A 56,346-nucleotide genomic window follows, 5' to 3' on the forward strand; every position below is an offset into this window, starting at 1 on the left:
AGCCGACGATCACCGCGAGGGACGTCGCGATGAACAGGGCGTTCCCCAGGCCCCAGCCCGCGCGGAAGCCGATGATGCCGTCGATGCTTCCCGTCGCCCCGGCCAGTGCGGAGAAGACGACGATGAGGACGAGGCCGAACACGAGGGTCCGCTTGGCGCCGAGGCGGCTGGAGACCCAGCCGGTGACGAGCATCGCCACCGCCGTCACCACCAGATAGCTGGTGAACAGCAGCGTGACCTGGCTCGGAGTGGCGTCGAGCTGGCTGGAGAGCGCGGGCAGGATCGGGTCGACGAGGCCGATGCCCATGAACGAGATGACGCAGGCGAAGGCCACCGCCCATACGGCCTTGGGCTGACGGAACGGGCTCTGTCCGCGGGGGTGCCGGGCGGGAGCGGCCTGCCCGGTCTGCCGGTCGTGCGCCCGGTCGACCTCCCCGGCCGGGGAGGTCGGGGACGGCTCCGTGCGGTCAGGCCCGGTGGTCGCCTCGGGTATGGCTGTCTCCGGCCCGTTCATTTCGGGGCGTCCCTTCGGTTGTCGCGGAGCCGCCGGGTGGTGTGGGGGCTCTGACGGCGCTTGCGGCGCGCACCCAAGTCTGTGTACGCCACAAGGAAATATATCGTTGCCCTATACAACTACACAAATGACAGGTGTCACGAACGTCGGCCGTCAGAGCCGTAGTTGATCACCGGGGGGTTGGTCGCCGAGGCAGGGTGCGAAATCGATTTCGTGAAGATCGCTTGAAGTGACCTGGGGATTCCGTGCCGGGACAGTGGCCGGTTGGCGGGTCATTTTCCGCTTCCAGGGGCCATTTTCGGATCTGCTCCTTGTGCCTGGAGTGTGAAAACCAGTGTTCGTTGACGTGTCTCAGTCAGGCGCGTACGGTCCGGCAACGAAATCGATTGCTCGCACTTCCGCAGGTCACCGGAAGGCCGGGGGAGTGGCGAGGGGTTCTGGGTTCCGCGCCAGCAGGGATGCGTGTCCATGCGCCTCCCTGTCCCCACCTGGAAGGAAAGACCCCAATGACGTTCACTACGAAGATCAGACGCAAGACGGTTGTCCGCGGCGCCACGGCCCTGGCCGCGGGTGTGCTCGTCGCGGGCGGTCTGGTCGTGCAGGCCAGCGCCGGTGAGACCGAGGGCAAGGACCACCGCTCCAACGCCGAGATCCTCGACGAGAAGTGCGCCGTGCCGCCGGACTTCGACCCGGCCGTCATCAACACCGTTCACGACGTGGCCACCCAGCGCGGCGTCAACGACAAGGTGATGCTGGCCGCCTTCGAGACCGGCTGGGTCGAGTCCCACATGAACAACCTCAACTGTGGCGACCGCGACTCCCTCGGCGTCTTCCAGCAGCGGCCGAGCGCCGGCTGGGGCACGCCCGAGCAGATCATGGACGTGACCTACGCGACCAACGCGTTCCTCGACCAGGCCATCCCGAACGACCAGGAAGACCCGAGCATGACCGCCGGTCAGCTCGCGCAGAGCGTCCAGCGTTCGGCTTTCCCCGACCGCTACGACCAGAGCGAAGGCAAGGCCCGCGAGATGATCAACGCCGCGGCCAACGGCTGACGTTCGGCCTGTAAGGCTCCTTCGGGGCATGAGGTCTCACCGGGGGCGAGACCTCACCACGGGGCATATCGCGGTCCGGAACAGGCCGCGCAAGGAATGCGAGGGGTGTGGGAGCGCTGTCCGGCTCCCCGGAACGAGACGGCAGGCCGTCCTGTCGGCGTCCTGATCCACGTCCTGATCGAGGTGCGCAAGGCCGCGCGGTCCGTTCCACGGCGGACGGCACCGGAGCCACCGGTGCCGTCGGCCACCTGGCGGCCGGGCCCTGCTGCCCTTCGGCCCTCGGGCCGCGCCCCTCTCCTGCCGTCCCCGCCCCGCTCGACTCCCGCTCAGTCAGGGGTCGTTGTGCGCTCGTCCGCCGCCCCTCCGGCGGACCCCAGTCCGCTCGTGGGCCGCTCCCGCTCCCGCAGCGCTTCGAGTGCGGGGCGCGGGTCGTCGCAGAAGAACCTGATCGCGCTGATGCGTGCTTCGCCGCCCAGCGGACGTACCACCGTCACCGGCTCCAGCAGCTCCACCACCACGTTCGTACGTGAGGAGACCGCCACCGCGAGCCGCCCGTCCTCCTCGACCGAGACCATTCCCCGCTCGTTGTAGCTGTGCGCGACGCGGGCGGAGGCGATCGCAGCGCGCGGCACACGGGCGTCGAGGAAAGCGCCGCAGCGGACGCGGAGTTCGGCGTCGGAGACCACATGGGGGCGGGTCACACCGGCCGCCCAGATCGCCAGCACGGCGACCGCCGCGTACAGGTCCAGCACCAGAAGGACCACGCGCAGTCCGGCGGGAGCACCGAGACCGCGCAGCAGCACCTCCGTGCCGATCGTCTCCAGGACGGTGACGAAGAGGATCAGCAGCAGGAACGGGCTCTGCTCACGTGAGTACGGCAGCGCCACGGCGCCCGGCGGCACACCGTCGCGGCGGCGCATGATCCACAGCGCGAGGCTCGCCAGCCCCCTTACGTCGAACGACATCACCCGGCGCACCCTCACCGGTACGAGTTCGCCGTAGGCGGCGCGCAGTGCGGCCCGGCGGGTGGCGCCCCGTCGTAGCGCGGCGGCGTAGAGCCGATACGCGACGACGGCTTCCAGCAACAGCACGGCCGCGACGGCCGGTTCGGCCAGCGCGAGCACGGGTGCGGGGAGCGGGACGCCGGAGATCAGCAGCACCGCCGCAAGCAGCTCGGCGGGGAGCACAGCGAACAGCGCCGCACGCGCGGTCTTGAGGATCACGGTCCCGTCCCCTCACCGGTGGCCTCGCCGGTGGCCTTGGGGGAGTCCCCGCCGGTGGCCTCGCCGTTCTCGTGTCCGTGCCGGTCCTTCGGCGGTGTGCGTTCCTCAGCCAGGGTGGCCACGGCGAGGCGGAAGACCTCCGACTGTGCGGGAGGCATCTCGCCGAACACCCCCTCCAGCAAGCGGTCTTGGTCCGGCAGGCCGGGCCCGGCGGTGCCGGAGGGGGAGGCCGTCCCGGAGGACGCGGCAGCGGCCGAGGGCGCGGAGGACGCGGCAGATTCGAGGCCGTCGAGCATCATCGCGGCCATCCCGTCGGGGATATGGGCGGCCAGGTCCGCCGCGAGCGGCGGAACGCGGGGGTCGTCGGGCGCCGCGTCGGCGAGTTCGTCGAGACGCTCGTAGAGGGCCTGGCCGCGGGCGACCGCCTCGGGCTCGGTGAGGGGACGCAGCAGATCGAGCAGGCGCGTGCGGTCCTCCGGCCCGGCCAGGGCGCAGACGAGCGTGAGCATCTCCCGGTCGGCCTCGGCGAACCGCGAGCCCCCGGCGGGCAGTTCGCGCAGCACGGCCGCCATCTCGGGGGACACCGCGGAGTCCGGATGCAGTTCCGGATCGGCCAGCAGCGACGCGAGCCGCTCCCGCCGTGCGCCGATCGACTCCTGTTGCCGCGCGAGATCGGCGTCCAGCTCGGTCAGCACCTCGCGCAGTTCGCGGTCCCGGTCGTCGGCGAGCACGTCGCGGATCTCGTCCAGGGACAGCCCCAGTTCCGCGAGCCGCCGTACGCGTGCGAGGACCACCGCGTCGCGCAGCCGGTAGTCGCGATAGCCGTTGGACAGCCTTACGGGTTCGGGCAGCAGCCCGAGACGGTGGTAGTGCCGCACGGTCCTGGTGGACACCCCGACCAGGGCGGCGATCTCGCCGATTCGCATGCCTCGATTGAAGACCTTGACGCAACGACAAGGTCAATACGGACGCGGGGCACGTGTCCTGCCGCGCTGTCTTGCCGGGGTTACGCCGGTGGCGGAACAGTTCCCGGGCCCCTTTCCGTACGGTTCGGCGCTCCTAGTCTGAAGTGGTGAGCAGCCATGAGTACGAGCAGGCGGCAGACCGGTCCCGGGCCCAGGGCAGCGACGGGACACCGGCACCCGGACGGGCGGCGGCGGAGGCGGAGGCCGGGGCGCCTCGGTCCGGCGATGCCCGGGTGATCGCGCTGCGCCCCGGCTCGGGGACACCGGCCCCCGGCGGTACCGGGGAGCGGCAGCCGGGAGAGCGGGACGCACGGGAGCCGCTGTGGAGGCACCTCGTCGGTGCGGTGCTGCGCCGCGAACGCGTGGCCCAGCAGCGCACGCTCAAGGACGTGGCGGAAGCCGCCCGTATCTCGATGCCCTATCTCTCCGAGGTGGAGCGCGGCCGCAAGGAGGCATCGTCGGAGGTGCTGGCCGCCGCGGCGCAGGCGCTCGGCCTGGGGCTGGGCGACGTACTGACGCGTGTGCAGAGCGAGTTGGCCCGTCCCGCCCGGCTCGCGCGCACGGCTCGTTCCGCCGGACTCGCCCGGCCGGTGGACCCGCGTGACGGTGCGCCTCGGTCCTTGGGCGCCCGCCCGCCCGCGGCGCCTCACCAGGGCGAGGTACGTCTCGCCGCCTGAGCGGGACAGCGGGGCAGTGGCCGCCGGGCGCGCAGCGGGGCAGTGGCCGCCGGGCGGCAAGGAGGGCGCGGGCGGTAAGCCCACGCCCCCCGTCCGGTCCGTGCGGTCCGTCGGTCAGGCCGCCGCGCTCACCAACTGCCGTCGGCTGAGCACCTCGTCCGCCAGTCCGTACTCCACAGCCTCGTGCGCCGTGAAGACCTTGTCGCGGTCCATGTCGGCACGCAGCGTCGCCACGTCGTGACCGGTATGCACGGAGAGGATCTCCTCCACCTCCGAACGGATGCGCAGCATCTCCTTCGCCTGGAGGCTCAGATCGGAGACCGTGCCGCGAGTGCCGCCGCTCGCCGGCTGCCCCAGCAGCACCCGGGAGTGGCCGAGTACGAAGCGGCGTCCGGGATCGCCGCCCGCGAGCAGCACCGCGGCGGTCGACGCAGCCTGTCCGACGCAGAACGTGGAGATCGGCGCACCGACGAACGTCATCGTGTCGTAGATCGCGGTGAGCGAAGTGTAGGAGCCGCCGGGCGAGTTGATGTAGATCGAGATCTCGCGCTCGGGAGCGGAGGACTCCAGGTGGAGGAGCTGGGCGATGACGACGTTGGCCACGCCGTCGTCGATCTCGGTCCCCAGGAAGATCACGCGCTCGGAGAGCAGCCTGCTGTAGATGTCGTAGGCGCGCTCGCCGTTCGGCGTGCGCTCCACGACCGTCGGGATCGTGTACTGGCTCATCTCAGAGACCCACCTTCGGCTTCGACGACGCCGGACGTACGTCGTCCAGCGAACTCACGACCCGGTCGACCAGCCCGTATTCCAGGGCCTGTTCGGCCGTGAACCAGCGGTCCCGGTCGCCGTCCCGCGAGATCGTCTCCTCGCTCTGGCCGGTGTGCTCGGCGGTGATCCGCTCGATGGCCTTCTTCATGTAGGCGAGGTTCTCGGCCTGGATGGCGATGTCGGCGGCCGGACCGCCGATGCCCGCGGAGGGCTGGTGCATCATGATCCGCGAGTTGGGCAGCGCCAGCCGCTTGCCCTCCGCTCCCACGGTGACGAGGAACTGGCCCATGCTGGCGGCGAATCCCATGGCGAGCGTGGAGACGTCGTTGGGGATCAGGCGCATCGTGTCGTAGATCGCCAGTCCTGCCGTGACCGAGCCGCCGGGGCTGTTCACACACAGGCTGATGTCCGTACGGGGGTCCTCGGCGGAGAGCAGCAGTAGCTGTGCGCAGACGCGGTTCGCCGATACGTCGTCGACCTGGCTGCCGAGGAAGACGATGCGCTGGGCGAGGAGTTGGGCGGCCAGGTGGTCGTCGAAGCGCGACGGAGGGGTGTCGCCCTCCTCCGCGCGCGGAGGCGACCAGGAGCGTTCCTGTGGAGCGGCGAGCAGTGGGGACATGGGGCCTCCTGTGGTGAGCGGCGCGGCGGAAGTCGCCGCGCTCACTTCACTCTTGGCCCGCGGGGGCGCCCGCGACCGGATTCTCGGCCCGCAGCAGATCTGCCCAGGGCAGATCGATTGCCGGACCGTGTGCCGAGGGCTCTGTATCCGCTTCCGTGCGGTGGCCTCCGCCTGCTCCGTGCGGGAGCCTCGGCCCGTTCCGTGCGGTGGCCTCCGCACGGCGTTCCCGCGATGGTCCCGGCCCCTGTCCGCACGCCTCGGCCATACGTCCGGTACGCCGCAGGGAGCGGCGGGCCCGGGGGTCCGTAACCGTAACCGTCACCGCCGGGCCGGGCCGGTCCGGGCCGGGCCTGGCGCGCTCCGCTCCGGACCGGAGCAGGACACTAGGGGTGCCGGTCGCTCTACGCCCCCGCCTCCGCCGTGAACGGGACCCCGGTCCCGCCGAGTCCGCAGTAACCGCCCGGGTTCGCGTCGAGATACTGCTGATGGCGCGCCTCGGCCGGGTAGAAGGGGAAGTCCTCCGCGGGCACGATCTCCGTGGTGATCGTGCCGTAGCCCGCCTCGCGAAGCAGCCGCTGATAGTCGTCGCGTGACCGTTGCGCAGCCGCCCGCTGCCCCTCCGAGTGGTGGAAGAGCATCGAACGGCAGTGTGTGCCCACGTCGTTGCCCTGCCGGAAGCCCTGCGTCGGGTCGTGGGACTCCCAGAAGAGCTTCAGCAGCTCCTCGTACGAGACCTTCGCGGGGTCGAAGACGGCCCGTACGGTCTCGGCGTGACCGGTACGGCCGTCCGCGACCTCCTCGGAGATGGGGTTCGGTGTGCTGCCGCCCTGGAAGCCCACAACCGTCGTCCACACACCGGGAGTTCGCCAGAATCGCCGCTCCGCGCCCCAGAAGCAGCCGAGCGCGAAGTCGGCGGTCTCGAAGCCCTCCGGGTACGGGCCGAGCAGCGGGGTGCCGAGGACGGCGTGCTTCTCCGGTACGGAGAACATCCGCTCGCTACGGCCGGGCAGGGCCTCCTCGGGGGCGGGCAGGCGCAGAGTGAAGGCGTTCAGCATGGCTCTCTCCCTGTTCGGCCCCGTTACGCGGGCACTGCCGACGGCTTCCTCCGTACTGCATACCCGGTACGGGCGGTGAAGCCCGACTCCCGTACGGGCCTTACGAGTTGATGCGACGGCGGATGCGTGGGACGCCACTGCCCGAACGTCTGCCGCGTCGCGGACCGGTCCTGCTCCGCGCCTTCTTCTCAACACGTCCTGCTCAACACGTCCTGCCCAACGCCGGGTTGGGCCCGTCGTCACAGACGGCGTCCATCGAAGGTGCGGGTTCCCGCACGCAGTTCCGCCGTGGCTGTCAGCGCCCGCTCGCGGGCACCACTCGTCAGGGTGGAAGACGGTCCCGAAGGAGTGGCGAGCAGTTTCACCGCATTTGGGAGGGCTAGGTTCCGGGCGGACAGATCAACGGCGAACAAAGGAGAAAAATGCGCCGTTACTCCGCTGCGATCGTCACCGCCGCTGCCGCGGCAGCCCTCGTGGGCTCCGCGGGAGCCGCCTCCGCACAGGGGCCGGCCGATCCTCCGATCCCCGCTGAGATCTGCATGGACGAGGGAGGCCAAGTGGTGCCGAATGCCACGAGCTTCACTCACTTCAGTTGCGTGAGTCTCATCAACCCGGACCTGAACGGGACTCCGGTCTTCCCGCCTGCGTGACCGCGGCGATCGTCGGCCCGGTGAGCACACGGTGCCCACCGGGCCGACTCCGTTTCGTACCCGGGCTGCACACACAGTCCGTGCAGTGGGGCCCGTGCTGTGCTGTGCCTTCCGTGGCGTCGTGCCGTCCGTGCCGTGGGCGGGGGAAGCTCTCCGGTCGCCTCTGACGGCCGAGCGTGCCCGGTGCGCCCTTGCGCCCGCCCCACGCTCCCACGCTCCCCGTTCACCCGCTCTCACCCGCATATCGCTCTCCGGGCACGGCCATGTACTCGTTGTCATCACCCCTGCTCAGTGCAGGGATGAAAGAACAACGAGAGGAACATCGTGCGTACCAAGACGAAGGCGCTGAGCGCTCGCCGCGCAGCCGCAGCGACCGTGGCCCTGGGAGCGTGCCTGACGCTCGCCGCTCCGGCCGGGGCCGCGAGCGCCCAGCCCTCGGACCCGGTCCCGACCGTCTTCTTCGGCGATTCCTACACCGCCGACTTCGGCATCGCACCGCCCGGCAGCGACGAGGCCCCTCTGCGCCAACTCGCCTGCCTCCAGGCGAAGGAGAACTATCCCACCGTCGCCACGCGGCAACTCAAGGCCCAGGGCGTCAGCCTCGACGTCCGGTCGGACCGCTCCTGCGGCGGCGCCCTCACCCATCACTTCTGGAGCGAGCAGAAGATCAAGCTTCCCTTCCCCTATACGGCCCCTCCGCAGCAGAACGCCCTCAACGACGGGACCAAGCTGGTGGCAGGCGGCATGGGCGGCAACACCCTCGGCTTCGCCGCAATCCTCAAGCAGTGCTCGGACCGCCTGCGCGGACCCGAGGGCGATCTCCTCCCCAGCGAGGCCCAGGACCCCGGCGACCCCGCCGAGCGATGCCGTGACCACTTCGAGCGCGGCGACGGCAAGGCGTGGCTGGAGGGGCGGTTCGAGCGGGTCGAGGACGACCTCGACGAAATGCTCGAACGCATCGGCTACTTCGCTCCCAACGCCGAGACCGTCCTCGTCGGCTACCCCCGCATCGTCCCCGAGGACGCCTCCAAGTGCCGCGAGCCTGCTCCGGGCGAGCAGGAGCGCCCGTTGGCCGACATCCGTGAGGACGCCCTGGAATTCCTGGACGAGAAGGTGCAGCAGCGGCTGAACGAGGTGATGCGGAGGAAGGCCAAGGAGTACGGGGAGACCTTCGTCGACCTCTACAGCGCCACCGGCGGCAACACGGCCTGCGACGGCGCTCGGCGCGGCATCGGCGGCCTCCTGGAGAACTCCCAGTACGGGGCCGCCGGGGGCCGGCAGATCCCCTGGTTCGTCCACCCCAACCCCACGGGCCGGGACCTCCAGGCCAGGCATGTCGCCGACGCGATCAAGAAGGCGCTGGCCACCTGACGCTCGCGCGCCACGATGCGCGGGCCCTCTTCGCGTACTTCGTTGCTCTCGGTTGCTCTCGGTTGCTCTCGCGACGCTGCGGCGAAGGCCGTAGCGCCGCCGTGAAGGCTCGTACGTCGATGGTGGCGCCCCGGTGTCGGGGGCGCCACCGTGGCTGTCGGAGGCGGTCGGTGGCCGTCGGGGCTCCGGCCACTCTGCGGCGAACTCCCGATTGCGGCGTGACCGTCGAACGCAGTAAGTCGAAGGCTCAGTCCGACAGCTCCCACAACAGTCGGTAGTACGCGATCCGCTTGGGATCCGCGTCGACGCCGTAGGCCGTCAGCAGCGGCTCCTCCCAACCCGGCCCGTAGTTCCACTGCGTGCTCCAGGTCGCGACGGCCAGATCGGCCCAGCGGTCGCCGACGCCCAGCGCGCCGAGATCGACGTGCCCGCTGCACGAACCGTCGTCGCCGATCAGGGTGTTGGGAGCGCACGCATCGCCGTGGCAGACCACGAGCCGATCGACCCGCGGCGGCTCGGCCAGCACGTCAAGCGCACGCTCGACGGTACGGAAGTGCGCAAGGTCTTCATGCCAGTTCGCGGGATCGATCCGGCCCGCTGCCGCCCTCGCCCGGACGCTGTGCAGCCGTTCGCGCGCCGACCAGTCGAACGGGCAGTCCGCAAGCGGCAGTTCGTCGTGCAGCGCCCGCAATCCGGATCCGATGGCGCGCACCGCGGTCCCCGGATCGCGCTTCCAACGGTCGTCCACCGCCATACGGCCGGGCAGCCCCGCCGTGACGATCCAGGCCCCCGCCTCGTTCGAACCCTCGCCGAGTACGCGCGGCACCACGGCGTACGCCGCCGCCCAGCGCAACCGCGCGGCCTCCGCCGACAGTTCGACGCCGCTGCCGACGGGCGCCCACTTCACGAACTGCCGTGAGTCCCCCTCGCCGACCTGGAATGTCGACCCGCCGACCTCGTTCTTCCATACGGCACGTATCGACCGCCCTGCGGCGAACTCCACGACGAACCACGGCACTTGCACCGGCCCCTGAGGCGACATCGCGATCACCGCACCACGCTCCCACCGCCAAGCCGGGGCCGCAGCATGAGGACGCCGCCGAGGCGGCGGCGAGCAACGCCCCCAGGTGACGACGGTGAGTTACCCGACGGCGAACGAGCGTCTGCGCAAGGCCCGTTGCGTACGACGCCGAACCGCCCGCGAACGGAGCCGCACGACCGCACCGCCCCCACGCGGCAGTTGGTGGACGTGCCCGCTCGTCGTACGTCGGCGGACGGTCATGCGGCGGACCGTCATGCGGCGGACCGTCATGCGGCGGACCGTCATGCGTCGGGCCGGGGAGGCGCGCACGGGGATAGGCGTACGGGGAGGTCGAACGTGCCCATCTCCCTGACGGAGCATCTGACTTGAAGGCGTCGCTGGGGACCGGTGCGACGCCCGGCAGACGGAAGCCGGGCCGGGTCGGCGCTTGAGAGCGGTCAGCGCTCAAGGGCAGCGCTCGTCACCTGTGTGCCGCGCACGGCAGGCGTACGATCGTGCGCAAACTACTCGGATCGGCCGGTACGGACGCGTTCTGACGACGGACGGCACACACGTCGTCGTTCGACTCGGCGCCGCCGAAGTCCCGGTCGGCGACCACCACTTGGGGGGATGATCCATGTCGCAACCTTCGCTCGACGCCCTGATCCAGCCGCCCGGTCACGGTGAGGGCCTGTGGCACCTCGACGTGCTGTGGACTCTCAAGATCCCGGCGGCGGCCACCGGCGGCGCGTTCAGCCTCTCCGAACAGCTCATCCCCAAGGGCTCGGCGCCGCCGGTGCACCGGCACAGCCGTGAGGACGAGGCATGGATCGTGCTCGACGGCGAGGTCACCTTCTTCCTCGACGACGAACAGCACACCGCGGGCCCCGGCACCTACGTGTTCGGGCCACGCGGACGAGCCCACTCCCACCGCGTCGAGTCCGAGACCGCCCGCCTCGCCACGCTGCTGTTCCCGGGCACGTGCGAGGACTTCTTCCACTCCACCGGCCGCCCGGCCCGCTCCCTCACCCTGCCGCCGCACGAACAGCCCGACTTCGAGAAGCTGCGGGAGGGCATGCGCGAACACGGCATCGAGTTCATCGCCCCGCCACCGGCGCCGTCGCGCTGAGCGGCGCCGACTGCCCGTGAACGACGGTGAGTCGGCGGTGGCGCCCGCCACGTTTTTCCCATGCGATCGCGGCTCAGGCCGTCCCCGACGACCCCGCACGCTCCGGCATGGTCCCGCACGGTCCCGAACGCGCCCAGCCCGCACGACCTTCGGCGACGGACGGCACGGCTAGCGCAGCCACCGCAGAGCTGCGTCGGCGCAGTCCTCGGGACCGCTGTTGAAGGCGATGGCCGCGTCCGGAGCGTGCTGCCGCACCAGATTGATCACCTTCTCGAAGAACTCGAGCAACGGCTCATGCTTGCGGATGCCGCCCCCGATCACGACACACGCGTAGTCCTCGGCGGTCAGCGCTTCCACGATCGCTTCCTCGGGGCTCTCGCCGACCGTCACCAGGCACCAGTCGGTATCGACGCCCAGCTCCTCGCAACGAGCCCGGCCACGCGCTATCGCCGCCTGCACCGGTTCCGGGTCCCAGCCCTCAAGCTTGGCGGGATCGAGCCCGACCACCAGCACCCGTGACCCAGTCATGCGTCCTCCTCGTCCCGCGGAACGCTCCCATGCGCCGCCCTGGTCGAAGGTAGCGCCTGAACGGCCGCCGGCAGCCGTCCACGGTGACGGTCGTGAGCGGCCGTGCCCCGTACGGCCGAACTCGCCTACGCAGGGGAGCGGTTGCGGCTGCGCGACGGCGGGCCGAGTATCCAGGCCCCGGCGGGCAGCACGCGCTTCGCAGTTGCTCTCGTCCTCCGCCCCTCCGGTCCCGTGCCGCGATCGGCTGTTGCCCCGGAGAAACGTGCCGTCCAGGGCAACAGCGGTCTTCATGCGGTGAGATCAGCGGAAGTCGTTCACGGTGACGGTCACCGACCCGTCCTCACCTGTGATGGTGTAGTCACCGGGCCTGTGGCGTGCGGGCGACCAACACCCGCCGACAAACGACCAGTTCAGCGAGGTGCACACCGCCCGGCAGCGCTGAGCGTCACCGTCCCTGCCGTCCGCACCGTCCGTCGGCTGCGTCCGGGTCCCGCAGTAACTCGCCGACCGTGCTGACCCGTCGGCGTACCGTGTCCGCATGGGCGAGGACATCTGGGCAGGGCTGGTCGACCAGTTCGCCGAGGGGGCGTACGCCTCCGTGAAGGGGCACGTGCGTACCTACGTGCTGCACCAGCAGTTGCTGGAGCATCTGCCGTCCGCCCCGGCATCGGTGCTCGACGTCGGCGGCGGCGCGGGCCATCAGTCGTTTCCGCTGGCCGAGGCCGGTTACGACGTGACGTTGCTCGACCCCTCGCAGGCGATGCTGGACAAGGCCCGGCAGCGTCTTGAGCGGCTGCCCGACGACGTACGGCGCCGGGTCACGCTCGTACAGGCCGACGGCGAGAAGGCGGAAGAGGCGCTGGGCGGGCGGCGCTTCGACGCCGTGCTGTGCCATGGCGTGCTCGGTTACCTCGAAGATCCCGAGGCAATGGTCGACCAGCTATGCCGCTGCGCGGCCTCCGGCGGCCTCGTCTCGATCATGACGGCCAACGCCAAGGCGATGGCGGTGCGTCCGGCCCTGGAGAGGCGGTGGGACGACGCCCTCGCGGCGTTCGACTCCAGGCGCGAGGTCGGAGTGCTGGGAGTGCCGGGCCGGGCCGACACGGTGGAGGAGATCGGCGAACTCCTGCGCAGCCGCGGCGTGGAGCCGCTGCGCTGGTACGGGGTGTGGCTGTTCGCCGACTGGCTGGAGTTCGGCGGCACCGAGCTGGACCCGGGCGATTCGGAGCAGACAGCGGCCATGGCCGCGGCCGAACTCGAAGCAAGCCGCCGGGACCCCTACCGCCAACTCAGCCGCGTTTTCCACCTCGTGGGCCGCAAGCACCCAGCCTGACGCCAGCACCGGGGGCCGAGTCGGCGACGCCACCGCACAAGCCTGCTCCTTCTCGATGCCTCCACCGGCTTCGCGGACACCCGGCCGTCAGCTCAGATCGTCAGTCCCTTGCCTTTGTCCACGGTCACGGGAGGCAGGCGGGATAGCCTCGCGCCATGCCCGAGACACCGGTGGCACGCTTCTACGACGAACTGGCCGACGACTACCACCGGATCTACGCGGACTGGGACGCGAGCATCCGTCGACAGGGGGCTGCCCTGGACGCTCTGCTCGGCGAAGACCATGCGGAGGTGCTCGACTGCTCCTGCGGCATCGGCACGCAGGCCATCGGCCTGGCCCTGCGCGGACACCGTGTCACCGGCACCGATCTCAGTCCCCGTGCAGCCGCACGCGCCGCCCGCGAGGCCGCCCACCGGCGGCTGACGCTGCGCACGGCCGCCGCCGACATGCGCCGACTCCCGTTTCCCGACGGCCGGTTCGACGCCGTGGTGTGTGCCGACAACTCGCTGCCCCACCTTCTGACGGAGCACGACGTGCACGCCGCCCTGACCGAGATGCGCCGCGTGCTGCGACCCGAGGGGCGTCTGCTGGTCAGCACGCGCCCCTACGACGACCTGCTACGCGACCGCCCCGTCGCGACACCCCCGCAAGTCCGACAGCCCGCCGGCCGCACCGACGGCAGAGATCGGGCCATCACCTTCCAGCTCTGGCACTGGCACGACGACGGCGAGCACTACGACTTGGAACGCTTCCAACTCCTCCCGGCGGGCGAAGAATGGCAGGTCAAGGTTCGGCGGTCCACGTACTGGGCGCTCGGCAGCGACCGGTTGACCGCACTCGCGGCCGACGCGGGGTTTGCGGAGCCCGCCTGGCTGGCGCCGCAGGAGACGAGCTTCTTCCAGCCGTTGCTCGTAGCCCGCGCCTGAGAGTAGGCAATTCCGCCTTCGGCCGCCTGCACAGGCCGCCCGTCGAACGCCGTGCGACTCGGCTCGGAGCAACTCCCGCAGCCTTCCGGCGCGGAAGTCCCGTACATTCACCGGCTTCTGAAGGACAGCGCGGCCTGCGCAGCCCCAAGGGGCCCACTGCGGCGAGAACTACGGGAAGCCGACGCTCAGTCGGGGTGCAGAGGGTAGGGTATTGGCCCGCCGAATTGACGTGACTTCACTACTGAATATGCCGACGGCGTTCGAATCCGCAAATCACCTTCGGGGGCGACGGAATGACCGCGCAATACAGAGACTCCAGGCGATACGACGGAACCCGGGAACGGGTCTTCCAGGCATGTCACGATGCGATGCAGCCCTGCGGATTCACCATCAAGTCTTCGCGGCCGGACACTTTCACCATCGAGGCGGAGTACCAGTACCGGGAGTCGCCGGGCGCCAACGCCGGACTCTTCGAGGAGTTCGCGTCGTTGGCCTTCGACAAGTTGTTATCCGGACGTTTCGGCGAGAGCATCACGCTCACCGTCGATGAAGACTCCCGGGTGCACGCCGTCAGCATTTCCCGCCCGAAGACGACACTCCTCGATCAGGGCAAGAACCGGGAGAACATTCTCGCCATATGGAAGAAGATGGACTCGTATCTTCTCCACTCGCCGACCGTCGTGAACGATCACAGTGTCACCATCGGCAACAACAGCGGGGTCGTGCAGAACGACAGCGTGGGCGATGTCCGGCAGACGAACGATTTCCGTGGCGGCGCCGAGGATCGCCCGCGTACGGCACCGGCGCCGGAAAGCCGCGACGAGGCCGACCGGTGGGAGATCGGAGTCATCACGGTCCTCAGCGAGGAGACGAAGGCCGTGATCTACGCGCTCGGACTGCACGGCCGGCGTATCGGCGGGCTCCATTTCTACGAGGGAGGGGCCGATGCGGGCGGGACCCCTGTGAGGGTCGTCGCGACGCGGGCTCTCGCGCAGGGGAACCGTTCTGCCATGGCGGCCTACGACAATCTGCGTCGGCACTACGATCCCAGAATCGTCGTGCTGGTGGGAATCGGCGGCGCCATTCGCACGGAGGTCGCCGTGGGGGATGTCGTAGTAGCAGACCGGATCGTGTACTACGACCTTCGCAAGGAAACGAAGGAAGGCACCCGGCACAGAGGTGAGGAACGGGCCGCGCCTTCCGAAGTCGGCCACGCGGTCAACGCGTTCTTCACCGCCCACGACCCTGCCAGGTTCTCGATCGAAGACCCCGGCGGCGCGGTGCACGATATGCGGATATGGCCGGGGCTCATCGGTTCAGGCGACGCGGTGATCGCGGATCATGAAGCCGAGATCCTCGAATACCTCGCCGGTTTCAACGACAAGATTCTCGCGGTGGACATGGAATCCGGGGGACTGACTGCGGCCTGCCACGAACAGTCGGCGTCTTCCGGGCAGTTGCAAGGCTGGCTCGTCGTCCGCGGTATCTCCGATGACGCGGGCGCCGGAAAGAACGACGACTACCACAGACTCGCGTCCTGGCACGCCGCGACGGCCCTGCGGAAGATCCTGCCCTATCTCGCCCCACCCCCGTGACTCACCGCCGGAGCCGTGACGGCCTGGTGCGGGAGGCGGCTGTCCTGAGCTGCGAGCACCGGTCAGCCGTCTGCCTCCGCGACCCCGGAAAGCGGTGGTGGAGCGCTGGTCCGTCATGGCGGCCTCGATCGGCGTCGTGGTATGACACTGGCCACGCTTGGGCGACGGCAAGCGTGACATCGAGGATGCGGAGGCGGCCCGTGGGGGAGTCGCGAGACGGCGAGCAGTTGACCGGGCGCCTGGCGGCCGTAGCGATATTAGGGTTCGTACTGATCATCCCGCCGTTGTTGACGCGTTTCGACCACGTGGACCGGGTCTTCGGGGTCCCGGTTCTGTGGGCTTACCTCTTCCTCGTGTGGGCGGTCGTGATCGGTCTGATCTCCGTGGTCGGCGGCAGGTCGAGGTAGCGCCGTGCTGCTCCAGACCTGGGTCGTCGTCGCTGTTTCGGTGATCTACCTCGGCCTGCTGTTCGCCGTGGCCTTCTATGCCGACAGGCGGGCGGACGCCGGCCGGAGCGTGATCAGCAGCGCCACGGTATACGCGCTGTCCCTCGCGGTGTACGAGACCGCATGGGCGTACTACGGCAACGTGGGCGGGGCCGCCATGAGCGGAGTCGGCTTTCTGTCCTTCTCGCTGGGGCCGACGCTCATGCTCGCGCTGGGCTGGCTGGTGCTGCGCAGAATCATCCGGATCAGCCGCCGGCACCGGATCACCTCGCTCGCCGACTTCGTCTCCGCCCGCTACGGCAAGAGCGCCGCGCTGGGCGGCCTGGTGACCGCCATTGCCGTGGTCGGGGTCGTTCCGTACATCTCGCTCCAACTCAAGGCGGTCTCCAACACCTTCGAGATCCTCCGCCGGCACCCCGACGTCACTTCCACCTCGGAGCTGGGCCACATCCCCCTGTTCCAGGACACGGGGTTGTACGCGGCGCTGCTGCTGGCCGCGTTCGCCATCCTCTTCGGCACCCGTCATCTGGACGCCACCGAGCGCCACGAGGGCATGGTCGCCGCCATCGCCTTCGAGTCCGTGGTCAAGCTCGTGATGTTCCTCGCGGTCGGGATCTTCGTGACGTTCTGGGCGTTCGACGGGTTCGGCGACCTGTTCTCCCAGGCGGCGGACGCGGGCTTCACCCAGCTCTTCACACTGCGGGAGAACACCGGCTACGGCGAGTGGATCTGGCTCACGGCGCTGTCCATGCTGGCGATCGTGCTGCTGCCCCGGCAGTGGCAGATCACCATCGTCGAGAACGTCGACGAGAGGCACCTCAAGCGGGCGATGTGGCTCTTCCCGCTGTACCTGCTGGTGATCAACATCTTCGTGCTTCCGATCGGGGCCGGCGGGCTGCTGCGGTTCGGAGACTCCGTCGACGCCGACACCTATGTGCTGACCCTGCCGATGGCCGAAGGACAGCAGGCGCTCGCACTGTTGGCCTTCATCGGCGGCCTCAGCGCGGGCACCGCCATGATCATCGTCGAGACGGTCGCGCTCAGCACCATGGTGTCGAACTCGGTCGTCATGCCGCTGCTGCTGCGAGGCAAGTCCCGGCTGACGCGGCGGGAGGACCTCACCGGGCTGGTGCTGGGCATTCGCAGGGCGACCATCGTGCTGGTCCTGCTGCTCGGATACACCTACTTCCGGCTCGCCGGCGAGGGCCCGGGGCTGACAGCCATCGGAACGGTGTCGTTCGCGGCGGTGGCCCAGTTCGCGCCCGCGATCGTGGGCGGCCTGTTCTGGAAGGGCGGCACCCGCCAGGGAGCGCTGGCCGGCCTCGTGGCCGGGTTCGCCGTATGGGCGTACACGCTGCTGCTGCCGAGCTTCGCCGACGCGGGGTTGCTGCCCGATTCCATCTTGCGCGAGGGCCCGCTGGGCATCGAACTGCTCCGGCCGCAGCACCTGTTCGGGCTGGAGGGGATGGACCCCGTCAGCCACGCGATGTTCTGGAGCGCGCTGCTGAACGTCGGCGGGTACGTCACGGTCTCCCTCGCCGGCGGGCCGGACGCTTCCGAACGGGCGCAGGCGGTGCAGTTCGTCGACATCCTCGCCGAGCCCGCCAGGGAGCGGCACCGGCAGGCCCGGGTCACGGTCGGCGAACTCCAGACGCTGCTGGAGCGCTTCCTGGGGCGGGAGGGTGCCCGGCGGGCGCTGCGCTCCTACCCGGGGAAGAGCCCCGATTCACCGGCAGCCGAAGCGGCCCCGGAACTCGTCCATCACGCCGAGGTCCAACTCGCCGGTTCGGTCGGCACGGCGTCCGCGCGGCTGGCGGTCGCCACGGTGGCCGGAGAGGAGCAGATCGGCACCGACGAGGTGATCGAGATGCTCGGTGAGGCCTCGCAGCGGGTCGAAGTGGCCCGCAAACGCCTTGCGTTGCTCTACGACGCGAGTGGCGGCATCGGCACGACCCTCGATGTGACGCGTACGGCCGAGGAGCTGGCGCAGGTCGCGGTGCCGCGCTTCGCCGACTACGTCACGGTCGATCTGGCCGAGCCCGTGCTGCACGGTGACGAACCGGGGGTCGACGGCACCGGCACGGCCACCGGCGACGGCAGTACGCGGATGCAGCGCACGGCCTTCAGCGGCATCCACGACGACGCGCCCCTCTTCCCCCTCGGCGAGACGATCACTTTCGGGCCGTCCACGCCACAGGCCCGCAGCATCGAAAGCGGTCAGGCCGTGCTGGTGCCTCGTCTGAGCCATTCCTCAGGTTGGCATATCGATCACGCGCGAGCTTCCCGCATCCTCGACTACGGGATCCACTCGCTCATCACGGCGCCGCTGCCCGCCCGCGGAGCGACGCTCGGCGTCGTCAACTTCTGGCGCTCGGAGAAGCCCGAACCCTTCGAGCAGGACGACCTCTTCCTCGCGTCCGAACTGGCCGCCCGCGCCGCCGTCTGCCTCGACAACGCCCGCCGCTACACCCGTGAGCACGGCATGGCCGTCACGCTCCAGCGCAGCCTGCTGCCGCGTGCGCTGCCCGAACAGAACGCCGTCGAGGTCGCCTCCCGCTATCTGCCCGCACAAGAGGGCGTCGGCGGCGACTGGTTCGACGTCATCCCGCTGCCCGGCGCCCGCGTCGCGCTGGTCATGGGCGACGTCGTCGGACACGGGCTGCACGCCGCGGCCACCATGGGACGGCTGCGCACCGCCGTGCACAACTTCTCCTCTCTCGACCTGCCGCCCGACGAACTCCTCGGCCATCTCGACGAGTTGGTCACCCGCATCGACCAGGACGCCATCGAGGCCGGCGATGAGACCGCCATCACCGGCGCCACCTGCCTCTACGCCGTCTACGACTCCATCTCCCGCAACTGCGCGGTGGCCCGAGCCGGCCACCCGACGCCCGCGCTGGCGCGTCCCTGCGGCACGGTGGAGTTCCTGGACGTACCGTCCGGGCTTCCACTGGGCATCGGCGGACTGCCCTTCGAGGCGACCGAGTTGCACATGCCCGAGGGCAGCAGGCTCGTGCTGTTCACCGACGGCCTCGTCGAACGCCGCGACCAGGACATCGACACCGGGCTCCAGATGCTCCGCGAGACCCTCGAAGGCGCCGACCAGTCGCCCGAGTCGACCTGCGACGCCGTCCTCGACGGCCTCCTCCCGGAGCTTCAGAGCGACGACATCGCGCTCCTCGTCGCCCGTACGCAGGCGCTGGGCGCAAGCCAAGTCGCGGAATGGGACGTGGAGTCCGACCCCTCCGCCGTCGCCGACGTGCGCGCCTCCGCCGCGCCACAGCTCGCGGCGTGGGACCTCGAAGAGCAAGGCTTCATCACGGAGCTGATCCTCAGCGAACTGATCACCAACGCGATCCGCCACGCGTCCGGGCCCATCAACGTGCGCCTGATACGCGACCGTTCGCTCATCTGCGAGGTCTCCGACCAGAGCAGCACCTCACCGCACCTGCGCTACGCCGCCACCACGGACGAGGGCGGACGCGGCCTCTTCCTCGTCTCCCAGCTCGCCGAACGCTGGGGCACCCGCTACACCAAGGACGGCAAAGTCATCTGGGCCGAACAGGCGATCCCTCATCCCCGCCGAACGACCGACGCGGCCCACGGACCGTCCTGAGTGCAACGGGACAGTCCTGCGCTGCGCGCCGGCCCGTGGCCGGGCATGAGCGCCGAGCCGGCAGCGAACCCTCGGCCCCGGTCAGCTCGGACCGCGACGCCCGGTACCAAAGGTGACGAGGCCTGCTGGTTCTCGTCGACGCCGGTCACTCCGCGGGCGCCACCCCGACCGGGCACGCGACGCCCGTCCCCCCGATCCCGCAGTACCCCGCCGGGTTCTTGTCGAGGTACTGCTGGTGGTAGCCCTCCGCCGGGTAGAACGGCCGGGGGTCCGCGGAGAGGATCTCCGTGGTGATGGATTTGTGGCCCGCGGAGGTGAGGACCTTCTGGTAGGCGTCGCGGGAGGTCTCCGCCGCGGACTGCTGTGCCGGGCCGTGGGTGTAGATCGCCGAGCGGTACTGGGTGCCGGTGTCGTTGCCCTGGCGGAAGCCCTGGGTCGGGTCGTGGGACTCCCAGAAGAGTTTCAGCAGCGTCTCGTACGAGATCTTCGCCGGGTCGTAGACGACGCGCACGGCCTCGGTGTGCCCGGTCATGCCGGAGCAGACCTCTTCGTAGGTCGGGTTGGGGGTGTGGCCGCCCTGGTAGCCGACGAGGGTCGTCCAGACGCCGTCCGCGCGCCAGAAGACGCGCTCCGCGCCCCAGAAGCAGCCGAGGCCGAAGTCGGCGGTCTCGAAGCCCTCCGGGTATGGGCCCAGCAGTGGGTTGCCGAGCACGGTGTGGCGGTCGGGGAGCCTGAATTCGCGTTCGGCGCGGCCCGGAAGGGCCTCGTCCGCGGTGGGGAGGTTGTTCTTGTGGCTGCCGAACAGCATGGCGGAACTCCCGTCGTACGTGTCGTACGTCTCGTCGTACCGGTCAGACTCCGGGTCCGGAACCCTTCGCATCCCGGGAAGTGTTCCGGGACGCGGACGAGGAGGGGGCGCCGGACGCGGCTCCCGAGGACCCGGAGGCCCCGGAGGTCGCGCCCTCGGCGCGCGTGACGCTCGACGCCTCCCGGCCGCCGGTGCCGGCGGCTCCCTGCGCGCCGCCCGCATCCGCTCCGGGCGGCGCCTCCTCGAAGTCGACCTTCTGCATGTGCCGGTGCATCGACTTCATCAGCATCCACACCGCGATTCCCATCACGGCGAAGACGACGAAGCCGAGAATGCCTGGGGTCACCTTGTTCTCATCCAGGTCCTTCGCCAGCGGAAGGGCCTGGACGACGGCGGTCTGGGCCGGACTCGTCAGGGTCATGCCTTCAATTGTCGCGGATGCCCGCGAAGAGGTCGTCCTCGGGTAGCGAGGTGTCCACGAGCGACTTCGCGAGCTCGTACTCCTCCGTCGGCCAGACCTCCCGCTGGAACTCCAGCGGCACCCGGAACCAGCCGCCGTCGGGGTCGATCTGAGTGGCGTGCGCGATGAGCGCCTTGTCGCGGATCTCGAAGAAGTCGCCGCACGGCACATATGTGGTGAGCGTCCGCTCGCGGCCCATCGACTTCCACCGCTCCAGCCACTCCCCGTAGGGGGAGTCGAGGCCGCGCTCCAGCAGGCCCTTGTGCAGTGCCTCGGTGCGGGGCCGGTTGAAGCCCTGGTTGTAGTAGATCTTCTGCGGCTGCCACACGGGGCCGGCCTCCGGATACCGCTCCGGGTCGCCGGCGGCATCGAAGGCCACCATGGAGATCTTGTGCGTCATGATGTGGTCGGGGTGGGGGTAGCCGCCGTTCTCGTCGTACGTCGTCATCACGTGCGGCTTGAACTCGCGGATCAGGCGCACTAGCGCGCCCGCGGCCTCGTCCACGTCCTGGAGAGCGAAGCAGCCCTCCGGCAGCGGCGGCAGCGGGTCGCCCTCGGGCAGCCCGGAGTCGACGAAGCCGAGCCATGCCTGCTTCACGCCGAGGATCTCCCGGGCCTCGTCCATCTCCTTCTTGCGGACCTCGTGGATGTGCTCCTCGATGTACGGGTCGCCCTGGAGCTTCGGGTTGAGGATGGAGCCGCGCTCGCCCCCTGTGCAGGTCGCGACCAGCACGTCCACCCCCTCGGATACGTACTTGGCCATCGTGGCCGCACCCTTGCTCGACTCGTCGTCGGGATGCGCGTGTACGGCCATCAGTCGCAGCTGCTCAGTCAAGACTCGGTCCTCGTCAACTCGTCATGGCGGGCGACACCTATAGTGACCGAATCGGCATCCCGATGTATTCCCGATTCCCGTCCCCCCTCGATGCGACGAAAGTGGACCCGGCCATGGTTGACGTGCGATCCGCGGACGGCGGGCGGCCCGTGGACGGCGGACGGGGCGCTGAGGACGAACGGTCACACGAGGGCGGTCTGCCACGGGGACGGTACGGCCGCTACGGGGCGACCGGCGGCGGCCCCGGACGCGACGCCCGTACGGACCGGCGGCTGAAGATCGTCGGCGGGGTGCTGGGCGTGCTGTCGCTCGCCGGGATCGGCTGGATCGGCGCGGACTACGTCGGAGGGCAGCCCGTCAGCGGGCAGGTGATCAAGTTCAAGGTCGTCTCCGGTCGTACGGTGGAAGTGCACCTGGAGGTCCGCAAGGACGCGGGCGCGCAGGGCGTGTGCACGCTGCGTGCGCGGGCCGCCGACGGGGCGGAGGTCGGACGCAAGGACGTGACGGTCGCGGGCGGCGCGGAGCAGGTCGACACGGTCGCTTCGCTGCGTACGACGAGGCGTGCCACGAGCGCGGAGCTGCTGGGCTGCGAACCCCGGGAAACCGAAGGTCACTGACCTGCGCGGCGTTCGGCCTTCTTCCCTTTTCCACCGCAATTGTTAGGCTCGTAGTTTCCGCCCCACCCTGAAGGCGCAGCCTCTGGGCAGGGCGATGTTTTTATTCCCAGTACCGACGAGGAGCACCTGTGACCCAGACCAGCGACAACGTCACCTGGCTCACCCAGGAGGCGTACGACCAGCTCAAGGCCGAGCTGGAGTACCTGTCGGGTCCTGCACGTACCGAGATCTCCAAGAAGATCGAGGCAGCTCGCGAGGAGGGCGACCTCCGCGAGAACGGCGGGTACCACGCGGCCAAGGAGGAGCAGGGCAAGCAGGAGCTGCGCGTACGCCAGCTCGAACAGCTTCTGGAGAACGCCAAGGTCGGCGAGGCTCCCGCGGACACCGGAGTGGTGGCGCCCGGCATGGTCGTGACGATCGCCTTCGACGGTGACGAGGACGACACTGTGACTTTTCTGCTCGCGTCGCGTGAGTACGCGAGCTCCGACATCGAGACGTACTCGCCGCAGTCCCCGCTGGGCAGCGGCGTCAACGGCAAGAAGGTCGGCACGGACGCCGAGTACGAGCTGCCCAACGGCAAGATGGCGTCGGTGAAGATCCTGGATGCGAAGCCGTACCAGGGCTGAGGGCGTCCGCCGTCGCGGCGGCGCACGCGGAGGAAGACGACGGTGGGCCCCGGCCGGGAAGGCCGGGGCCCACTGCTGCGCTGCGCTGCCGTGCCGGTGAGGCGGGCAGGGCGGGGGGTCTCAGGTCGTCGACTTGTACTTCCGTACGGCCAGCGTGCGGAAGAAGGCGATGATGACGATCGACCAGATCAGCGAGGCCCACGCCGGGTGCTGCATCGGCCAGGCGTCGGGCACCGGATAGTTCTGCGGAAGGTTGCCGAACAGCTCCCGGCACGCCTGGACCGTCGCGCTGAACGGATTCCACTCGGCGAAATGCCGCAGCACAGTCGGCATGTTCTGCGAGGGGACGAAGGCGTTCGAGATGAACGTCAGCGGGAAGAGCCAGATCAGCCCGCCGGAGGTGGCCGCCTCGGGTGTGCGGACCGTCAGGCCGATCAGCGCGCCGATCCACGTGAACGCATAGCCGAGAAGGAGCAGCAGGCCGAACCCGGCCAGCACCCTCAGCCCGTTCTCATGGGTGCGCCAGCCGACGAGGAGTGCCACCAGGGCGAGGACTATCAGCGTCAGCCCGGTCTGCACGAGGTCGGCGAGCGTACGCCCCGTGAGCACCGCGCCCCGGGCCATCGGCAGGGAACGGAAGCGGTCGATGAGGCCCTTGTGCATGTCCTCGGCGATGCCCGCGCCCGCTCCCGCGGTGGCGAAGGTGACGGTCTGGGCGAAGATGCCCGCCATCAGGAACTCGCGGTACAGGCCCGGGTCGAGGCCGGCTCCCGGGAGGTTGATGGAGCCGCCGAAGACGTAGCTGAAGAGCACCACGAACATGATGGGCTGGAAGAGCCCGAAGACGACGACCTCGGGGATGCGGAGCATCCTGATGAGGTTGCGCTTGGCGACCGTGAGGGAGTCGCGCACGGACTGGCGGAGGCCGCCGCCGGCCGGGGCGGCCGGGCCGGGGGCCGTCGGTGCCGTGGTCGTGGCAGTCACTTGACGGTCTCCTTCTTCTGCTTCCTGTTCTTGCGCTTCTGCTTCTTGCCCCCCGGGGCGCCGTCGGCCGCGGCCGTGCCGCCGTTGCCGTCGTCCTCCTCGGCCGCGTGGCCGGTGAGGGTGATGAAGACGTCGTCGAGGGTGGGGCGGCGCAGGCCGATGTCGTCGATCTCGACGCCCTGGCCGTCGAGTTCGCGGATGACCTCGGCGAGCAGCTTCGCGCCGCCGGTGACGGGGACGGTCAGCCTGCGGGTGTGGTGTTCGACGGTGACGCCCTCCGGGCCGGTGCCCGGGAGGCTGTGCTTGGCGAGGAGGCCCTCGGCCGTGGCGATCTCGTCGCGGTCGTGCACGACGACCTCGATGCGCTCGCCGCCCGTCTGCGCCTTGAGCTGGTCGGAGGTTCCGCGGGCGATGACCTTGCCGTGGTCGACCACGGCGATGTCGTGGGCGAGGCGGTCGGCCTCCTCCAGATACTGCGTGGTGAGCAGGAGGGTGGTGCCGCCGGCGACCAACTCCTCGATGACCTCCCACAGTTGGAGCCGGTTACGGGGATCGAGCCCGGTGGTCGGCTCGTCCATGAACATCACCGGCGGGCGGACGACGAGTGCTGCCGCCAGGTCGAGACGCCTGCGCATGCCGCCGGAGTACGTCTTGGCCGTGCGGTCCGCGGCGTCCGCGAGGTTGAAGCGTTCCAGCAGCTCGCCTGCCCGCTGCTTCGCGTCCCGCGCGGTGAGCTGGTAGAGCTGCCCGACCATCCGCAGGTTCTCCCTGCCGGTCAGATACTCGTCGATGGCGGCGAACTGGCCGGAGAGGCCGATGGAACGCCGCACTTCGTTGGGCTGCTTGAGGACGTCGAGCCCGGCCACGACAGCCTTGCCGCTGTCGGGCCGGATGAGGGTGGTGAGCACCCGCACGGCAGTGGTCTTGCCGGCGCCGTTCGGTCCGAGAAGACCGAGCACGGTGCCCTCGGGGACATCGAGGTCGACGCCGTCCAGTGCCCTTACCTCGCCGAAGGTCTTCACAAGACCCTCGGCGTAAATGGCGCCTGGCATAAGTGGGCTCCCAGATATGGAGAAGTGACGGTGAATGAGCGAAACGTGCGTACCGGAGATGTCCGGCACACAGTGAAAAGACTGTTCTGCATCGCTGGCAGGCCAGCAGTATGAGTGAACGCGATGTATCGCGTCAATCGATTTACGGATGACTCGCGACAGTCGTGAGTGCGTGGGTGGCTGCTGCGGACGCTGTGCCCCGGTGTCGAGCAGATCGCGTCCGGGTCGTGGTGCGGATGCGCGCGAGCGCGTGGACCTGGATGTTCGGGCTGGAAGACGGCTGCCGCGACCCCCCTTTCGTACCGTCTGCTCCTGCGCCCCTCCGCCAGGACCTCCCTGCGACTACGACGTATGACCGCCGGGGTGTGCCGGACTCATCGGGTGAGGACGACCGTGTACCCCGCCGCGCGGAGCTTGGCCGCGACCTCCTCGCAGTGCTCCGGTCCCTTCGTCTCCAAGTGCAGTTCCACCTCCACCTCGTCGAGCCCGAGCCGTGGGTCAGTCCGTACATGGCTTACGTCGAGGACGTTAGCGTCCGCCACTGACAATTCCCTCAGCAGAGCCGCGAGGGCCCCCGGGCGGTCGGTCAGCCGCAGCCGCAGCGACAGATAGCGCCCCGCCGCCGCCATGCCGTGCCGCAGGGTCTGCTGCATGACCAGCGGGTCGACGTTGCCCCCCGACAGCACCGCCACGACGGGCCCCTCCACCGACTCCGGGCGTGAGAGCAGCGCCGCGACGGGACTGGCGCCCGCCGGTTCGACCACCAGCTTCGCCCGCTCCAGGCAGAGCAGCAGCGCGCTGGAGAGGGCGTCCTCGGACACCGTACGGACCTCGTCGACGAGGTCGCCAACGATTTCGAACGGCACGTCGCCCGGCCGCCCCACCTTGATGCCGTCGGCCATCGTCGACACCGAGTCCAGCACCACCGGCTTCCCGGCCGCGAGAGACGGCGGATACGCGGCGGCCCCCTCGGCCTGCACGCCGATGATCCGTACGTCGGGGCGGAGTTCCTTCACGGCGACGGCGATGCCCGCGATCAGGCCGCCGCCCCCGACGCCGACGACGATCGTGCGCACCTCGGGGCACTGCTCCAGGATCTCCAGGCCGAGCGTGCCCTGGCCCGCCACCACGTCGGGGTGGTCGAAGGGGTGGATGAAGACGGCGCCGGTCTGCCGTGCGTACTCCTGCGCGGCGTGCAGGGTCTCGTCCACGACCTGGCCGCGCATCCGTACCTCCGCGCCGTAGTCGCGGGTGGCGGCGACCTTCGGCAGCGGGGCGCCCTCCGGCATGAACACCGTGGAGGTCACCCCGAGCAGCGAGGCCGCAAGGGCGACGCCCTGCGCGTGGTTGCCCGCGCTGGCCGCGACGACGCCGCGCTCACGCTCCCGCGGTGAGAGCCCGGCGATGCGCACATACGCCCCGCGCAGCTTGAACGAGCCCGTGCGCTGGAGGTTCTCGCACTTGAGATGCACGGGTGAGCCGACGAGGGAGCTGAGGTGCCGGCTGCCTTCCATCGACGTCGTACGGGCGACACCGGTGAGCGTCTTCTGGGCGGCGCGCACGTCGTCGACGGTGACGGCCGTGACCGGCGTCTTCGGCGACGGGGATGTTGCGGACGCCGTCGCGGCGGGCGTCGTCGAGGACGACGCGGATACCGCTGAGGCGTCGGGGGCGGGGGAGACCATGGCGTCAGTGTCGCAGTTCGGGGGCCTGAGGGCGCCGCGAGGTTCGGGGCCGGTTCACGCAGCCCCGGTACGTGGCGCGCGCTCGCCGCGTACTCTGGGCAGCACAATCAGGTCTTTTCAGTGTCCCTTGGAAGTTCCCGGTGGAACCTCCCGAAGAAGCGAGCACCTCGGCATGCCCATGCAACCGGACATGATGACAGTGAACAGCACAGATCAGGCACCGTCCCGTACTCCGGCCCAGGCCCGCGCCGGACATGACGCCGAAGCCCGTCAAAGCGTCCTCGAAGGCTCCGGCGAAGGGGCCGAGCGCGCCGCCGGGCATGACCTGGAGGACCGCGTGCTCGACGCGATGCAGCACCAGGTCGCCGTATTCGCCCGGCGTGCGGAGCAGACGCGTCTGGGAGGGATAGGCCAGGCGCGCAATTCCATGGACCGGGCCGCGTACCTCCTGCTCAACAGGCTCGATCAGGTCGGCCCGATGGGCGTCAAGGCGCTCGCCTCCGGCATGGGGATCGACTCCTCGACCGTCACCCGGCAGGTCGCGCCTCTCGTCGAGGCCGGGCTGGTCACCCGCACCACACACCCCGAGGACGGCCGTGCCGTCGTACTGAAGCTGTCGCCGCACGGCACCGCCCGACTCGGGCAGGTCCGCTCGTCACGACGTGAGCTGATGGCGGTTCTCACGGAGGACTGGAGCGAGGAGGACCGGGAGACCTTCTGCCGGCTGCTGACCCGCTTCAACGGCGCGATGCAGGGCATCCACCCCTCCACCGAGACCCCTCAGGCCCCTACCTCCTGACTTCCTCTTGATTTGATCACCGCGCCTGCCGTCCTATTGCCCTAGGGGAGGCGCAGACGTGGGAGAGCGGCGTACGCGGGAAGAACGCCGCCGGGCCCGGGAGTTCGAGGCGTTCGTCGCGGGCGCGGCAGGCAGACTGCTGCATGCCGCCACGCTGCTCACCGGTGAGCCCTTCGGCGCCGCCCCCGCCGCGCAGGATCTGCTCGTGAGCGCGCTGTCCCGTACGTACGCCGACTGGGACCGGCTGCGCGGCGAGGACCCTTACGAGCACACCCGCCAGGATCTGGCCGCCCACTTCGGACACACCGCCCGCCGCTACCGGCGTCCGCGCGGCGGACTGCTGGGCCGACTGCCCCCGCAGGAGCGGCTGATGCTGGTGCTGCGCCTCTACGAAGGAGTGGCCGAGGAACAGGTCGCGGCATCGCTGGGACTGCCCGTTGAGCGGGTGCGCGCGCTGTGTACGAGGGGGATGACGGCCGTGCTCAGCCGGGGGAGCCGGGCCGGTGGGGGGACGGCGGGCACGGGCGGCGTGGGCGGAGGCGAGCCCGCCGACGGAGCCGGACCAGGACTCGGAGCCGGACCAGACCTCGGACCCAGACCCGGAACCGGAGCCGGACCGGGAGCGGGGCCCAGCCCGGGACTCGGCCACGAAGCCGGGGCCCGTGGCGCGGGCGGGCGGCGTACCGGTGTCGCGTCCGTACTCGCCTCTCGCATCGCCACAGGTCTGCGGCACACGGGGGCGGCCGTCTCGCGGACCGTTCCGCATGCGCACCGCGAGGGCACGGGCCCGGGGCCCGGACAAGGGGGTCCCGCATGAGGCTGCCCGACCGCAAGGAGACGGAGGTGCGAGCGCTGCTGGAGTCCGTGCCGCCCGCGCCCGTACCGCCCGACCTCGCCGAGCGTGCCCGTTCGCGCGGCCTGCGCCTGGCCCACCGCCGGAGGACCGCGGCGCTGCTGCTGTGGGCGTTCTTCGCCGTGGCCGTCGCGTTCGCCGTATGGGCCGCGGTGACGGAGCCGTGGGTGGGTGAGCCCGCACATACGACGCCGCCGCTCGGCTGGTAGCCGCATCGGCGCAGGGGAGGGGGCGGGGCGCGGGCCGCGGGTGCACGCCCGCCTTCGCGTGGCCCCGCCAGTCGCCCCCGCCCGTTGCCCTTGCACCCGCGCCGGTTCGGCGTCCGCGGAGCAACTCCCGCGCCCCCGGCGCCGGTTCGGCGTCCGCCGCGTCAGCCCAGGGCCTGCCGCAGATCCGCCAGCAGGTCCTCGACCGACTCGATCCCGACCGACAGCCGCACCAGGTCGGCCGGTACCTCCAGCGCGGAGCCGGCCGCCGAGGCGTGCGTCATGCGTGCCGGGTGCTCGATCAGCGACTCGACACCGCCCAGCGACTCCCCGAGCGTGAACAGGCGCGTGCTGTCGCATACCCGTACCGCCGCCTCCTCGCCGCCGGCCACCCGGAAGGAGACCATCCCGCCGAAGGCGCGCATCTGCTTCGCCGCCGTCTCATGGCCTGGGTGCGAGGGCAGCCCGGGGTAGTAGACCTGTGTGACCTGCGGGTGTGCCTGAAGCATCTCGGCCACCCGCGAGGCGTTCGCGCTGTGCCGCTCCATCCGTACGGCCAGTGTCTTCGTGCCCCGCATGACCAGCCAGGAGTCGAACGGGCCCGCCACGGCGCCCATGGCGTTCTGGTGGAAGGCGATCTCCGCGGCCAGTTCCGACTCGTCGAGTACGAGGGCGCCGCCGACCACGTCGGAGTGGCCGCCCATGTACTTCGTCGTCGAGTGCACGACGACGTCCGCGCCCAGCGCCAGGGGCTGCTGGAGGTACGGGCTCGCGAAGGTGTTGTCCACGACGAGCCGCGCGCCCGCCCCGTGCGCCAGTTCCGCGAGGGCGGTGATGTCGCTGATGCCGAGCAGCGGGTTGGAGGGCGTCTCCACCCAGACCGCCTTCGTACGTTCGCGCATCGCGTCCCGTACCGCCGCCGGGTCGGAGGTGTCGGCCACCGACCATTCGACGCCCCAGCGTTCCGCGACCCTCGCGAAGAGGCGGAACGTACCGCCGTAGGCGTCGCCCGGGATCACCACGTGGTCGCCGGGCACGAGCAGGGTCCGCAGCAGGCAGTCCTCGGCGGCCATGCCCGAGGCGAACGCGAACGCGTTGCGGCCGCCCTCCAGGGCGGCGAGGTTCTGCTCGAGTGCGGTGCGGGTCGGGTTCGCGGACCGGCTGTACTCGTAGCCTCCGCGCAGGCCCCCGACGCCGTCCTGCTTGTACGTGGACACCTGGTAGATGGGCGGTACGACCGCGCCCGTCGCAGGGTCGGCGGTCTGACCCGCGTGGATCGCGAGGGTCTCGAAGCTCTGGGGCGTGTGCCCGCTGTCGCGCTGGTCGCTCATGGGGCGAGGGTAATGCGCCGTACGGTGTAGTCAGAGCGGCTCAGGCGAACCGCTCCGGCGGATTACACCCGTCACGCACGCAACACGTTTCTCACCAGGCCCGCGCACCGAGTCCACCCTCCGAGTCGAACACAGTCCACGCCCCGAGTTCCGCCCCGAGTTCCGCCCCAAGTCCCGCCTCAGGTCCCGCGCTTCAAGGCCCAAGCCGAAAGGGCCCCTTCAAGTCCCGCGTCCTTCAAGTCCCAGGTTTTCGAGTCACAGTTCTCAAGGTCCCACGTCCGCCCACAGGGCTCCCGGGGAGCCCGCACCGTCCGAACGCGTACATACGGGGAGACAGCAGCAATGGAAGCCCTGCTCGTGCTGATCGCACTGACGGCCATCTTCGGCGTCCTGATCGCGCCCGCGCTGCGCCGCCGCAGACAGCGGCTCCAGTCGGTGCACGGAGTCTCCCGCGCGGTCGACCCCGGCGCGGGATACGGCTTCGTACCCACCGAGCAGCTCGACGTCCGGCTGCCGGGCCCCGACCACGAGTTCGTCGAGGCGCTGGAGGAGACGCAGCAGACCCAGGACTGGCAGCCGGTGGCACGGCTGCTGGCGCTGACCGGGGACGAGTGGGAGCTGCGCTGGCAGCGGGTGCAGTCGATGGCGGGCGCGGCGGCGATGGAACTCGCCCGGTCACGCGCCCTCGGCGCCCCCGACTCACCGGCGGACGCAAAGGGCGGCCCCGGCGGCGGTGTCTCCTTCAGCAAGGAGCCGGGCGCGCGTGACGCCCGCTGGCTGCGCGAGTGGCGCGTCCAGCAGCCCGGCGACCCGGGCGGCGCCCAGGTGTACGCGCAGTTCCTGGTCTGGCAGGCCCTCGCCGACCCCTCCTCCGCGGACCACCGCATCATCCTCGAGGAGGCCCGTACGGTCTGCGAGGAGGCGGCCCGGCTGGCACCCGAGGACCCCACGCCGCACATCACGGAACTCTTCGTCGCCCGGCGGCTGTCCTACCGGCGGGCCGACTTCGAGGAGCTGTGGGCGACGCTGCGCCGCAAGGCCCCGAACCACATGGGCGCTCATCTGGCGGCCCTCCCTTACTGGTCGGAGAAGGGCTGCGGCTCGCGTGCCGAGGCCGACGTCTTCGCCCAGACCGCCGCCGCCAACGCACCCGAGGGCACGCTGCTGCCCGCGCTGCCGCTCTTCGCCGCGTACGAGCATCTGCCCGAGGTGAACGTGGTGCGCGGCCTCTACCAGAGCGCGGAGATCGAAAAAGCCGTCGAGGCCGCCGAGTTCGCGGTCGACCAGGTCGACGCCGACCACCCCGTGCGCCCCCACGTGCTGCATCTGCTGGTCTGCTTCCTCGTACGGGCCGAGCGGTACGGGGAGGCCATGGAGGCGCTGCGCGTCGTCGACGGCTACGTCGGCGCGATGCCGTGGGCGGACTCGGGCGACCCGGCGAGCCACTACGCGGCCTACCGCGCGCTGGCGGTCTCGGGCTGGGAGGCGACGGGGGGCGCACGCGCCCAGCTCTGAGCCCTGACCTCCCCGGGGCGGCCACGCCAGAGCGGCCCCGGGGCGGCGCTGCGGCGGTCCCACGCGGCGGCCCCCGGCGGCCTGTACCGGCCGTGGTCCCGCGGCCCGGCACGCGGTACGCGCCGGGGGTGTCCCGTCATGCACGATGGAGATATGGCGAACCGACTCGCGGACGAGACGAGCCCCTACCTCCTCCAGCACGCCGAGAACCCGGTGGACTGGTGGCCGTGGTCGGAGGCCGCCTTCGAGGAAGCCCGCAGGCGCGGGGTGCCGGTGCTCCTCAGCGTCGGATACGCGAGCTGCCACTGGTGCCATGTCATGGCGCACGAGAGCTTCGAGGACGAGGCCACTGCGGCATACCTCAACGACCACTTCGTCTCCGTGAAGGTCGACCGCGAGGAGCGCCCCGACGTCGACTCCGTCTACATGGAGGCCGTGCAGGCGGCCACGGGCCAGGGCGGCTGGCCCATGACGGTCTTCCTCACGCCCGCCGCCGAGCCCTTCTACTTCGGCACCTACTTCCCGCCCGCGCCGCGCCACGGCATGCCCTCCTTCCGGCAGGTGCTGGAGGGCGTCGCCACCGCCTGGTCGGACAGGCGCGAGGAGGTCGCCGACGTGGCCGGACGGATCGTAAGGGACCTGGCCGGTCGCGGAATCCGCTACGAGCAGCCGCAGCCGCCCGGTCCCGAGGAACTGGCGAACGCCCTGCTGGAGCTGACGCGCGAATTCGACGCCGAGCGCGGCGGGTTCGGCGGTGCGCCCAAGTTCCCGCCGTCCATGGCGCTGGAGTTCCTGCTGCGCCACCACGCACGCACCGGTTCCGACGGCGCGCTGGAGATGGCGCAGGCCACCTGCGAGGCGATGGCGCGCGGCGGCGTCTACGACCAGCTCGGCGGCGGCTTCGCCCGCTACTCCGTGGACGCCGGCTGGGTCGTGCCGCACTTCGAGAAGATGCTCTACGACAACGCCCTGCTGTGCCGCGTCTACGCACACGCCTGGCGGAGCACCGGCTCCGGACTGGCCCGCCGGGTCGCCCTGGAGACCGCGGAGTTCATGGTGCGCGAACTGGGCACTCCCCAGGGCGGGTTCGCCTCCGCGCTCGACGCCGACAGCGACGACGGCGACGGCCGCCACCGTGAGGGCGCGTACTACGTATGGACACCGGCCCAGTTGACCGACGTGCTCGGTGAGGAGGACGGACAGTGGGCCGCCGGGTACTACGGCGTCACCGACGAGGGCACCTTCGAGGAGGGCGCCTCCGTGCTCCAACTCCGCGACGGCGCCGGGCTGTCGGACGCCTCCCGTGTGGCGTCCGTACGGGAGCGGCTGCTGCGCGCCCGCGAGCACAGGCCGCGCCCGGAGCGTGACGACAAGGTCGTGGCGGCCTGGAACGGGCTCGCCGTCGCCGCGCTCGCCGAGACCGGCGCCTACTTCGACCGCCCCGACCTGGTCGAGGCCGCCTCCGCCGCCGCCCGGCTGCTGACGCGGGTGCATCTGCGCGACGACGGCCGCCTCGTGCGCACCTCGCGCGACGGGACGGCCGGTCCGAGCACCGGAGTGCTGGAGGACTACGCGGACGTGGCCGAGGGGTTCCTGAGCCTCTACTCCGTTACGGGGGACGCCGGTTGGCTGGAGCGGGCAGGCGGGCTGCTGGAGATCGTGCTCATCCACTTCACCGACCCCGACGGCACCCTGTACGACACCGCCGACGACGCCGAGGCCCTCATCCGCCGCCCCCAGGACCCCACGGACAGCTCCACACCCTCGGGCTGGACGGCCGCCGCGCACGCCCTGCTCTCCTACGCCGCCTACACCGGCAGTTCGCGCCATCGCGAGGCCGCCGAGCGGGCGCTCGGGATCGTCAGGGCGCTGGCGCCGCGCGCCCCGCGCTTCATCGGCTGGGGCCTGGCGGCGGCCGAGGCGGCCCTGGACGGCCCGAAGGAGGTCGCCGTGGTCGGGCCGCAAGCCGATCCCGGTACGGAGACGCTGCACCGTACGGCGCTGCTGGCGACCGCGCCCGGAGCGGTGGTCGCGCTGGGCGAACCGGGCTCCGAGGCGGCGCTGGACGTGCCGCTGCTGCGTGACCGCACGCTGCTGAACGGCAGCCCCGCGGCCTACGTATGCCGCAACTTCACCTGCGACGCCCCGACCGGCGATCCCGAGGTGCTGGAGCGGTCACTGCGAAGTTGAGCCGCCCACCGCGGAGTCGAGCCCGCCCTCGACGAGGCGCATGGCCCGGTCGACGGTGGCGATGACGTCCGGCTCGTCGTCGCTCTCGCTCCAGCAGAACATGGCCTCGGCGAGGGCGCCGAGCAACGCCCCCGTCAGCACGCGCAGTTCGAAGGAGTCCGCGGCCAGCCCCGTGCGGTCGGCGAGCGCGCCCGCGAGCAACCGGCCCGTGACCGACATGTGCTCCGTCATACGGGCACGCAGCGCGGGCACCTCCTGCACGAGCCGCATCCGCTGGTGTGCCTCGGCCGGTTCGCGCCCCGGCTCCTGCGCCATGGCCTGAGCGAGTACGTCCAGCATGGCGCGGCGCAGCGCGGTCACCGGCGGCTCGTCGGCGGGGCGGGCCAGCAGGGCGTCGTGCAGCAGCGGGTCGTACTCGTCGGAGAGGACGATGTCTTCCTTCGTAGGGAAGTAGCGGAAGACCGTGCTGGGGGAGACCTCCGCCTCCTCCGCGATCCGCTCGACCGAAGTGGCGCTGTAGCCCTGCTCGTCGAAGAGGCGGTAGGCGGCCTTCCGGATCGCCTGCCTGGTCTTGATCTTCTTCCGTTCCCGGAGGCCCGGACGGGAGGCGGGCACGGCGGAGGACTCGGTACGCGCGGCGGGGGCCATGGGCCTCATTGTCGGCCATCGCGTCATGCGGGGCCAGCTATGCGCCGGGGAGGGAGAGGTGGTCCGGGCCTGCTTCGGGCCCTGTTCCCGGCTCCGTTCCGGGCTCCGGCTCCGATCCCGGACCCGGTTCCGATCCCGGACCCGGTTCCGATCCCGGCTTCGGGCCTGCCTCGGGCTCCGGCAGCGGTGCCTTCGGTTCAGTTCCCCGTCCCCGTTCCGGCAGCAGCGCCGTCACCAACGCCGTGGCGAGCGCCGCCAGTCCGCACACCCACAGCACCCGCGTCATCCCGTCCACGAAGGCGGCGTCCGCCGAGGCCGCGAGCGCCTCGGAGCCCAGCCGTGCGGCCACCGCGTGTGCGGCGATCACCGAGTCCCCGGCGGCGTCGGCCGCGGCCGGTGGCAGTCCGTCCGTGGCGAGCCTCGCCGTGTACGTGCCGGACAGCAGGCTGCCCAGCACCGCGATGCCCACGGCCGCGCCCGTCTGACGCACGGTCATCAGCAGCCCCGAGCCGCTTCCGGCGCGTGCCGGCGGCAGCGCCGCCAGCGCGCCGTCCATCGCGGGCACCATGGCGAAGCCGACGCCGAATCCCGTGACGGTAAGCCAAGTCGCGGCCAGCGCGTATCCGTCGTCTACGTCGGTACGGGCGCCGAGGAACGCCGCGAACGCCAGCACCACCAGCCCGGCGCTGATCACCGGGCGCGTACCCAGCCGGGCGGACGCCGCCCCCGCCGCGCGTGCCGCCACGAGCAGTCCCGCCATGAGCGGAAGCAGCCGCAGCCCCGTGCCGAACGCGTCGACGCCGAGCACCGCCTGGAAGTACTGCGGCAGTACGAACAGCAGCCCCGCCAGTACGAGCGTGATCACCGTGGCGACGAGCGCGTTCCGTCCGAACGCGGGCCGCGCCAGCAGCGCCAGGTCCAGCATCGGCCTCTCCACGCGCCGCTCCCGCAGCACGAGCGCCGCGAGCAGCACCGCCGATCCGGCTCCCGTACCGGCGACGTATGGATCGCTCCACCCTCGTGCCGGGCCCTCGATGATCGCGAAGACGAGCGCACCGAGGCCCGCGATGCTCAACACGGCGCCGAGCACGTCCACTCGGGGCGCCGACTCATCACGCGACTCCGGCAGCAGCGTTACGCAGACGGCTATGCCGAGCGCCGCGAGCGGCACGTTGACGAGGAAGACCGATCCCCACCAGAAGTGGTCGAGCAGCCATCCGCCGACGATCGGCCCGAGCGGCATGCCGCCCGCCACCGACGCGGTGATGATGCCGACGGCCTTGGTGCGTTCGGCCTCCTCCGTGAAGAGCGAGGGGAGCACCGACAGCGCGAGCGGCGTGACGAGTGCGGCGCCCAGGCCCATGAACGTACGGGCCACGACGACCCATGCCGCGCTGTCCGCGAGCCCGCCGAGGAGCGAGGCCACGAGGAAGACCGCCAGCCCGGCGACGAGCAGCCGCCGCCGTCCGAAGCGGTCGCCGAGCAGTCCCGCGGGCAGCATCGCGGCGGCGAAGACGACGATGTACGCGTCCACGATCCACTGCAACTCCCCGGTGCCGGCGTGGAGTTCGCGCCCGAGTGCGGGGAGGGCGACGTTGAGGATCGTCAGGTCGAATCCGAGCACGAGCATGCTCGCGCCGAGGGCGGCGAGCGCCCACCAGCGGCGTGGGTCGGGTGTTGTGTTCACGGCGAACTCCGAGGGTCGATGTCTTTTGACAGTGACTCCCAAAAGAGCCGTGGTGTCAAGATGTGGTTCGTCCCGGGAGCGGAGGTGGTCAATAACACGTGGCCACGTGACAGACCCGCCCGTAAGGTGGCGGAATGCAGGTGATCCAGTCGGCGAAGCTCGCAAACGTCTGTTACGAGATCCGGGGCCCCGTCCTGGAGGAGGCGATGCGGCTGGAGGCGGCAGGCCATCGCATCCTCAAGCTCAACACCGGCAATCCGGCGCCCTTCGGCTTCGAGTGCCCGCCCGAGATCCTCGAGGACATGATCCGCAACGTCGGCGAGGCCCATGGCTACGGCGACGCGAAGGGGCTGCTCTCCGCCCGCCGCGCGGTGATGCAGCACTACCAGACGCAGGGCATCGAACTCTCCGTCGAGGACATCTACCTCGGCAACGGCGTCTCCGAGCTGATCCAGATGGCGATGCAGGCGCTGCTCGACGACGGCGACGAGGTCCTCGTACCGGCCCCCGACTATCCGCTGTGGACCGCCTCGGTCTCCCTCTCCGGCGGCACGGCGGTGCACTACCGCTGCGACGAGCAGTCCGACTGGATGCCCGACCTCGCGGACGTCGAGCGGAAGGTCACCGACCGCACCAAGGCGATCGTCGTCATCAACCCCAACAACCCGACGGGCGCGGTCTACGACGAGGCGATCCTGCGCGGTCTCACGGACATCGCCCGCAGGCACGGCCTGATCGTCTACTCCGACGAGATCTACGACAAGATCCTCTACGACGGCGCGACGCACACGCCCACCACCGTCATCGCCCCCGATCTGCTGACCGTCACCTTCAACGGCCTGTCGAAGGCGTACCGGGTGGCCGGATACCGCAGCGGATGGATGGCCGTCTGCGGTCCGAAGGGCCATGCGCAGAGCTATATCGAGGGTCTGACGATCCTCGCCAACATGCGGCTGTGCGCGAACATGCCCGCACAGCACGTGGTGGCCGCCGCGCTCGGCGGGCGGCAGTCGATCAACGACCTGGTGCTGCCGGGCGGCAGGCTGCTGGAGCAGCGCGACATGGTGCACGATCTGCTCACGCAGATCCCCGGTGTGACGTGTGTGAAGCCGAAGGGCGCGATCTACGCGTTCCCACGGCTCGACCCCAAGGTCTTCAAGATCAAGGACGACCGGGAGATGGTCCTCGACCTGCTGCGGGCCGAGCAGATCATGATCGTCCACGGTACGGGATTCAACTGGCCCGATCCGGACCACTTCCGCATCGTCAACCTGCCCCCGGTCAGCGAACTCCAGGACGCGGTCACCCGGATCGGGAACTTCCTGGACGGCTACAGCCAGCCGTAACCACCCGGGACCCCGCGGCCCCGTCCATCCCGCCCTCGCACTCACCCGCCGTGGGTTTCAAGCGCATCACGTGTGTCTTCTTGTGTCTTCTTGCGCTTTTATGTACGCGGCTCAACTTTAGACGGAGTCTAAGTTAGGCTGGCATCCAGGCGACGCGACGCAGGAGGCCCGACCATGTACGAACCGATCCGCAGCAAGTCGGTGCATGCCATGGCCGAGGCGTCCTTCCCCCATCGCACCCGGGAAGAGGAGCTGGACATCCGCCTTGCCGGGCACCTCACCGCGCTGCTGACGGTCACCGACGAGCTGCGCGCCCTCACCCCCGCCGAAGAACTCGACGAGGCGGCAGAGGAGTTGGCGGCTCAGATCACCCGCCTACGTGCCGAGCCGCTGCGTGCGGCACCGTCGACGCGCGTCGCCGACCCCGCGCACATCGACTCGCTGCACCACCGCGCGCACACTCTCGCGGGCCATGCGGTCGTGATCGCCACGTACCGGGACGACGAGCCGGCGATGGTCGTGGCGACGCACTGCCGTGACTTCCACGCGACGGCGCTGGGCCTCACCGCCGCCTGACCGCCCAGTCTGTCCCGCCGCCTCGATCCCCGCGCAAACGAACGGCGCCCCCCACCCGCTCGCGTGATGCGAAGCGGATGAGGGGCGCCGGCCGCGTCGGACGGGACCGAAGCCCGGGGCGTCAGCCCAGGCGCTCGACCAACGCGCGGTATTCGTCCCACAGTTCCTTCGGCGTGTGGTCACCGAAGGTGTTGAGGTGCTCGGGCACCAGCGACGCCTCGTCCCGCCACACCTCCTTGTCGACCTCCAGCACGAAGTCCAGCTCCGCGTCGGTCATGTCGAGTCCGTCCCGGTCGAGGGACTCCTTGGTCGGCAGCACGCCGATGGGCGTCTCGACGCCCTCGGCCTCGCCGTTGAGGCGCTGCACGATCCACTTCAGTACGCGGCTGTTCTCGCCGAAGCCGGGCCAGACGAACTTGCCGTCCTGGTCCTTCTTGAACCAGTTGACGTAGTAGATCTTCGGCAGCTTCTCCTGGTCGGCGTCCTTGCCGACCTTCACCCAGTGGGCGAAGTAGTCGCCCATGTTGTAGCCGCAGAACGGCAGCATCGCGAACGGGTCGCGGCGCAGCTCGCCGACCTTGCCCTCGGCCGCGGCGGTCTTCTCGCTGGCGACGTTGGCGCCGAGGAAGACGCCGTGCTGCCAGCTGAAGGACTCCGTGACCAGCGGTACGGCCGAGGCCCTGCGCCCGCCGAAGAGGATCGCGGAGATCGGCACGCCCCTGGGGTCCTCCCACTCCGGCGCGATGATCGGGCACTGCCCGGCCGGTGTGGTGAAGCGCGCGTTGGGATGGGCGGCCGGAGTCCCGGATTCGGGGGTCCAGTCGTTGCCCTTCCAGTCCGTCAGATGAGCGGGCGTCTCCTCCGTCATGCCCTCCCACCACACGTCGCCGTCGTCGGTGAGGGCGACGTTGGTGAAGACGGAGTTGCCCCAAAGGGTCTTCATGGCATTGGCGTTGGTGTGCTCGCCGGTGCCGGGCGCGACGCCGAAGAAGCCCGCCTCGGGGTTGATGGCGTACAGACGGCCGTCCTCGCCGAAGCGCATCCACGCGATGTCGTCGCCGATGGTCTCGACCGTCCAGCCCTTGATGGTGGGCTCCAGCATGGCGAGGTTCGTCTTGCCGCAGGCCGAGGGGAAGGCGGCGGCGACGTACTTGGACTCGCCCCGCGGCGGCGTGAGCTTGAGCACGAGCATGTGCTCGGCGAGCCAGCCCTCGTCGCGTGCCATCACGGAGGCGATGCGCAGCGCGTAGCACTTCTTGCCGAGCAGGGCGTTGCCGCCGTAGCCCGAGCCGTAGGACCAGATCTCACGGGTCTCGGGGAAGTGGGAGATGTACTTGGTGGAGTTGCAGGGCCAGGGCACGTCCTGCTCGCCGGGCTCCAGCGGTGCGCCGACGCTGTGCACGGCCTTGACGAAGAAGCCGTCCTCGCCCAGCTCGTCGAGGACCTGCTGTCCCATGCGGGTCATGGTGCGCATGGAGACGGCGACGTAGGCGGAGTCGGTGATCTCCACGCCCAGCGCGGAGAGCGGCGAGCCGAGCGGTCCCATGCAGAACGGGACGACGTACATGGTGCGGCCGCGCATGGAGCCGCGGAAGATTCCCCCTTCCCCGTTCTCGCCCTGGAAGACGGCCCGCATCTCGTCGGGGGCCTTCCAGTGGTTGGTGGGACCGGCGTCCTCCTCCTTCTCGGAGCAGATGAACGTACGGTCCTCGACGCGTGCGACGTCGCTGGGGTCGGAGGCGGCGTAGTAGGAGTGGGGCCGTTTCACCGGGTCGAGCTTGGTGAACGTGCCCTTTTCGACGAGTTCTTCACACAGGCGCTCGTACTCCGCTTCGGAGCCGTTGCACCAGACGATGCGGTCCGGTTCGGTGAGAGCGGCGATTTCCTCGACCCAGGAGACCAGCTCCTGGTGGCGGGTGGGAACGGGGTTGATGGCGGGAGCCGCAGAACTGCGCGCCACGATCTCTCCAGACGTTGAGGGTTCGACGGATAACTGCACTGGTATCCGCATTTTTTGTCTCGTGCTTCAACTCGCCCCTTGGGGGCCGCGACCCGGATGCGTTCGTGGTGGTGCTGGGCTGGTGCGTCTGCGCGGCTCGCTCATCCGGTGTCACCCTTGCTCCTCTGAGCATGTGAGCGTAACGGCCGCCTGTCCAGATGGAAAGGATGTGTCCATCACCACTCCGATGAGCGGCATGCGTTCACGAAAGAGCAGGGTCGACGGTTACCGATCCGTAGCTACCATGGGCCGTATGACTGACGCGCCCCTTCCGCACGAGGCCCCGAACCGCGCGGACTTCGAGAGCGGCGCGGACGGGACCGAGAAGCCGGAACAGCCGGAACAGAAGGCCACGTCCGGGGGTTCCGCCTCCGCGTCGCTGGAGTCGGCGGCGGCTGCCGTGACTTCGGCGGCGTCCAAGGGCGCCGCCGCGATCCCCGCGCTGATCAAGCCGCGGCTGCGCGGCTGGCTGCACGCCGGGATGTTCCCCGCGGTGCTCACCGCCGGGATCTTTCTCACGGCGCTCGCCGACAGCACCCGCGGCCGTATCGCCTGCGGGGTCTACACCCTGACCGCCTGTCTGCTCTTCGGAGTGAGCGCGCTGTACCACCGCGGGGAGTGGGGGCCGCGTGCCACCGCCGTGCTGCGGCGGCTCGACCACGCGAACATCTTCCTGATCATCGCGGGGACCTACACCCCGCTGACGATCCTGCTGCTGCCCGACGGCGGTGCCTCGCCGCTGCTGTGGGGAGTGTGGGCCGCGGCCCTGTTCGGCATCGCCTTCCGGGTGTTCTGGGTCGGCGCCCCGCGGTGGCTCTACACGCCGTGCTACATCGCGATGGGCTGGGCCGCCGTCTTCTATCTGCCCGCGTTCCTGCGCGAGGGCGGCATCGCGGTGCTGGTGTGCGTGATCGCCGGGGGCGTGCTCTACAGCGTGGGCGGTCTGGTCTACGGCATCAAGAGGCCCAATCCGTCACCGCGTTGGTTCGGCTTCCACGAGGTGTTCCACTCGTTCACGCTGGCCGCGTTCGTGGTGCACTACGTGGGGATCTCGCTGGTGGCGTATCAGCACGCGTAGGGCCGCGGGCCGGGCGGGCGTACTCGTGTACGCGTGAACCCGGCGGCGGCCGTCACTTGCCGGTACCGCCCCCCGCGCCGCCGCCCTTGAACGGCGTGCGGCGGACCGCGCGGCCCGCGAGTACGTCCGTGCGGCTCCCGTCGTCGATGACGAAGCGGCCGTCGATCAGTACAAAGGGGATGCCGACGGGCAGTACACGCGGCTGCTCGTAGGTGGCGCCCGCTGCGACCGTCGACGGGTCGAAGAGCACGAGGTCCGCCCGGTAGCCCTCCCGTACCAGGCCGCGGTCCGGGAGCCGCAGCCGGGACGCGGGGCGCGAGGTGAGACGGGCGACGCACTCCTGGAGGGAGAGGACGCCCGACTCCCTTACGTAGTGGCCCAGATAGCGCGGGAAGGTGCCGTAGGCGCGAGGGTGCGGCTTGCCGCCCTGGAGGATGCCGTCGCTGCCTCCGGTGTGGGCGGGGTGGCGCATCATGTGCCGCACGTTCTCTTCGTGGCCCACGTGCTGGAGGATCGTCGTGCCCAGCCTGTCCTCGATCAGCAGCCGGCGGGCGGTGACGAAGGGCTCCTCGCCCCTCTCGGCGGCCGACCGCGCGACCGTGGCTCCCACGTAGCCGGACAGCGCCGGTTCGGAGACGCCGGAGATCTCGATCGTCTCCCAGTCGATGGGCACGCCGTGGCAGCCGTCCGAGCCCTCGGCCTCCATCACATGCCGGATGCGCCGGCAGGTCTCATCGTGCGACAGCCGCGCCAGGATCGCCTCAGGGCCGCCCGCGCTCGCCCAGCTCGGCAGCATCGCCACCAGGGTCGTGCAGCCCGGGGTGTACGGGTAGGTGTCGAAGGTGATGTCCGAGCCGCCCGCGAGCGCACGGTCGAGGAGGGCCGTCAGCTCGGGGGCACGGCCCTTGTTGACGCCGAAGTTCATGGTGGCGTGGGCGAGATGGAGCGCGCAGCCCGCCTCGTGCGCGAGCGTGATCATCTCCTCGTACGCCTCCAGGGCGCCCTTGCCGTAGGAGCGGTGGTGCGGGCAGTAGTAGCCGCCGTATGAGGCCACCGTGCGGCACAGCTCGGTGAGTTCGGCGTCGGAGGCGTACATGCCGGGCGCGTAGGTCAGCCCGGACGACATGCCGACCGCGCCCTGCTCCAGGCCCTCGGCGACCAGGCGGTGCATCTCGCTCATCTCCAAGGGAGTCGCGGGCCGGTCGTCCCAGCCGACGGCCAGCATGCGGACGCTGCCCTGCGGTACGAGATACGCCACGTTGACGGCGGTGCCCTGACGGTCGACGCGGTCCAGATAGCCGCCGACGGTGCGCCAGTCGAAGTCGACGGAGGAGTCGCCGGGTGCGCTGCCGTTCCAGCCGGTGATGGCGCTGCGTACCTCGGCGAGGGTGCGGTCGTCGACGGGCGCGTAGGACAGGCCGTCCTGGCCCACGACTTCGAGGGTGACGCCCTGTGCGGCCTTGGCCGAGTGGTCCGGGTCCCGCAGCAGGGCCAGGTCGGAGTGGGCGTGCATGTCGATGAAGCCGGGGGCGAGGGCGAGGCCCGTCGCGTCGAGCACGCGGCGGGCGCCGAACGGGCGGCTCCCGCCCGCGGACTCGGGGACGACGGCAGTGATGCGGCCGCCGTCGACGGCGACGTCCGCGCGGTACGGGGCGGTCGCACCGGAGCCGTCGACGACGTCCGCGTTGCGGATGAGGAGATCCATCGGGGCGTCCCTTCGGCTCAGTTCGCGGTCGGGCCGCGGTGCGTCAGAAGAACGTGCGGATATAGCCGGTGACCGTGCCGTCCGCCGTCGTCTCGGGGATGAGCTGCCACTTGTCGAAGATCGTGCAGGGGTGGGAGAGGCCGAGGCCGACCCACTCGCCGACCTCGACCGGTGCGCCCGCCTCGGTACGTACCCATGCGTGCTGGTCGGAGAGGGCGGTGACCGTGACGCCGTCCGCGGGGCGCGTCGAGCCGTCGGTGGAGCGGATCGTGTGCGGCTGCGGCAGATGGAGGTCGAAGGCCGCGTCGCGCTTGCCCGCGTTGAGGAACGCCTGGTCCGGCGCGGGACGTGAGACGACCTGCGCCCAGAGCGTGAACGCCGCCTGGAGAGCGCCCTCTTCGGGCACGCGGTTGAACGGCGTCTTCTCGCGGTAGGCGCCGTCGTCGTGCGACACGTAGGCACCGGAACGCAGCAGCTTCAGCAACGGACGGGACAGCGGCGGGAGTTCGGCGAAGACCTCGGCGACGGCGTCGAACCAGGCGCTGCCGCCCGCGCTGACCACGATCTCGGTGAGCCCGGCGAAGCGGCCCCCGGCGTCGAACTCTGCGGCGAGGACCGTCAGCCGGCGCAGCCATGCCGCGACCGACTCCGGGGTGGCGCCGGGGACTTCGCCCTCGTAGCCGGCGACTCCCACCAGCCGGAGGGTGGGCGCCGCGGCCACCGCGTCGGCGACCGCCTCGCATTCGGCCTCCGTACGGGCTCCGGTACGGGCGCCCTCACCGGCGGCGAGTTCGACCACGACGTCGACGGGGCGCACGGCGCCCGACTCGGCGAGCGCGGCGTCCATCTGGGCCACGCCCTCGGTGGAGTCCACGTAGCAGACGAAGCCGAAGTCCGGGTCGGTGCCCAGCTCCTGGGCGATCCAGTGCAGCGCGGCGGGGTCGACCAGCTCGTTGGCGAGGAAGATCCGCGGAATCCCGAACGCCCTCGCCACACGCACCTGATGGGGCACGGCCAGCGTGATCCCCCAGGCGCCGTGGGCGAGTTGGCGGTGGAAGAGCTGAGGGGCCATGGACGTCTTGCCGTGCGGGGCGAAGGCGAGGCCGTGGCGCTCGGTGTACGTCTCCATCAGCGCGAGGTTGTGCTGGAGCCGCTCGGCGGAGAGGGCGAGCACCGGTGTGGTGAAGCCGCCGGTGAACAGGTTGCGGTGCTCGGCGGTGAGCGCGGCCACGGTGGTGCCCGCGGCGTCCGGGGGCAGCCCCTTGAAGCGGTGGTCCACATGCTCCGAGGCGAGTGGGGCGAGGGGGTCCGCGGCGGCCATGGGGACTCCTGCTCCGTGAGTAGGGGCGGCTGGGTGCGTAGGGCGGCTGGGACGGGGCGACGAGTGTGCGGGGCGGCCCGTGCCCGGGTGATGCGGTTCGGCGGTCCTGCGTGCTAGTGAGTTGCCGCCCAGTGCCGTTGCAGTGACTGCAACCTGCATTGCGTATTTCGCTCAGAGCTGTCTAGCATCCCGCCGAACACCCGTCAATCGACAAGGGAGCGGATACGAACGGTGCGGACAGTGGAGAGGCCGGAGGTCGTCTGCCTCGGCGAATCGATGGTCACGTTCCTGCCCTCGCGGGCGGGACGGCTCGCGGACGTACCGTCCTTCGAGCGGGCCATCGGCGGCGCCGAGTCCAACGTGGCCTGCGCGCTTGCCGGTTCGGGGCACTCCGTGCGCTGGATCAGCCGCGTAGGGGCGGACGGCTTCGGCGACCATCTGCTGGAGACGATCGCGGCGCGCGGAGTCGACGTCGGGACCGTCGGGCGTGATCCGCGGCGCCCGACCGGGATCTACTTCCGTACGGACGGAGAGCGGCCGACCGGGCTCGACCCGCTCGGCGCCCCGGGCGGGAACTCCGGCCGGGGCTCGGACCGGGACTCGGACCGGACTTCGGACGGCGGCCCGGACGGGCGCTCGGCGACGGGCGGTGGCACCGCCGAAGTCGTCTACTACCGTGCGGGATCGGCCGCTTCGGCCATGTCACCGCGGACCGTGGACCTCGCGGCCGTGGACGACGCCGACGTGCTGCATCTCACCGGCATCACCGCCGCGCTGTCACCGGGGTGCCTGGAGCTGATGCGGGTGCTCACGGGAGCGCGTGCGCACCGGCCGCTCGTCTCCTTCGACGTCAACTACCGGGTGGGGCTCTGGGATCGGGGCCCGGACGGACCAGCCGCCCCCGGCGCGGGGCCCGGACCCGGAGTGCTGCTCGAACTCGCCCGCGGCTGCGACCTCGTGTTCGTGGGCGAGGACGAGGCGGAGGCCGCCTGGGGCGTCACGGGCGGTCCGTATGCGATCAGGGAGCGGCTGCCCGAGCCGGGCGTGCTCGTCGTCAAGCAGGGCGCTACGGGGGCGACCGCCTTCGTACGGGGCGACGACGGAGGCAGCGGGGCGAGAGGCGACATGGCGGATCACGACGGGACCGGCGGCGACGGCGTCCACTCGGTCCCCGCGCTGCACATCGACGTGGCCGGTGCCGTGGGCGCGGGCGACGGCTTCGCCGCCGGGTTCATCTCGGCGACGCTGCGCGGACTGTCCGTACGGGAGCGGCTGCGTCACGGACACCTCATGGCCGCCGCGGCCCTGACCGTACCGGGGGATCTCGCGGAGCCGCCGGAGCGCGAGGTCGCCGACCGGCTGGCGGCGCTGGACGACGAGGCGTGGGGGACCCTGCGCCTCGGCCCCGGGTGGAACACACAGAAGGCGAACGTCAGATGAGCCAGACCGTCGACCGCGCACTGAGCATCCTTCCCCTGCTCGCCGAGGGACCGGCGAACCTCGAGCAGGTCGCGAACAGGCTCGGCGTGCACAAGTCCACCGCGCTGCGCCTGCTGCGTACGCTCCACGAGCACGGCATCGTGCACCGCCAGCCCGACCACAGATACCGGCTCGGCGCGCGGCTCTTCGCCCTCGCACAGCAGGCCGTGGAGAACCTGGACGTGCGCGAGACGGCCCACCCCCACCTCGTCGAACTGAACGAGCGGACGGGGCACACGGTCCATCTCGCCGTGCACGAGGAGGACGAGGTCCTCTACATCGACAAGGTCGAGAGCCGCTACCCGGTGCGGATGTACTCGCGCATCGGCAAGCCCGTCGCGATCACGGTCGCCGCGGTCGCCAAGCTGCTGCTGGCCGATCTGCCCGAGCAGGAGCGGCGGTCGCTCGCGGAACGTCTCGACTACCCCCGCTACACGGCCCGTTCGATCACCGACGCCACGGCCTTCCTCGCCGAGCTGGCGAAGGTGCGCGAACAGGGCTGGGCCACCGACCTCGGCGGCCATGAGGAGTCCATCAACTGCGTCGCCGCCCCGGTGCGCGGGCCGGACGGGCGGGCCGTGGCCGCGATGTCCGTCTCGGCGCCCAACGTCGTCGTCAGCGCCGACGAACTCCTCACCCTCCTCCCGCTGGTGCGTCGTACGGCCGAGGCCATCAGCGACGAGTACTCCGGGAGGACCCCGGAGAGCCGCGAGCGCCCCCAGAGCAGCCCGTAGATCAGCCCCCTGGAGACCCAAGAGCCCCCGGAGACGCGGCAGTCGGGACCCCTCAGGGTCCCGGAAAGCCCCTCAAGACCCGAACGAGACCTTGAACACCCCGGAGAAGGAACGGCATCCATGAGCGACGAGCACGGCGGAAACCCGGCCAAGACGGCCGTCACCCCGCCCACGCACACCACACCGCCCGCGAAGTTCTCGCACGGCGTGCGCAAGGGCAACATCCTCCAGGTCGCCGGGCAGGTCGGGTTCGCGCCCGCGGCACCCGGCCAGGCGCCCGCCCCGGTGGGGCCGGGGCTGCGTGAGCAGACGCTGCGCACCCTCGCCAACGTCGAAGCCGTCCTCCGGGAGGGCGGGGCGAGTTGGGAGGACGCGGTGATGATCCGCGTCTATCTCACCGACACGGCCCACTTCGCCGAGTTCAACCAGATCTACGACGAGTTCTTCGCGGACCTCACCGAGGCGCCCGCAGCCCGTACGACCGTCTACGTGGGGCTGCCCGCCGGGCTGCTCGTAGAGATCGACGCGCTCGCCGTGCTCGGCTGAGGCGCCCGCAGGCGCACTGAGCCCGCAGGCGCACTGAGCCCGCAGGCGCACTGCCTGCCCCGCCGGCGTACCGGCATTGCCGGGAACGCCGCCACCTCCCCAACCCCCTCCGCATGTCCCAACCCCCCGCAGAACACGAGCCGTTGACACAGAAACCCCGAGGCCCACCATGCTGCTGCTCGCATCCGCGCCCGAGAAGGCGCCACCCCACACCGGCGGTCTGCTCGCCCTCATAGGCGGCACCCCAGGTCTGCTGACCGTCGCCGCCCTGGGAATCCTGCTGCTGCTCTTCCTCATCATCAGGGTCCGGCTGCAGCCCTTCGTGGCGCTGCTGGGCGTCTCCATAGCCGTCGGCCTTGCCGCCGGGCTGTCGGTGACCGAACTCTTCGGCACCGTGCAGAAGTCCGACGCCGTCTCCCTCATCGAGGACGGCATGGGCGGCATCCTCGGCCATGTCGCCATCATCATCGGCCTCGGCACCATGCTCGGGTCGATACTCGAGGTCAGCGGTGGAGCCGAGGCCCTCTCCAGCAGGCTGCTGGCCCTGTTCGGCGAGCGGCGCGCGCCGCTGGCCATGGGCCTGACCGGCCTGATATTCGGCATCCCGGTCTTCTTCGACGTCGGGATCTTCGTGCTCGCACCGATCGTCTACGCCGCCGCAAAGCGCTCCGGCAAGTCGATCGTCCTCTACTCGATGCCGCTGCTCGCCGGGCTCTCCATGACGCATGCGTTCCTGCCGCCGCACCCGGGACCGGTGGCGGCCGCGGGCTTGCTGAAGGTCGACCTCGGCTGGATCATCCTGATGGGCGTCGTCACCGGCATCCCCGCCGTGCTGGCGGCCTGGGCGTACGCGGCGTGGATCGGCAACCGGCTCTTCGTCGAGGTGCCGCACGACATGGTCGAGGCGGCGGAGGAGGCCAAGGCGGCCGTCGCGGCGGAGCAGAAGGCGGCGGGCGTCTCCACGGAACGCCCCGTCTCGCTGGCCGTGGTGCTCGGCATCATCGGCACGCCGCTGCTGCTGATCCTCCTGGCGACGTTCTCGTCCATCGCGCTGGACCCCTCGACGCTCCGTTCCGTAGTGGAGTTCTTCGGGCATCCCTTCGTGGCGCTGACGATCGCGCTGCTGCTGGCGTACTGGCAACTCGGCCTGAAGCGCGGCTGGTCGCGCCAGTCGCTGGAGACCGTCTCCACCGCCTCGCTGAAGCCGATCGGCAACATCCTGCTGGTCGTCGGCGCGGGCGGGGTCTTCGGTGCGGTGCTCGACGGCAGCGGCGTGGCGCAGGCGCTGGCCGACACCTTCGGCGACGCGGGCCTGCCCGTCATTGTGCTGTCGTATCTGCTGTCGCTGGTGCTGCGCGTCGCGCAGGGCTCGGCGACGGTGGCGATCGTGACCACCGCCGGGATCGTCGCTCCGCTTCTCTCCTCGGGCGACTACTCGCAGGCGCACACCGCGCTGGTCATCATGGCGATCTCCGCGGGCTCCATCTTCGCCTCGCACGTCAACGACGGCGGTTTCTGGATCGTCTCGAAGTACTTCGGCATCTCGGAGCGGGACACCCTGAAGTCCTGGACGGTGCTGGAGTCCGTGCTGTCGGTGGCGGGCTTCGCCGTGGCCGCGGCGGTGAGCCCCTTCGTCTAGCGGGACCTGCGCGTCGACGAGTGAGACGCGCGACCCCGGAGACGCGAAACCGCTGAGACGCGCAATCGCGCGGTCACCCGCACACACAGCGCTCGAACACGAGAACGCCTCGAAACGCGCCCGGCGCCCCCGTACGGAACCTCATCTTCCGTTTCTGGGGGCGCCGTTGGGGTCTTGTGGGGGTGACGCATCTGCACCAAGAATGCACGGCGTCACCCCCAACGAATCACCGCAACAAGATTCGGTGAAGGAGAGGAAACCCCCCACCATGAAGAAACCTCTCGTCGTCACCCTGGCCGCGGGCTTCTTCGGAGCCGCCGCTGCCGCCGGGGTCGTCGCGTCCCCCGCCACCGCCGCACCGGCCCCCGAGGCGAAGGCCAAGGCCGAGGCGAAGGCGGCACCCGACTTCGCGGGCACCGTCGCGCTCAGCAACTGTTCGGGCGCGCTTGTGAAGATGCCCGAGTCCAAGGCGTCCGACCCGGGCCTGGTGCTCACCAACGGCCACTGCCGTGAGGCAGGCATGCCGGAGCCCGGCCAGGTCATCGTCGACGAGGACGTCAAGCGTGACTTCACCCTGCTCGACGCCAAGGGCGACGACGCGGGCAAGCTGACGTCCACGAAGATCGCCTACGGGACGATGACGGACACCGACGTCACTCTCTACGAACTCGACTCCACGTATGAGGAGATCAAGGAGAAGACGAAGATCGACCCGCTGGAGGTCCAGGCGGAGCACCCCAAGGAGGGCACCGCCATGACCGTCGTCTCCGGATACTGGAAGGAGACGTACAGCTGCTCCGTCGACGCGTTCGTGCCCGAACTGCGCGAGGACGGCTGGACGATGAAGGACTCGATCCGTTACACGAAGGAGTGCGAGACCAAGGGCGGCACATCGGGTTCCCCGATCATCGACGACTCCACGGGCAAGATCCTCGGGATCAACAACACCCGTAACGAGGACGGCGAGGAGTGCACCCTCAACAACCCCTGTGAGGTGGACAAGGACGGCAAGGTCACCGTCCACGAGGGCATCGCCTACGGGCAGCAGACCCACACCCTCACGAGCTGCGTCGCCAAGGGCAACAAGGTGGACCTGAGCCTGCCGGACTGCAAGCTGCCCAAGCCGTAAGCGTCGGGCCGCAGTACGGAGCCCGGCAGCCGCGGGCCGGTGGCGTGGTGCGGCGGCACCACGGCGCCGGCCGGCGGGCACTCCGGCGCACGGCCCAGGACGGACGACGCCCCCCGGACGGCAGGTCCGGGGGGCGTCGCATGCGTACGGGGAGGTGGGGGACACCCCGCAGCAGTACGGGGAGGAAGGGGCAGACGAGGGGGGAGAGCTGAGGGGCAGACGTGGGGCAGCGGTCCCGACAGCCCCGACAGCAGCTCCAGCGGTCCCCGACGGCCTCAACGGCCCTTCGGCTACGGCAGCTTGTGGACGTGCGGGCCGACCTTGCCCGACCAGGCGTTGCCGTTCGAGGCGTCCCAGTTGGTCGACCAGGTCATCGCGCCGCGGATGCCGGGGTACTTCTTCTCCGGCTTGAAGCTTCCGCACTTCTCGCCCTTGGCCAGGCAGTCCAGGGCGTCGGTCACCACGCCGGGCTCGACGTAGCCGGAGCCCGCGGCGCTCGACGAGGCGGGGGTGCCGATGCCGACCTGCGAGGGGTCGAGGCCGCCTTCGAGCTGTACGCATGCGAGGCCGGTGAGGAAGTCGACGCTGCCCTGTGCGTAGGTCTTGCCGTCGCAGCCGTTCATCGAACCGCTGTTGTAGTACTGCATGTTGACGACGGTCAGATAGTCCTTGATGTTGAGCGCGGTCTTGAAGTACTCCTTCTCCGGCGACTGCATGTCGATGGTCTGCGGCGCCATCGTGACCACGACGTCCTTCTTCTTCGCGTGGATCGCGTCGAGCGCCTTGGTCATGTACGTCGAGTTGAGGCCGTTCTCCAGGTCGATGTCGACTCCGTCGAAGCCGTACTCGTCCATGAGCGATGTGATGCTCTTGGCGAACGCGTCGGCCGAGGCGTCGTCGGAGACGCTGACCGCGCCCTTCTCGCCGCCGACCGAGACGATGACCGATCTGCCCGCGTCGTGCAGGGACTTGATGTCGGCCTTGAAGTCGTCCTCGGAGCTGTAGCCCGTCGCGGGGTCCAGCTTGAAGTCGACCTCGCCCGCGGTGCCCGTGGCGTCGGCGAAGGCGACGGCGACGATGTCGTAGTCCTTGGGCACGTCGGAGAGCTTCTGGGTCTTCGCGCCGTTGTCGAAGTTCTGCCAGTAGCCGGTCACGGCGTGTGCGGGGACCTCCGAGGCGCCCACGGCCGGGCTGCTCGCCTTCTTGGCGGTGGCCGCACCGCCGTCGCCGGCGGGACCCGCGCTCGCGGTGCCGACCGTGACCATGCCGCCGACCGCGAGTGCCGCCACCGTGACCGCGGCGAGTACGCGCGGGCGCTTGAACGAGCTGGAAGGGAATGTTGCGCGTGCCACAACTGCCTCCGTGGTGGGGGGAGATGGGGAGGAAAGGTGCTCGGTGTGGTGCGCGGGGCCCTGCGCTTCGCTGACAAGATGGTCCAGACCAATCGGGTTGTCAAGGGCTTTGACGCCCGCCGGTGCCCTTGTATTGATCGTCCGTCGGGGATTGGATGCGCCCCGGCAGGACCTCTTTGCGGGGACGAGCACGAAGGCGGTCTGAGATGGCAACCGAGGACAGCAGGCAGAGCGGGGAATCCGCCTCCACACCGAGCGGCCCGGCAGACCCGGAGGGTCCGTCGGCTCCGCCCGTACGCAAGGCCAGTTGGAAGCTTGTCGGTCCGGGCATCGTCGTCGCCGCGACGGGCGTCGGCGCCGGCGACCTGGTGGCCACGCTCATCGCAGGCAGCAAGTACGGCTACACCCTGCTGTGGGCCGCCGTGATCGGCTGCATCGTCAAGATCGCGCTCGCCGAGGCGACCGGCCGCTGGCATCTGGCCACAGGGCGCACGATCTTCGACGGCTGGCGTTCGCTCGGGCCGTGGACCACCGTCTACTTCGCCGTCTACGTCGTGGTGTGGGGCTTCGTCTACGGCGGCACCGCCATGTCCTCCTCGGGGCTGCCCCTGGAGGCGCTCTTCCCCGGCGTGCTCGACCTCAAGGGCTGGGCGATCATCACCGGGCTGATCGGCCTCGTCTTCGTCTGGTTCAACCGGTACGCCGTCTTCGAGAAGGTCATGACGGTGCTGATCGGCATCATGTTCGTGGTCGTGGTGTACGTCGCGATCCGGGTATCGCCGGACATCGGCGCGAGCTTCGCGGGACTGGCGCCCGTGCTGCCGGACGGCTCGCTCTTCTACACCCTCGGGCTGATCGGCGGCGTAGGCGGCACCATCACCATGGCCGCGTACGGGTACTGGGTGAACGCCAAGGGCTGGACGGACAGCAGCTGGATGAAGATGATGCGGCTCGACAACCGCGTCGCGTACATCACCACCGGCATCTTCGTCGTGGCGATGCTGATCGTCGGGGCGGAGCTGCTGCACTCCACCAACATCGCCATCGCCGAGGGCGACAAGGGCCTCGCCGACCTCGACAAGGTGCTCGAGGACCGCTTCGGCGGCTTCACCTCCACGCTCTTCCTCATCGGCTTCTTCGCCACGTCGTTCACGTCGCTGATCGGCGTATGGCAGGGCGTGAGCCTGATGTTCGCCGACTTCGTCGAGCGGCTGCGTGCCGCCCGTGACGCGGGGAGCGAGGGCCCGAAGGAGAGCGAGGGCGCGAAGGAGGGCGAGGACGACCCGGTGCGCGCCGTCGCCGCCGGTCAGCGCGAGACCTCGCTGCCCTTCCGCGCGTATCTGCTGTGGCTGACGTTCCCGCCGATGACGCTGCTGTGGCTGGACCAGCCCTTCGCGCTCGTCGTGGCTTACGGCGTGCTCGGCGCGTTCTTCATGCCCTTCCTGGCGCTCACGCTGATGTGGCTGCTCAACTCCAGCCGTACGCCGAAACAATGGCGCAATGGAATCGTGAGCAATGTGATGCTCTTCGTCTCCGGGATGCTCTTCATCGTGCTTTGTGTGCAGCAGGTGAAGGAGATTCCCTGGTAGGGGCGTTGACGCCCGTACGGCATGGGAGGCGGGCCGCCGGGGCGGAACTGTAGCTAAGTGAGTACCGGCCGCCGCGGCGGATTGATCCGCGGACGGGGCGGGGTATGGCAGGGGCAGCAGCCGGGGCGAAGCTGTTCCGAGGGCGGGTCCGCGCCCGTAAGGTGTGATGTCGTCAGATCAACTTGGCGGTCGGGTACTCGGGCCTCATGGCCCGACTGGGAGCTCGGGGGCGGGGATGACCACTGCGATAGCAGTCACGAGCCACAGTCACATGCTGCCGCCGCCCGACCGGAACACCCCGCGGGCGTACACCTTCCAGCCGCCCGAGGAGCAGGCCTTCGACGTGGCGCTCGCGGAGACGCAGCGGCTGGTCGAACTGCACGGCCATGTCGTCGTCGTGCACCCCACCACGCTTCCCAAGACCTTCCTGCACAGGCTGCACGCGATCCGCTCGGTGCTGGAGAGCGACCGCATCGCGCTGATGCCGACGTCGCTGCCGCCTCTGGGTACGGCCGTACTCGTGCGGCAGTTGAGACAGCTCTCCTTGTGCGAGTTCAGCCCCGGCGTGCTGGGCGCGTCCGTACGGCTGCTGGCGCACTACATCTACGCGGGTGCACTGCTCAACTCCGTAGCCAAGCTCGACCATCTGCCCGGCTCCCTGACCGCGAACGCCAAGTCCTGGAATCCCAGGGCGCAGTTCGCCGTGCTGGCCGCGCCGACGCCTCAGCTCGTCCGTACGGACAGCGCGGGCGGCAGCGGCGGAGCGGGCACGGGCGGCGCGTCCGGTTCCGGTGCGGGGCTGAGGGCGACGCTCGCCGGGCCGCAGTTCCCCACGCATCTCACCGTCGCCCGGGGCCAGCTCAACTCCCAGTGGGTCTCCTCCTCGCTGGCACCGCAGTGGCGCGTGGGCGACGTCCAGGAGACCTATCTCCCCGACGAGTCGTCCGCCTGGTGGGGGACGGGCAGGCTCGTCGAGTTCGCCGCCGCGATCCCCGACGTCTCCGTGCTCTACCGGCTGGTGTCGTCCGTGCGGCGGGACGAGTGCCACTGGTGCGGTCTCGAACTCATCGGTGACCGCTGTGCGTTCTGCGCGGCGCCCGCCCCGTACGGGCAGGGTCCGCGCACGCGCGGGGCGCAGGCCGCACGGTCCGTTCCCTCCAGGAGCGGCGTGCGTCCGGGCTCCGTCGGCGGGCGCTCCGGCGCTGGTACGGCCGGAGGCCCGCCGGGCGGCTCCGCCTCCGGTGCCGGTTCCGGTGCCGGGCGGGACGGCGGTCGCCGCAACGAACTCCCCGGCAGGGGCAGTTCGGGGCTCGCCGCCTTCCTGAAGCAGAAGCACGCGGCCGCCGCCGAACGCTCCGAATCGCGCTCCGAATCGCAATCCCGTCACGCTGTTGTCGCCGATCCCCGAGGTCTGTAGTCCATGAATTCACGCCAGCGCCGTGGCGTCATCCTGCTGGTCGTCTCCGTCCTCTGCGCCCTGGCGGCGTTCGGGGGCGTGCTGGCGCTCATACGTGACGTGGAGTCGAAGGTCGGCCCCGAGAAGACGGCGTACGAGCTGAAGGCGGACGTGCCCGCCTACACGTCCCTCGACGCGGGGCAGTTCGAGAAGGTGTCCGTACCGGAGCGCTGGCTGCCGGAGACCGCGGTCACCGACCTCGGCGAGCTGCGCGACAAGGTCGCCGCCGGCAAGCTCCGCAAGGGATCGCTGCTCCAGTCGGACATGATGTCCGAGCGGCCCGAACTCAAGCCCGGCCAGCAGGAGATCGCGATCATGATCGACGCCGAGACCGGTGTCGCGGGCAAGATCGACCCGGGCAGCCGCGTCAACATCTTCGCCACCTTCGAGGGCGATCAGCCCGCGTCCGGCAAGGGCAGGACGCCCAACCAGTCGAAGGTCATCGTCAGCGACGCGAAGGTCATCGACGTAGGGAAGCTCACCCCGTTCAAGGAGAACTCCGACGAGGAGAACCGCGGAAGGCTCGGCGAACGCGACGGCGTCCCCATCACCTTCGCCCTCTCCACCGTGGACGCACAGCGCGTCGCATACGCGGAGTCCTTCGCGGAGCACGTCCGTCTCGCCCTGGTCGCCCCCGGCGACGGCGGCGACATCCCCGAGAGCGACCGTACGTACACGCTCAACGGGGACAAGTGAGGCAGGAATCAGCCGATGGTCACCCGCATTCAGCCAGCCGTCTCCGACCCGGAAGCCGCCAGGTCGGTCGTCGGCCTGCTCAGCCAGCTTCCCGACAGCGAGCCGGTGCCGCCCGCGGCCGACTCCACCCAGCTGCTGGAATCCCTCGCGCGGCTGGCGGAGGGGACCGTGGCGGACCTGCCGGAGGTCGTGCTCGTACACGAACTGATCCGGCCGCTGCCCGCGCTGGAGCTGATCCGTGAGATCGCGCTGCGCTTCCCCGCCGTAGGTGTCGTCCTCATCACGCGCGACACCAGCCAGCCGCTGTACTCGGCCGCGATGGACGCAGGTGCGCGCGGCGTACTGGGGCTTCCCCTCAGCTACGACGACCTCGCCGCGCGGGTGGGCGCCGCCGCCTCCTGGGCGGTGGGCGTACGCAAGCACCTCGGCGGCATGCCCGAGGAGTCCGCGGGACTGGGCGGCACCGTCGTCGCGGTCACCGGTGCCAAGGGCGGCGTCGGCACCACCCTCGCCGCCGTCCAACTCGCCCTGGCGGCACAGGCGTCGGGGCGCGGCACGGCCCTGGTGGACATGGATCTCCAGTCGGGGGACGTGGCGTCGTACCTCGACGTGCAGTTCCGGCGCTCGGCGGCGGATCTCGCCGGTATCTCCGACATCTCCGCACGCGTGCTCCAGGACGCGGTGTTCGCCCATGAGTCGGGGCTGGGGCTGCTGCTCGCGCCGGGCGAGGGCGAGCGCGGCGAGGAGGTCGACGACCGTGCGGCCCGCCAGATCATCGGTGCCCTCAGGGCGCGCTACGACATCGTCGTGATCGACTGCGGTACGCAGCTCAACGCCGCCAACGCCGCCGCGATCGAGACGTCCGACAGCGCGGTGCTGGTGACGACGCCGGACGTGGTGGCCGTACGCGCGGCCAAGCGCATGGTGCGCATGTGGGACCGGCTCCAGATCCGCAAGGCGGAGGAGACCGTCACCCTCGTCAACCGCACGTCGCGCCTCACGGAGATCCAGCCCCCGCTGATCGCGCGCATCGTGGGAACTCCCGTGGCGGGCACGACGATCCCGGCCAACTACAAGGAACTCCAGAGCGCCCTGGACGCCGGGCGCATCCAGGACCTGGAGTCCAAGAGCGCGGTCAAGCAGGCACTTTGGGCCTTCGCCGGTGAACTCGGGCTCGTCACCGCCACCGAGGCGACGGGCGGCGGCAAGCACGGGAAGGGCGGCGGCCGCGGCTCGAAGGGCGCCAAGGGGCAGGGGTCGGGACAGCCGAAGCAGGTGCTGCCGCCGTCGGTGTCGAGTTCGTCCGGGCGGGCGCTGCCCCCGGGAGCCTCGTCCGGTACGCAGGGGCAGCAGGGAGCCGCGGGCGCACAAGCCGCACAGCCGGGTCAGTCCGCTCAGGCGGCGGCTGGTCAGGCGGGCCAGGGGCTCCACGGCCAGGGCGCCCACGGCGGGGCACCGGACCAGGCAGCGCAGCCGGGACTCGCCGGGCAGCCGGGCCGCCGTACGGGCCCGCCCGGACCCGGAGGTACCGCGGCGGCTCCCGAGGCACGCCAGGGCGACGTGGGCGGCCGTCAGGCGCTGCCTCCGGGCGCGTCGGGCCGTACGCTCGGCGCCTCGCACGACGAGCCGCCGGCGCGCGAATACCGCGACCACCGTGCGCCGCACGAGCCCAACAGCGCCGCGCCGTTCCACACCCGTACCAGGGTGGCGCCCGTGGGCCCCGACATCGGGCGCGTACAGAGCGGACGGCCCGTACGGCCCGCGCTGGACGACGACGACATCGACGACGAGGGCGAGACCAGCGTCTGGGGCGAAAAGGGCGCCGTCACCGTGGAGTTCGCGGGGATGGCGCCGGTCGTGCTGGCCGTGCTGGCCATCCTGTGGCAGTGCGTACTGCTCGGCTACACGTTCTCG

General features: G+C 70.5%; 48 protein-coding genes and 2 pseudogenes (2 of these 50 running past the window's edge). 29 read left to right on the top strand and 21 right to left on the bottom strand.

Annotated elements, in window-relative coordinates:
* On the bottom strand, positions 1-514 hold the start of the coding sequence (locus tag MMA15_RS18265; RefSeq protein ID WP_241061118.1) for an MFS transporter. 791 nt of this gene lie to the left of the window's left edge; the window shows 514 of its 1,305 coding nt (coding positions 1-514); the start codon lies at positions 512-514; its stop codon lies beyond the left edge, outside the window.
* Between the two features lie 506 nt (positions 515-1,020).
* On the opposite strand from MMA15_RS18265, the gene MMA15_RS18270 reads away from it, so the two are divergent.
* Complete coding sequence (locus MMA15_RS18270; protein ID WP_241061120.1) at positions 1,021-1,569, top strand: hypothetical protein; 549 nt, start codon at positions 1,021-1,023, stop codon at positions 1,567-1,569.
* Positions 1,570-1,895: 326 nt separating this feature from the next.
* Here the strand turns inward: MMA15_RS18270 and MMA15_RS18275 are convergent, their stop codons facing one another.
* Both MMA15_RS18275 and MMA15_RS18280 read right to left on the bottom strand, forming a co-directional pair.
* Positions 1,896-2,792, bottom strand: a complete 897-nt coding sequence (locus MMA15_RS18275) for a hypothetical protein (protein WP_241061122.1) — start codon at positions 2,790-2,792, stop codon at positions 1,896-1,898.
* Entirely contained in the window at positions 2,789-3,718 is a 930-nt protein-coding gene (locus tag MMA15_RS18280) for a MerR family transcriptional regulator (protein ID WP_308290560.1), read from the bottom strand. The genes MMA15_RS18275 and MMA15_RS18280 overlap by 4 nt, the downstream gene beginning before the upstream one ends.
* Before the next feature lie 272 nt (positions 3,719-3,990).
* On the opposite strand from MMA15_RS18280, the gene MMA15_RS18285 reads away from it, so the two are divergent.
* On the top strand, positions 3,991-4,434 hold the full coding sequence (locus MMA15_RS18285) for a helix-turn-helix domain-containing protein (RefSeq protein ID WP_372498353.1): 444 nt from the start codon (positions 3,991-3,993) through the stop codon (positions 4,432-4,434).
* A 114-nt stretch (positions 4,435-4,548) separates the two neighbouring features.
* Here MMA15_RS18285 and MMA15_RS18290 read toward each other — a convergent pair whose 3' ends face one another.
* The 3 genes from MMA15_RS18290 to msrA (MMA15_RS18300) all read right to left on the bottom strand — a co-directional run bounded on the left by MMA15_RS18290 (position 4,549) and on the right by msrA (MMA15_RS18300) (position 6,876).
* Entirely contained in the window at positions 4,549-5,160 is a 612-nt protein-coding gene (locus MMA15_RS18290) for a ClpP family protease (RefSeq protein WP_241061124.1), read from the bottom strand.
* Position 5,161: 1 nt separating this feature from the next.
* Positions 5,162-5,821, bottom strand: a complete 660-nt coding sequence (locus MMA15_RS18295; RefSeq protein ID WP_241061126.1) for an ATP-dependent Clp protease proteolytic subunit — start codon at positions 5,819-5,821, stop codon at positions 5,162-5,164.
* A gap of 401 nt (positions 5,822-6,222) precedes the next feature.
* On the bottom strand, positions 6,223-6,876 hold the full coding sequence (msrA, locus tag MMA15_RS18300) for a peptide-methionine (S)-S-oxide reductase MsrA (RefSeq protein ID WP_241061128.1): 654 nt from the start codon (positions 6,874-6,876) through the stop codon (positions 6,223-6,225).
* Between the two features lie 422 nt (positions 6,877-7,298).
* Here msrA (MMA15_RS18300) and MMA15_RS18305 point away from each other — a divergent pair, with 422 nt between their 5' ends.
* Both MMA15_RS18305 and MMA15_RS18310 read left to right on the top strand, forming a co-directional pair.
* The gene (locus tag MMA15_RS18305) at positions 7,299-7,526 is read left to right on the top strand and encodes a hypothetical protein (protein WP_241061130.1); all 228 of its coding nucleotides are present in this window, start codon (positions 7,299-7,301) and stop codon (positions 7,524-7,526) included.
* A 324-nt stretch (positions 7,527-7,850) separates the two neighbouring features.
* The gene (locus tag MMA15_RS18310; RefSeq protein WP_241061132.1) at positions 7,851-8,897 is read left to right on the top strand and encodes an SGNH/GDSL hydrolase family protein; all 1,047 of its coding nucleotides are present in this window, start codon (positions 7,851-7,853) and stop codon (positions 8,895-8,897) included.
* Between the two features lie 247 nt (positions 8,898-9,144).
* Here MMA15_RS18310 and MMA15_RS18315 read toward each other — a convergent pair whose 3' ends face one another.
* The gene (locus MMA15_RS18315; RefSeq protein ID WP_241063278.1) at positions 9,145-9,939 is read right to left on the bottom strand and encodes an aminoglycoside 3'-phosphotransferase; all 795 of its coding nucleotides are present in this window, start codon (positions 9,937-9,939) and stop codon (positions 9,145-9,147) included.
* A 616-nt stretch (positions 9,940-10,555) separates the two neighbouring features.
* On the opposite strand from MMA15_RS18315, the gene MMA15_RS18320 reads away from it, so the two are divergent.
* Entirely contained in the window at positions 10,556-11,047 is a 492-nt protein-coding gene (locus tag MMA15_RS18320) for a cupin domain-containing protein (RefSeq protein WP_241061134.1), read from the top strand.
* A gap of 168 nt (positions 11,048-11,215) precedes the next feature.
* Here MMA15_RS18320 and MMA15_RS18325 read toward each other — a convergent pair whose 3' ends face one another.
* Positions 11,216-11,575 (bottom strand): hypothetical protein, encoded by a 360-nt coding sequence (locus tag MMA15_RS18325; RefSeq protein ID WP_241061135.1) that lies wholly within the window; start codon positions 11,573-11,575, stop codon positions 11,216-11,218.
* Between the two features lie 538 nt (positions 11,576-12,113).
* Here MMA15_RS18325 and MMA15_RS18330 point away from each other — a divergent pair.
* From MMA15_RS18330 to MMA15_RS18350, 5 genes and pseudogenes are all read left to right on the top strand, one after another.
* Positions 12,114-12,908, top strand: a complete 795-nt coding sequence (locus tag MMA15_RS18330; protein WP_241061137.1) for a class I SAM-dependent methyltransferase — start codon at positions 12,114-12,116, stop codon at positions 12,906-12,908.
* Between the two features lie 155 nt (positions 12,909-13,063).
* Entirely contained in the window at positions 13,064-13,834 is a 771-nt protein-coding gene (locus tag MMA15_RS18335) for a class I SAM-dependent methyltransferase (RefSeq protein ID WP_241061139.1), read from the top strand.
* Positions 13,835-14,127: 293 nt separating this feature from the next.
* Positions 14,128-15,429, top strand: a complete 1,302-nt coding sequence (locus MMA15_RS18340; RefSeq protein WP_241061141.1) for a 5'-methylthioadenosine/S-adenosylhomocysteine nucleosidase family protein — start codon at positions 14,128-14,130, stop codon at positions 15,427-15,429.
* A gap of 200 nt (positions 15,430-15,629) precedes the next feature.
* Positions 15,630-15,836 (top strand): hypothetical protein, encoded by a 207-nt coding sequence (locus MMA15_RS18345; protein ID WP_241061143.1) that lies wholly within the window; start codon positions 15,630-15,632, stop codon positions 15,834-15,836.
* A gap of 1,921 nt (positions 15,837-17,757) precedes the next feature.
* Positions 17,758-19,491: pseudogene (locus MMA15_RS18350) on the top strand (ATP-binding SpoIIE family protein phosphatase); the annotation flags it as partial.
* Between the two features lie 145 nt (positions 19,492-19,636).
* Here MMA15_RS18350 and msrA (MMA15_RS18355) read toward each other — a convergent pair.
* The 3 genes from msrA (MMA15_RS18355) to mca are packed head-to-tail and all read right to left on the bottom strand — an operon-like array spanning position 19,637 to position 21,594.
* Positions 19,637-20,299, bottom strand: coding sequence for a peptide-methionine (S)-S-oxide reductase MsrA (gene msrA, locus MMA15_RS18355; protein WP_241063279.1), 663 nt, complete (start codon positions 20,297-20,299; stop codon positions 19,637-19,639).
* Positions 20,300-20,342: 43 nt separating this feature from the next.
* A complete protein-coding gene (locus MMA15_RS18360) occupies positions 20,343-20,720 on the bottom strand; it encodes a hypothetical protein (protein WP_241061144.1) in 378 nt (125 codons plus the stop codon).
* A gap of 4 nt (positions 20,721-20,724) precedes the next feature.
* On the bottom strand, positions 20,725-21,594 hold the full coding sequence (gene mca, locus MMA15_RS18365) for a mycothiol conjugate amidase Mca (protein WP_241061146.1): 870 nt from the start codon (positions 21,592-21,594) through the stop codon (positions 20,725-20,727).
* A gap of 113 nt (positions 21,595-21,707) precedes the next feature.
* Between mca and MMA15_RS18370 the strand changes: the two genes are divergently transcribed.
* Both MMA15_RS18370 and greA read left to right on the top strand, forming a co-directional pair.
* Positions 21,708-22,211, top strand: a complete 504-nt coding sequence (locus tag MMA15_RS18370; protein ID WP_241061148.1) for a DUF4307 domain-containing protein — start codon at positions 21,708-21,710, stop codon at positions 22,209-22,211.
* A gap of 128 nt (positions 22,212-22,339) precedes the next feature.
* Positions 22,340-22,837 carry a transcription elongation factor GreA gene (greA, locus tag MMA15_RS18375; RefSeq protein WP_241061150.1) on the top strand — a complete coding sequence of 166 codons (498 nt, stop codon included), beginning with the start codon at positions 22,340-22,342 and terminating at the stop codon, positions 22,835-22,837.
* A gap of 120 nt (positions 22,838-22,957) precedes the next feature.
* Here greA and MMA15_RS18380 read toward each other — a convergent pair whose 3' ends face one another.
* From MMA15_RS18380 to ilvA, 3 genes are all read right to left on the bottom strand, one after another.
* Positions 22,958-23,821: an ABC transporter permease gene (locus MMA15_RS18380; protein WP_241061152.1), complete on the bottom strand. Its 864-nt coding sequence runs from the start codon at positions 23,819-23,821 to the stop codon at positions 22,958-22,960.
* Positions 23,818-24,873, bottom strand: a complete 1,056-nt coding sequence (locus tag MMA15_RS18385; protein WP_241061154.1) for an ATP-binding cassette domain-containing protein — start codon at positions 24,871-24,873, stop codon at positions 23,818-23,820. Before MMA15_RS18385 ends, MMA15_RS18380 begins: the two co-directional genes overlap by 4 nt.
* A gap of 374 nt (positions 24,874-25,247) precedes the next feature.
* Positions 25,248-26,558: a threonine ammonia-lyase gene (gene ilvA / locus MMA15_RS18390; RefSeq protein WP_241061156.1), complete on the bottom strand. Its 1,311-nt coding sequence runs from the start codon at positions 26,556-26,558 to the stop codon at positions 25,248-25,250.
* Between the two features lie 349 nt (positions 26,559-26,907).
* Here ilvA and MMA15_RS18395 point away from each other — a divergent pair, with 349 nt between their 5' ends.
* The 3 genes and pseudogenes from MMA15_RS18395 to MMA15_RS18405 all read left to right on the top strand — a co-directional run bounded on the left by MMA15_RS18395 (position 26,908) and on the right by MMA15_RS18405 (position 28,419).
* Complete coding sequence (locus tag MMA15_RS18395) at positions 26,908-27,357, top strand: MarR family winged helix-turn-helix transcriptional regulator (protein ID WP_241063280.1); 450 nt, start codon at positions 26,908-26,910, stop codon at positions 27,355-27,357.
* 58 nt (positions 27,358-27,415) lie between these two features.
* Positions 27,416-27,856: pseudogene (locus MMA15_RS18400) on the top strand (sigma factor-like helix-turn-helix DNA-binding protein); the annotation flags it as partial.
* A 314-nt stretch (positions 27,857-28,170) separates the two neighbouring features.
* A complete protein-coding gene (locus tag MMA15_RS18405) occupies positions 28,171-28,419 on the top strand; it encodes a hypothetical protein (protein WP_241061158.1) in 249 nt (82 codons plus the stop codon).
* A 161-nt stretch (positions 28,420-28,580) separates the two neighbouring features.
* On the opposite strand, the gene MMA15_RS18410 is transcribed toward MMA15_RS18405, so the two are convergent.
* The gene (locus tag MMA15_RS18410) at positions 28,581-29,747 is read right to left on the bottom strand and encodes a cystathionine gamma-synthase (protein ID WP_241061160.1); all 1,167 of its coding nucleotides are present in this window, start codon (positions 29,745-29,747) and stop codon (positions 28,581-28,583) included.
* A 342-nt stretch (positions 29,748-30,089) separates the two neighbouring features.
* Between MMA15_RS18410 and MMA15_RS18415 the strand changes: the two genes are divergently transcribed.
* The gene (locus tag MMA15_RS18415) at positions 30,090-31,262 is read left to right on the top strand and encodes a hypothetical protein (RefSeq protein WP_241061162.1); all 1,173 of its coding nucleotides are present in this window, start codon (positions 30,090-30,092) and stop codon (positions 31,260-31,262) included.
* A 153-nt stretch (positions 31,263-31,415) separates the two neighbouring features.
* Complete coding sequence (locus MMA15_RS18420) at positions 31,416-33,452, top strand: thioredoxin domain-containing protein (RefSeq protein WP_241061164.1); 2,037 nt, start codon at positions 31,416-31,418, stop codon at positions 33,450-33,452.
* On the opposite strand, the gene MMA15_RS18425 is transcribed toward MMA15_RS18420, so the two are convergent.
* Together MMA15_RS18425 and MMA15_RS18430 are read right to left on the bottom strand one after the other, a co-directional pair.
* The gene (locus MMA15_RS18425; RefSeq protein ID WP_308290561.1) at positions 33,438-34,100 is read right to left on the bottom strand and encodes a TetR/AcrR family transcriptional regulator; all 663 of its coding nucleotides are present in this window, start codon (positions 34,098-34,100) and stop codon (positions 33,438-33,440) included. The genes MMA15_RS18420 and MMA15_RS18425 overlap by 15 nt on opposite strands.
* A 37-nt stretch (positions 34,101-34,137) precedes the next feature.
* Complete coding sequence (locus MMA15_RS18430) at positions 34,138-35,730, bottom strand: MFS transporter (protein WP_241063281.1); 1,593 nt, start codon at positions 35,728-35,730, stop codon at positions 34,138-34,140.
* Positions 35,731-35,921: 191 nt separating this feature from the next.
* On the opposite strand from MMA15_RS18430, the gene MMA15_RS18435 reads away from it, so the two are divergent.
* Together MMA15_RS18435 and MMA15_RS18440 are read left to right on the top strand one after the other, a co-directional pair.
* On the top strand, positions 35,922-37,133 hold the full coding sequence (locus tag MMA15_RS18435; RefSeq protein WP_241061168.1) for a pyridoxal phosphate-dependent aminotransferase: 1,212 nt from the start codon (positions 35,922-35,924) through the stop codon (positions 37,131-37,133).
* A 174-nt stretch (positions 37,134-37,307) separates the two neighbouring features.
* Entirely contained in the window at positions 37,308-37,709 is a 402-nt protein-coding gene (locus tag MMA15_RS18440; protein WP_241061170.1) for an SCO4983 family protein, read from the top strand.
* A gap of 121 nt (positions 37,710-37,830) precedes the next feature.
* Here the strand turns inward: MMA15_RS18440 and MMA15_RS18445 are convergent, their stop codons facing one another.
* Positions 37,831-39,669 (bottom strand): phosphoenolpyruvate carboxykinase (GTP), encoded by a 1,839-nt coding sequence (locus tag MMA15_RS18445; protein WP_241061172.1) that lies wholly within the window; start codon positions 39,667-39,669, stop codon positions 37,831-37,833.
* 439 nt (positions 39,670-40,108) lie between these two features.
* On the opposite strand from MMA15_RS18445, the gene trhA reads away from it, so the two are divergent.
* Positions 40,109-40,786: a PAQR family membrane homeostasis protein TrhA gene (gene trhA / locus MMA15_RS18450; protein ID WP_372498354.1), complete on the top strand. Its 678-nt coding sequence runs from the start codon at positions 40,109-40,111 to the stop codon at positions 40,784-40,786.
* Positions 40,787-40,838: 52 nt separating this feature from the next.
* On the opposite strand, the gene MMA15_RS18455 is transcribed toward trhA, so the two are convergent.
* A complete protein-coding gene (locus MMA15_RS18455) occupies positions 40,839-42,491 on the bottom strand; it encodes an N-acyl-D-amino-acid deacylase family protein (protein WP_241061174.1) in 1,653 nt (550 codons plus the stop codon).
* A gap of 43 nt (positions 42,492-42,534) precedes the next feature.
* Positions 42,535-43,812 carry an alanine racemase gene (locus MMA15_RS18460; RefSeq protein WP_241061176.1) on the bottom strand — a complete coding sequence of 426 codons (1,278 nt, stop codon included), beginning with the start codon at positions 43,810-43,812 and terminating at the stop codon, positions 42,535-42,537.
* Between the two features lie 276 nt (positions 43,813-44,088).
* Here MMA15_RS18460 and MMA15_RS18465 point away from each other — a divergent pair, with 276 nt between their 5' ends.
* The 5 genes from MMA15_RS18465 to MMA15_RS18485 all read left to right on the top strand — a co-directional run bounded on the left by MMA15_RS18465 (position 44,089) and on the right by MMA15_RS18485 (position 49,339).
* Positions 44,089-45,252: a sugar kinase gene (locus MMA15_RS18465; RefSeq protein WP_241063283.1), complete on the top strand. Its 1,164-nt coding sequence runs from the start codon at positions 44,089-44,091 to the stop codon at positions 45,250-45,252.
* Entirely contained in the window at positions 45,249-46,025 is a 777-nt protein-coding gene (locus MMA15_RS18470) for an IclR family transcriptional regulator (protein ID WP_241061178.1), read from the top strand. The genes MMA15_RS18465 and MMA15_RS18470 overlap by 4 nt, the downstream gene beginning before the upstream one ends.
* Positions 46,026-46,145: 120 nt before the next feature.
* Positions 46,146-46,571, top strand: coding sequence for a RidA family protein (locus tag MMA15_RS18475; protein WP_241061180.1), 426 nt, complete (start codon positions 46,146-46,148; stop codon positions 46,569-46,571).
* A 169-nt stretch (positions 46,572-46,740) separates the two neighbouring features.
* Positions 46,741-48,210, top strand: a complete 1,470-nt coding sequence (locus tag MMA15_RS18480) for a GntP family permease (protein WP_241061182.1) — start codon at positions 46,741-46,743, stop codon at positions 48,208-48,210.
* Between the two features lie 268 nt (positions 48,211-48,478).
* A complete protein-coding gene (locus MMA15_RS18485) occupies positions 48,479-49,339 on the top strand; it encodes a trypsin-like peptidase domain-containing protein (protein WP_241061184.1) in 861 nt (286 codons plus the stop codon).
* Between the two features lie 290 nt (positions 49,340-49,629).
* Here the strand turns inward: MMA15_RS18485 and MMA15_RS18490 are convergent, their stop codons facing one another.
* The gene (locus MMA15_RS18490) at positions 49,630-50,604 is read right to left on the bottom strand and encodes a chitinase (RefSeq protein WP_372498355.1); all 975 of its coding nucleotides are present in this window, start codon (positions 50,602-50,604) and stop codon (positions 49,630-49,632) included.
* A 293-nt stretch (positions 50,605-50,897) separates the two neighbouring features.
* Between MMA15_RS18490 and MMA15_RS18495 the strand changes: the two genes are divergently transcribed.
* The 4 genes from MMA15_RS18495 to MMA15_RS28505 all read left to right on the top strand — a co-directional run.
* On the top strand, positions 50,898-52,280 hold the full coding sequence (locus MMA15_RS18495) for an Nramp family divalent metal transporter (protein WP_241061186.1): 1,383 nt from the start codon (positions 50,898-50,900) through the stop codon (positions 52,278-52,280).
* A 235-nt stretch (positions 52,281-52,515) separates the two neighbouring features.
* A complete protein-coding gene (locus MMA15_RS18500) occupies positions 52,516-53,697 on the top strand; it encodes a hypothetical protein (protein WP_241061188.1) in 1,182 nt (393 codons plus the stop codon).
* 3 nt (positions 53,698-53,700) lie between these two features.
* On the top strand, positions 53,701-54,432 hold the full coding sequence (gene cpaB, locus MMA15_RS18505; RefSeq protein ID WP_241061190.1) for a Flp pilus assembly protein CpaB: 732 nt from the start codon (positions 53,701-53,703) through the stop codon (positions 54,430-54,432).
* Positions 54,433-54,447: 15 nt separating this feature from the next.
* A protein-coding gene (locus MMA15_RS28505; protein WP_372498268.1) for a CpaE/TadZ family protein crosses the window boundary here: on the top strand, positions 54,448-56,346 show its 5' portion. The gene runs 264 nt beyond the window's last position; the window shows 1,899 of its 2,163 coding nt (coding positions 1-1,899); its start codon is at positions 54,448-54,450; the stop codon falls past the right edge of the window.

The sequence above is a fragment of the Streptomyces marispadix genome, from assembly GCF_022524345.1.
Lineage (GTDB): Bacteria > Actinomycetota > Actinomycetes > Streptomycetales > Streptomycetaceae > Streptomyces > Streptomyces marispadix.

Excerpts from the sequence above, each read along its gene's own strand:
- MMA15_RS18270 (WP_241061120.1), top strand. The coding sequence starts at position 1,021 with ATGACGTTCACTACGAAGATCAGACGCAAGACGGTTGTCCGCGGCGCC.
- MMA15_RS18280 (WP_308290560.1), bottom strand. The coding sequence starts at position 3,718 with ATGCGAATCGGCGAGATCGCCGCCCTGGTCGGGGTGTCCACCAGGACC.
- MMA15_RS18290 (WP_241061124.1), bottom strand. The coding sequence starts at position 5,160 with ATGAGCCAGTACACGATCCCGACGGTCGTGGAGCGCACGCCGAACGGC.
- MMA15_RS18295 (WP_241061126.1), bottom strand. The coding sequence starts at position 5,821 with ATGTCCCCACTGCTCGCCGCTCCACAGGAACGCTCCTGGTCGCCTCCG.
- msrA (WP_241061128.1), bottom strand. The coding sequence starts at position 6,876 with ATGCTGAACGCCTTCACTCTGCGCCTGCCCGCCCCCGAGGAGGCCCTG.
- MMA15_RS18305 (WP_241061130.1), top strand. The coding sequence starts at position 7,299 with ATGCGCCGTTACTCCGCTGCGATCGTCACCGCCGCTGCCGCGGCAGCC.
- MMA15_RS18315 (WP_241063278.1), bottom strand. The coding sequence starts at position 9,939 with ATGTCGCCTCAGGGGCCGGTGCAAGTGCCGTGGTTCGTCGTGGAGTTC.
- MMA15_RS18320 (WP_241061134.1), top strand. The coding sequence starts at position 10,556 with ATGTCGCAACCTTCGCTCGACGCCCTGATCCAGCCGCCCGGTCACGGT.
- MMA15_RS18325 (WP_241061135.1), bottom strand. The coding sequence starts at position 11,575 with ATGACTGGGTCACGGGTGCTGGTGGTCGGGCTCGATCCCGCCAAGCTT.
- MMA15_RS18330 (WP_241061137.1), top strand. The coding sequence starts at position 12,114 with ATGGGCGAGGACATCTGGGCAGGGCTGGTCGACCAGTTCGCCGAGGGG.
- MMA15_RS18335 (WP_241061139.1), top strand. The coding sequence starts at position 13,064 with ATGCCCGAGACACCGGTGGCACGCTTCTACGACGAACTGGCCGACGAC.
- MMA15_RS18340 (WP_241061141.1), top strand. The coding sequence starts at position 14,128 with ATGACCGCGCAATACAGAGACTCCAGGCGATACGACGGAACCCGGGAA.
- msrA (WP_241063279.1), bottom strand. The coding sequence starts at position 20,299 with ATGCTGTTCGGCAGCCACAAGAACAACCTCCCCACCGCGGACGAGGCC.
- MMA15_RS18360 (WP_241061144.1), bottom strand. The coding sequence starts at position 20,720 with ATGACCCTGACGAGTCCGGCCCAGACCGCCGTCGTCCAGGCCCTTCCG.
- MMA15_RS18370 (WP_241061148.1), top strand. The coding sequence starts at position 21,708 with ATGGTTGACGTGCGATCCGCGGACGGCGGGCGGCCCGTGGACGGCGGA.
- MMA15_RS18385 (WP_241061154.1), bottom strand. The coding sequence starts at position 24,873 with ATGCCAGGCGCCATTTACGCCGAGGGTCTTGTGAAGACCTTCGGCGAG.
- ilvA (WP_241061156.1), bottom strand. The coding sequence starts at position 26,558 with ATGGTCTCCCCCGCCCCCGACGCCTCAGCGGTATCCGCGTCGTCCTCG.
- MMA15_RS18395 (WP_241063280.1), top strand. The coding sequence starts at position 26,908 with ATGCAGCACCAGGTCGCCGTATTCGCCCGGCGTGCGGAGCAGACGCGT.
- MMA15_RS18405 (WP_241061158.1), top strand. The coding sequence starts at position 28,171 with ATGAGGCTGCCCGACCGCAAGGAGACGGAGGTGCGAGCGCTGCTGGAG.
- MMA15_RS18410 (WP_241061160.1), bottom strand. The coding sequence starts at position 29,747 with ATGAGCGACCAGCGCGACAGCGGGCACACGCCCCAGAGCTTCGAGACC.
- MMA15_RS18415 (WP_241061162.1), top strand. The coding sequence starts at position 30,090 with ATGGAAGCCCTGCTCGTGCTGATCGCACTGACGGCCATCTTCGGCGTC.
- MMA15_RS18420 (WP_241061164.1), top strand. The coding sequence starts at position 31,416 with ATGGCGAACCGACTCGCGGACGAGACGAGCCCCTACCTCCTCCAGCAC.
- MMA15_RS18425 (WP_308290561.1), bottom strand. The coding sequence starts at position 34,100 with ATGGCCCCCGCCGCGCGTACCGAGTCCTCCGCCGTGCCCGCCTCCCGT.
- MMA15_RS18430 (WP_241063281.1), bottom strand. The coding sequence starts at position 35,730 with ATGCTCGTGCTCGGATTCGACCTGACGATCCTCAACGTCGCCCTCCCC.
- MMA15_RS18435 (WP_241061168.1), top strand. The coding sequence starts at position 35,922 with ATGCAGGTGATCCAGTCGGCGAAGCTCGCAAACGTCTGTTACGAGATC.
- MMA15_RS18440 (WP_241061170.1), top strand. The coding sequence starts at position 37,308 with ATGTACGAACCGATCCGCAGCAAGTCGGTGCATGCCATGGCCGAGGCG.
- MMA15_RS18455 (WP_241061174.1), bottom strand. The coding sequence starts at position 42,491 with ATGGATCTCCTCATCCGCAACGCGGACGTCGTCGACGGCTCCGGTGCG.
- MMA15_RS18460 (WP_241061176.1), bottom strand. The coding sequence starts at position 43,812 with ATGGCCGCCGCGGACCCCCTCGCCCCACTCGCCTCGGAGCATGTGGAC.
- MMA15_RS18465 (WP_241063283.1), top strand. The coding sequence starts at position 44,089 with ATGGTCACGTTCCTGCCCTCGCGGGCGGGACGGCTCGCGGACGTACCG.
- MMA15_RS18470 (WP_241061178.1), top strand. The coding sequence starts at position 45,249 with ATGAGCCAGACCGTCGACCGCGCACTGAGCATCCTTCCCCTGCTCGCC.
- MMA15_RS18475 (WP_241061180.1), top strand. The coding sequence starts at position 46,146 with ATGAGCGACGAGCACGGCGGAAACCCGGCCAAGACGGCCGTCACCCCG.
- MMA15_RS18480 (WP_241061182.1), top strand. The coding sequence starts at position 46,741 with ATGCTGCTGCTCGCATCCGCGCCCGAGAAGGCGCCACCCCACACCGGC.
- MMA15_RS18485 (WP_241061184.1), top strand. The coding sequence starts at position 48,479 with ATGAAGAAACCTCTCGTCGTCACCCTGGCCGCGGGCTTCTTCGGAGCC.
- MMA15_RS18490 (WP_372498355.1), bottom strand. The coding sequence starts at position 50,604 with ATGGTCACGGTCGGCACCGCGAGCGCGGGTCCCGCCGGCGACGGCGGT.
- MMA15_RS18495 (WP_241061186.1), top strand. The coding sequence starts at position 50,898 with ATGGCAACCGAGGACAGCAGGCAGAGCGGGGAATCCGCCTCCACACCG.
- MMA15_RS18500 (WP_241061188.1), top strand. The coding sequence starts at position 52,516 with ATGACCACTGCGATAGCAGTCACGAGCCACAGTCACATGCTGCCGCCG.
- cpaB (WP_241061190.1), top strand. The coding sequence starts at position 53,701 with ATGAATTCACGCCAGCGCCGTGGCGTCATCCTGCTGGTCGTCTCCGTC.